General features: G+C 63.7%; 51 protein-coding genes and 1 tRNA gene (1 of these 52 cut by a window edge). 22 read left to right on the top strand and 30 right to left on the bottom strand.

Translation table 11 applies throughout. From position 1 onward, the window contains the following. Window positions 1-253: 253 nt before the first annotated feature. Complete coding sequence (locus NDB2M4_RS01970; protein WP_072369365.1) at window positions 254-700, bottom strand: nuclear transport factor 2 family protein; 447 nt, start codon at window positions 698-700, stop codon at window positions 254-256. Window positions 701-1,064: 364 nt separating this feature from the next. Further along, the gene (locus NDB2M4_RS19895; protein WP_139247055.1) at window positions 1,065-1,304 is read right to left on the bottom strand and encodes a hypothetical protein; all 240 of its coding nucleotides are present in this window, start codon (window positions 1,302-1,304) and stop codon (window positions 1,065-1,067) included. A 404-nt stretch (window positions 1,305-1,708) separates the two neighbouring features. Between NDB2M4_RS19895 and NDB2M4_RS01960 the strand changes: the two genes are divergently transcribed. Beyond that, the gene (locus tag NDB2M4_RS01960) at window positions 1,709-2,863 is read left to right on the top strand and encodes a glycerate kinase (RefSeq protein ID WP_072369360.1); all 1,155 of its coding nucleotides are present in this window, start codon (window positions 1,709-1,711) and stop codon (window positions 2,861-2,863) included. Window positions 2,864-2,920: 57 nt separating this feature from the next. On the opposite strand, the gene cowN is transcribed toward NDB2M4_RS01960, so the two are convergent. The 4 genes from cowN to NDB2M4_RS01940 all read right to left on the bottom strand — a co-directional run bounded on the left by cowN (window position 2,921) and on the right by NDB2M4_RS01940 (window position 6,129). Further along, a complete protein-coding gene (gene cowN, locus NDB2M4_RS01955; protein ID WP_072369358.1) occupies window positions 2,921-3,238 on the bottom strand; it encodes a N(2)-fixation sustaining protein CowN in 318 nt (105 codons plus the stop codon). Between the two features lie 137 nt (window positions 3,239-3,375). Continuing rightward, on the bottom strand, window positions 3,376-4,155 hold the full coding sequence (locus tag NDB2M4_RS01950; protein WP_072369356.1) for a LytTR family DNA-binding domain-containing protein: 780 nt from the start codon (window positions 4,153-4,155) through the stop codon (window positions 3,376-3,378). A gap of 90 nt (window positions 4,156-4,245) precedes the next feature. Then, the gene (aguB, locus tag NDB2M4_RS01945; protein WP_072369354.1) at window positions 4,246-5,106 is read right to left on the bottom strand and encodes an N-carbamoylputrescine amidase; all 861 of its coding nucleotides are present in this window, start codon (window positions 5,104-5,106) and stop codon (window positions 4,246-4,248) included. Then, a complete protein-coding gene (locus tag NDB2M4_RS01940) occupies window positions 5,107-6,129 on the bottom strand; it encodes an agmatine deiminase family protein (protein WP_072369353.1) in 1,023 nt (340 codons plus the stop codon). Between the two features lie 346 nt (window positions 6,130-6,475). On the opposite strand from NDB2M4_RS01940, the gene NDB2M4_RS01935 reads away from it, so the two are divergent. Continuing rightward, window positions 6,476-7,975 carry a Spy/CpxP family protein refolding chaperone gene (locus tag NDB2M4_RS01935; RefSeq protein WP_072369351.1) on the top strand — a complete coding sequence of 500 codons (1,500 nt, stop codon included), beginning with the start codon at window positions 6,476-6,478 and terminating at the stop codon, window positions 7,973-7,975. A gap of 128 nt (window positions 7,976-8,103) precedes the next feature. Here NDB2M4_RS01935 and NDB2M4_RS01930 read toward each other — a convergent pair whose 3' ends face one another. Then, window positions 8,104-10,476, bottom strand: a complete 2,373-nt coding sequence (locus NDB2M4_RS01930; RefSeq protein ID WP_072369349.1) for a heavy metal translocating P-type ATPase — start codon at window positions 10,474-10,476, stop codon at window positions 8,104-8,106. Between the two features lie 66 nt (window positions 10,477-10,542). On the opposite strand from NDB2M4_RS01930, the gene NDB2M4_RS01925 reads away from it, so the two are divergent. Next, window positions 10,543-10,818: a metal-sensitive transcriptional regulator gene (locus NDB2M4_RS01925; protein WP_072369347.1), complete on the top strand. Its 276-nt coding sequence runs from the start codon at window positions 10,543-10,545 to the stop codon at window positions 10,816-10,818. A 120-nt stretch (window positions 10,819-10,938) separates the two neighbouring features. On the opposite strand, the gene NDB2M4_RS01920 is transcribed toward NDB2M4_RS01925, so the two are convergent. The 4 genes from NDB2M4_RS01920 to fabA all read right to left on the bottom strand — a co-directional run bounded on the left by NDB2M4_RS01920 (window position 10,939) and on the right by fabA (window position 14,730). After that, a complete protein-coding gene (locus tag NDB2M4_RS01920; protein ID WP_072369345.1) occupies window positions 10,939-11,790 on the bottom strand; it encodes a glutamate racemase in 852 nt (283 codons plus the stop codon). Window positions 11,791-11,887: 97 nt separating this feature from the next. After that, on the bottom strand, window positions 11,888-12,751 hold the full coding sequence (gene fabI, locus NDB2M4_RS01915) for an enoyl-ACP reductase FabI (RefSeq protein ID WP_072369343.1): 864 nt from the start codon (window positions 12,749-12,751) through the stop codon (window positions 11,888-11,890). A gap of 124 nt (window positions 12,752-12,875) precedes the next feature. Next, window positions 12,876-14,108, bottom strand: coding sequence for a beta-ketoacyl-ACP synthase I (fabB, locus tag NDB2M4_RS01910; protein ID WP_072369341.1), 1,233 nt, complete (start codon window positions 14,106-14,108; stop codon window positions 12,876-12,878). Window positions 14,109-14,190: 82 nt separating this feature from the next. Further along, window positions 14,191-14,730 (bottom strand): 3-hydroxyacyl-[acyl-carrier-protein] dehydratase FabA, encoded by a 540-nt coding sequence (gene fabA, locus NDB2M4_RS01905; protein ID WP_072371650.1) that lies wholly within the window; start codon window positions 14,728-14,730, stop codon window positions 14,191-14,193. A gap of 252 nt (window positions 14,731-14,982) precedes the next feature. Between fabA and irrA the strand changes: the two genes are divergently transcribed. Continuing rightward, window positions 14,983-15,435, top strand: coding sequence for an iron response transcriptional regulator IrrA (gene irrA, locus NDB2M4_RS01900; protein WP_083555644.1), 453 nt, complete (start codon window positions 14,983-14,985; stop codon window positions 15,433-15,435). A gap of 22 nt (window positions 15,436-15,457) precedes the next feature. On the opposite strand, the gene NDB2M4_RS01895 is transcribed toward irrA, so the two are convergent. Then, window positions 15,458-15,988, bottom strand: coding sequence for an SH3 domain-containing protein (locus NDB2M4_RS01895; protein ID WP_072371646.1), 531 nt, complete (start codon window positions 15,986-15,988; stop codon window positions 15,458-15,460). 229 nt (window positions 15,989-16,217) lie between these two features. Here NDB2M4_RS01895 and NDB2M4_RS01890 point away from each other — a divergent pair, with 229 nt between their 5' ends. Further along, on the top strand, window positions 16,218-17,216 hold the full coding sequence (locus NDB2M4_RS01890) for a 2-hydroxyacid dehydrogenase (protein WP_072369339.1): 999 nt from the start codon (window positions 16,218-16,220) through the stop codon (window positions 17,214-17,216). Between the two features lie 241 nt (window positions 17,217-17,457). Here NDB2M4_RS01890 and NDB2M4_RS01885 read toward each other — a convergent pair whose 3' ends face one another. The 5 genes from NDB2M4_RS01885 to coaBC all read right to left on the bottom strand — a co-directional run bounded on the left by NDB2M4_RS01885 (window position 17,458) and on the right by coaBC (window position 22,016). Then, a complete protein-coding gene (locus NDB2M4_RS01885) occupies window positions 17,458-17,958 on the bottom strand; it encodes a DUF4189 domain-containing protein (RefSeq protein ID WP_072369337.1) in 501 nt (166 codons plus the stop codon). A gap of 7 nt (window positions 17,959-17,965) precedes the next feature. Further along, complete coding sequence (gene moeB / locus NDB2M4_RS01880) at window positions 17,966-18,832, bottom strand: HesA/MoeB/ThiF family protein (protein WP_072369335.1); 867 nt, start codon at window positions 18,830-18,832, stop codon at window positions 17,966-17,968. Between the two features lie 164 nt (window positions 18,833-18,996). Further along, window positions 18,997-19,998 carry a cysteine synthase A gene (gene cysK / locus NDB2M4_RS01875; RefSeq protein ID WP_072369333.1) on the bottom strand — a complete coding sequence of 334 codons (1,002 nt, stop codon included), beginning with the start codon at window positions 19,996-19,998 and terminating at the stop codon, window positions 18,997-18,999. A 123-nt stretch (window positions 19,999-20,121) separates the two neighbouring features. Continuing rightward, window positions 20,122-20,760 carry a dUTP diphosphatase gene (gene dut / locus NDB2M4_RS01870; RefSeq protein ID WP_072369331.1) on the bottom strand — a complete coding sequence of 213 codons (639 nt, stop codon included), beginning with the start codon at window positions 20,758-20,760 and terminating at the stop codon, window positions 20,122-20,124. Continuing rightward, a complete protein-coding gene (coaBC, locus tag NDB2M4_RS01865; RefSeq protein ID WP_072369329.1) occupies window positions 20,757-22,016 on the bottom strand; it encodes a bifunctional phosphopantothenoylcysteine decarboxylase/phosphopantothenate--cysteine ligase CoaBC in 1,260 nt (419 codons plus the stop codon). Before coaBC ends, dut begins: the two co-directional genes overlap by 4 nt. A gap of 166 nt (window positions 22,017-22,182) precedes the next feature. Here coaBC and NDB2M4_RS01860 point away from each other — a divergent pair, with 166 nt between their 5' ends. The 4 genes from NDB2M4_RS01860 (at window position 22,183) to glpD (ending at window position 26,847) form a co-directional block, all read left to right on the top strand. Further along, a complete protein-coding gene (locus NDB2M4_RS01860) occupies window positions 22,183-22,824 on the top strand; it encodes a tetratricopeptide repeat protein (RefSeq protein WP_083555641.1) in 642 nt (213 codons plus the stop codon). Between the two features lie 392 nt (window positions 22,825-23,216). Then, window positions 23,217-23,417, top strand: coding sequence for a sodium/substrate symporter small subunit (locus NDB2M4_RS01855; protein WP_072369325.1), 201 nt, complete (start codon window positions 23,217-23,219; stop codon window positions 23,415-23,417). Window position 23,418: 1 nt separating this feature from the next. Beyond that, entirely contained in the window at window positions 23,419-25,323 is a 1,905-nt protein-coding gene (locus NDB2M4_RS01850; protein ID WP_072369316.1) for a sodium:solute symporter family transporter, read from the top strand. A gap of 39 nt (window positions 25,324-25,362) precedes the next feature. Next, window positions 25,363-26,847 carry a glycerol-3-phosphate dehydrogenase gene (glpD, locus tag NDB2M4_RS01845; protein WP_072369309.1) on the top strand — a complete coding sequence of 495 codons (1,485 nt, stop codon included), beginning with the start codon at window positions 25,363-25,365 and terminating at the stop codon, window positions 26,845-26,847. 5 nt (window positions 26,848-26,852) lie between these two features. On the opposite strand, the gene NDB2M4_RS01840 is transcribed toward glpD, so the two are convergent. After that, window positions 26,853-28,655 carry an AsmA family protein gene (locus NDB2M4_RS01840; RefSeq protein ID WP_171988001.1) on the bottom strand — a complete coding sequence of 601 codons (1,803 nt, stop codon included), beginning with the start codon at window positions 28,653-28,655 and terminating at the stop codon, window positions 26,853-26,855. Between the two features lie 408 nt (window positions 28,656-29,063). On the opposite strand from NDB2M4_RS01840, the gene NDB2M4_RS01835 reads away from it, so the two are divergent. Then, complete coding sequence (locus NDB2M4_RS01835) at window positions 29,064-30,101, top strand: succinylglutamate desuccinylase/aspartoacylase family protein (protein WP_072369298.1); 1,038 nt, start codon at window positions 29,064-29,066, stop codon at window positions 30,099-30,101. Between the two features lie 32 nt (window positions 30,102-30,133). On the opposite strand, the gene NDB2M4_RS01830 is transcribed toward NDB2M4_RS01835, so the two are convergent. From NDB2M4_RS01830 to NDB2M4_RS01815, 4 genes are all read right to left on the bottom strand, one after another. Continuing rightward, a complete protein-coding gene (locus NDB2M4_RS01830; protein ID WP_083555635.1) occupies window positions 30,134-31,906 on the bottom strand; it encodes an ABC transporter permease in 1,773 nt (590 codons plus the stop codon). Between the two features lie 63 nt (window positions 31,907-31,969). Continuing rightward, window positions 31,970-32,497 (bottom strand): hypothetical protein, encoded by a 528-nt coding sequence (locus tag NDB2M4_RS01825; RefSeq protein ID WP_072369293.1) that lies wholly within the window; start codon window positions 32,495-32,497, stop codon window positions 31,970-31,972. Further along, the gene (locus tag NDB2M4_RS01820) at window positions 32,497-33,534 is read right to left on the bottom strand and encodes a Fe(3+) ABC transporter substrate-binding protein (protein WP_072371641.1); all 1,038 of its coding nucleotides are present in this window, start codon (window positions 33,532-33,534) and stop codon (window positions 32,497-32,499) included. Before NDB2M4_RS01820 ends, NDB2M4_RS01825 begins: the two co-directional genes overlap by 1 nt. 146 nt (window positions 33,535-33,680) lie before the next feature. Continuing rightward, window positions 33,681-34,952 carry a sensor histidine kinase gene (locus tag NDB2M4_RS01815; RefSeq protein WP_072369291.1) on the bottom strand — a complete coding sequence of 424 codons (1,272 nt, stop codon included), beginning with the start codon at window positions 34,950-34,952 and terminating at the stop codon, window positions 33,681-33,683. Between the two features lie 187 nt (window positions 34,953-35,139). On the opposite strand from NDB2M4_RS01815, the gene NDB2M4_RS01810 reads away from it, so the two are divergent. Together NDB2M4_RS01810 and NDB2M4_RS01805 are read left to right on the top strand one after the other, a co-directional pair. Next, on the top strand, window positions 35,140-35,511 hold the full coding sequence (locus NDB2M4_RS01810) for a phasin family protein (RefSeq protein WP_072369289.1): 372 nt from the start codon (window positions 35,140-35,142) through the stop codon (window positions 35,509-35,511). Window positions 35,512-35,724: 213 nt separating this feature from the next. Beyond that, window positions 35,725-35,801: transfer RNA gene (locus NDB2M4_RS01805), tRNA-His, on the top strand. 24 nt (window positions 35,802-35,825) lie between these two features. On the opposite strand, the gene NDB2M4_RS01800 is transcribed toward NDB2M4_RS01805, so the two are convergent. After that, entirely contained in the window at window positions 35,826-36,248 is a 423-nt protein-coding gene (locus NDB2M4_RS01800; protein ID WP_072369287.1) for a nuclear transport factor 2 family protein, read from the bottom strand. A gap of 277 nt (window positions 36,249-36,525) precedes the next feature. Here NDB2M4_RS01800 and NDB2M4_RS01795 point away from each other — a divergent pair, with 277 nt between their 5' ends. Continuing rightward, complete coding sequence (locus tag NDB2M4_RS01795) at window positions 36,526-36,870, top strand: c-type cytochrome (RefSeq protein WP_072369285.1); 345 nt, start codon at window positions 36,526-36,528, stop codon at window positions 36,868-36,870. 180 nt (window positions 36,871-37,050) lie between these two features. Continuing rightward, complete coding sequence (locus tag NDB2M4_RS01790) at window positions 37,051-38,334, top strand: MFS transporter (RefSeq protein WP_072369283.1); 1,284 nt, start codon at window positions 37,051-37,053, stop codon at window positions 38,332-38,334. Window positions 38,335-38,343: 9 nt separating this feature from the next. On the opposite strand, the gene NDB2M4_RS01785 is transcribed toward NDB2M4_RS01790, so the two are convergent. Then, window positions 38,344-38,760, bottom strand: coding sequence for a response regulator (locus tag NDB2M4_RS01785; RefSeq protein WP_139247053.1), 417 nt, complete (start codon window positions 38,758-38,760; stop codon window positions 38,344-38,346). A gap of 63 nt (window positions 38,761-38,823) precedes the next feature. Beyond that, the gene (locus NDB2M4_RS01780) at window positions 38,824-39,054 is read right to left on the bottom strand and encodes a hypothetical protein (protein WP_072369279.1); all 231 of its coding nucleotides are present in this window, start codon (window positions 39,052-39,054) and stop codon (window positions 38,824-38,826) included. Between the two features lie 205 nt (window positions 39,055-39,259). On the opposite strand from NDB2M4_RS01780, the gene NDB2M4_RS01775 reads away from it, so the two are divergent. Further along, window positions 39,260-39,856: a hypothetical protein gene (locus NDB2M4_RS01775; RefSeq protein ID WP_139247052.1), complete on the top strand. Its 597-nt coding sequence runs from the start codon at window positions 39,260-39,262 to the stop codon at window positions 39,854-39,856. 6 nt (window positions 39,857-39,862) lie between these two features. On the opposite strand, the gene NDB2M4_RS01770 is transcribed toward NDB2M4_RS01775, so the two are convergent. From NDB2M4_RS01770 to ubiG, 3 genes are all read right to left on the bottom strand, one after another. Further along, a complete protein-coding gene (locus NDB2M4_RS01770) occupies window positions 39,863-41,440 on the bottom strand; it encodes an OpgD/OpgG family glucan biosynthesis protein (protein ID WP_072369275.1) in 1,578 nt (525 codons plus the stop codon). A 219-nt stretch (window positions 41,441-41,659) separates the two neighbouring features. Further along, a complete protein-coding gene (locus tag NDB2M4_RS01765) occupies window positions 41,660-41,854 on the bottom strand; it encodes a hypothetical protein (protein WP_139247051.1) in 195 nt (64 codons plus the stop codon). A gap of 176 nt (window positions 41,855-42,030) precedes the next feature. Continuing rightward, window positions 42,031-42,798: a bifunctional 2-polyprenyl-6-hydroxyphenol methylase/3-demethylubiquinol 3-O-methyltransferase UbiG gene (gene ubiG, locus NDB2M4_RS01760; RefSeq protein WP_072369271.1), complete on the bottom strand. Its 768-nt coding sequence runs from the start codon at window positions 42,796-42,798 to the stop codon at window positions 42,031-42,033. Window positions 42,799-43,005: 207 nt separating this feature from the next. Here ubiG and NDB2M4_RS01755 point away from each other — a divergent pair, with 207 nt between their 5' ends. The 6 genes from NDB2M4_RS01755 to NDB2M4_RS01730 all read left to right on the top strand — a co-directional run bounded on the left by NDB2M4_RS01755 (window position 43,006) and on the right by NDB2M4_RS01730 (window position 50,783). Beyond that, window positions 43,006-44,268 carry an aspartate kinase gene (locus tag NDB2M4_RS01755; RefSeq protein WP_072369269.1) on the top strand — a complete coding sequence of 421 codons (1,263 nt, stop codon included), beginning with the start codon at window positions 43,006-43,008 and terminating at the stop codon, window positions 44,266-44,268. A gap of 102 nt (window positions 44,269-44,370) precedes the next feature. Beyond that, complete coding sequence (ptsP, locus tag NDB2M4_RS01750) at window positions 44,371-46,629, top strand: phosphoenolpyruvate--protein phosphotransferase (protein WP_072369267.1); 2,259 nt, start codon at window positions 44,371-44,373, stop codon at window positions 46,627-46,629. A 91-nt stretch (window positions 46,630-46,720) separates the two neighbouring features. Then, entirely contained in the window at window positions 46,721-47,464 is a 744-nt protein-coding gene (locus NDB2M4_RS01745) for a helix-turn-helix domain-containing protein (protein ID WP_083555630.1), read from the top strand. Between the two features lie 104 nt (window positions 47,465-47,568). Further along, window positions 47,569-48,654, top strand: a complete 1,086-nt coding sequence (prfA, locus tag NDB2M4_RS01740) for a peptide chain release factor 1 (protein WP_072371638.1) — start codon at window positions 47,569-47,571, stop codon at window positions 48,652-48,654. Then, window positions 48,644-49,543 carry a peptide chain release factor N(5)-glutamine methyltransferase gene (prmC, locus tag NDB2M4_RS01735; RefSeq protein ID WP_072369263.1) on the top strand — a complete coding sequence of 300 codons (900 nt, stop codon included), beginning with the start codon at window positions 48,644-48,646 and terminating at the stop codon, window positions 49,541-49,543. Before prfA ends, prmC begins: the two co-directional genes overlap by 11 nt. A gap of 397 nt (window positions 49,544-49,940) precedes the next feature. After that, window positions 49,941-50,783 (top strand): DUF4167 domain-containing protein, encoded by an 843-nt coding sequence (locus tag NDB2M4_RS01730; RefSeq protein WP_072369260.1) that lies wholly within the window; start codon window positions 49,941-49,943, stop codon window positions 50,781-50,783. 84 nt (window positions 50,784-50,867) lie between these two features. On the opposite strand, the gene NDB2M4_RS01725 is transcribed toward NDB2M4_RS01730, so the two are convergent. Beyond that, window positions 50,868-51,638, bottom strand: coding sequence for an MOSC domain-containing protein (locus NDB2M4_RS01725; protein ID WP_072369258.1), 771 nt, complete (start codon window positions 51,636-51,638; stop codon window positions 50,868-50,870). A 201-nt stretch (window positions 51,639-51,839) separates the two neighbouring features. Between NDB2M4_RS01725 and clpB the strand changes: the two genes are divergently transcribed. Further along, window positions 51,840-54,437 carry an ATP-dependent chaperone ClpB gene (gene clpB / locus NDB2M4_RS01720; protein ID WP_072369256.1) on the top strand — a complete coding sequence of 866 codons (2,598 nt, stop codon included), beginning with the start codon at window positions 51,840-51,842 and terminating at the stop codon, window positions 54,435-54,437. A 202-nt stretch (window positions 54,438-54,639) separates the two neighbouring features. Here the strand turns inward: clpB and NDB2M4_RS01715 are convergent, their stop codons facing one another. Beyond that, window positions 54,640-55,409, bottom strand: the final stretch of a protein-coding gene (locus tag NDB2M4_RS01715) for a M23 family metallopeptidase (RefSeq protein ID WP_072369253.1). Its footprint extends 1,246 nt past the window's final position; 770 of the gene's 2,016 nt are visible here — the last part of the coding sequence; its start codon lies beyond the right edge, outside the window — the gene reads right to left on this strand; the stop codon is at window positions 54,640-54,642.

The following is a 55,409-nucleotide window of genomic DNA, read 5'->3' as shown; positions in this document are numbered from 1 at the left end:
GTTGGAGACTTTGTTCATGTCACGCTACGCTCTTTTGCCCGCCTTGGCGGCGTTGTTGGTGATGTCTGCCCTAGCAGGAACGCCGACCCGGGCCGCTCCGGTCAGTGGTTTCAGCGCTGTCCCCGGCTCCAGCGCGCATAGGTCAATGATCGTCGAACAAGCAGGCTGGCGCCGCTGGCGGGGGCATCGCAATTGGTGGTGGCGTTGGCGTCGCTGGTAGGTGTCCGAGCCGACGTGGCTCAGCCTCGCTGCGTCACTCGGCGAGCAGGGCCTTCTCGATTGCTGCTTCGCCAGAGATCATGCGCCAGAAGGCGATCATCTTGGCTGCGTCATGGAACTCTTCCAACCGCGCGATTTTATCGTCGCGGTACGTGATGAGCTGACGATAGGAGCCAACCAGGGTGTGACGGGTCGTCTTGTGCCGGATGTAGCACTCGATCTTGGCGCGCCCGATGCCGTCATGAAAACGGAAGTACTCGGACACCGAGACGCTCTCGGCGACCTCGAGAATCTGCCGTAGCGTTTCGCGGTAGGCCACCTTGCCGGTGATGGTGAGGGGGCCGCCGTCAGGTCCGCCTGTGTTGCAGAAATAGGTGAGGTCATCGCAAATGTGGCGAGTGGCGCCCTCAATGTCCCCATTGCTCCAGGCTGCATGCGTAGCCTCGAGAATGACCCGGGCGCGACATTCGTCCAGCTGCATTTCCCCTAAACCCTTCTCACCAGCTCCGGTATGAGCGACCGTGGCGTCGGCCGCAGGATACTGATGGGATCGTCGCCAGCAATTTCCGCGAGAGCCCAACCAAGCTTCCTGATCAGGCCAGGCATTCTGCCAGCTCAGTCAAGCAAAGCAAGCCCCTCAATTGAATAGAATCAGTCCACTGATTGTCTGTTGTGGCGCACATCTTCTGTGCAGCGGTGCGCGGGCGTTTACCAGTGTGATTCGGGGAACCTGATTTTCCTCGCGGTAGGTCATGCAGTCGTGGATGAACGCCCGCGGACAGGCGCGGATAATCGCCCGCGGATTAGGCAATTTGGAACGCAGTTACTGCCACTTGGGCACCGAACTAGGCGGCTTCAATTTCTGTTACGGCGGTTATCTGGTGGGGCATGGGGGCGCTTGCATCGGCGTTCGGCCAGAGCCCTTCAGCAACGCGTCTGCGTCCGGCTCCCGCAACGCTAACATCGATGAATCCAGCATCTCGCAATCGAGCGGCGACGGCTTCGTTGCCCGCCAAGCTTTCGAGCACGCCGAGAGAGATCTCGGCGCGGTAGCGATAGCCACGACGTACGGTGAAGGTGCTCACGCTTGTCCTTTCGATAGAGAGTGGGTTCGCCGCACGATATTGCCATCCTGCGTTGCCCCCGTGGACCACGGGGTGGCCACGAAGGCGCGATACCAAATCGCGAAGGGCGAGGCCCGCTGCTGCGCCGAGCCGTCAGTCGTTGCGATTGCGGCGGTTGCTCCGGAGTGCAAGTATTTGGTAGGCAACGTTAAAAAATGACCGTAAGGGCAGGCGGGCAGGGGATCCCCAAGAGGGGACTTGCGTACGAGTGCTCGGGCATCTTTAACCATGCTCAGTGATGGCTTTCGGGCCACCCTCGGCAAAGAAAGCAACTTTAATCAAGCACGCGACACAGTGCATGCTTTCCCAGTATCCTGACGCCGATTAGCCGTTGGCGCGCAAGCGTCCGTGAGAAGAAGTGCTCAATGAAGATCGTTATCGCTCCCGACTCGTTCAAAGAAAACCTCACCTCCCTAGAAGTGGCGACTGAGATCGAGACGGGCCTCAAAAGGGTCTGGCCGGACGCCACCTACGTGAAGGTGCCGATGGCCGATGGCGGCGAGGGCACTGTGCAATCGCTGGTCGATGCGACGGGCGGGCAGATCGTCAAGGTCGAGGTATCAGGGCCGATGGGCGCGCGGGTGCTCGCGTCCTATGGCCTGTTGGGCGACGGCCGCACCGCGGTGATCGAGATGGCAGAGGCGTCCGGCCTGCCACTGGTGCCCAAAGAACAGCGCAACCCGTTGGTTGCCACGACGTTCGGCACGGGCGAACTGATCGCTGATGCCATCAACCGTGGCGTGACCGAGATCATTCTCGGCATCGGCGGTTCGGCAACCAACGATGCCGGTGCCGGCCTGGCGCAGGCGCTTGGCGTGCGGTTCCTCAATTTCGGCGGAGCGCTGATCCCCGATCTCATCGCGGGCGGACACCTGGACAAGGTGCAGGCGGTCGATATGTCGGCCGTCAATCCGGGTCTGGCGAAAATCCATATCAGCGTCGCGTGCGACGTTACCAATCCACTGTGCGGCGAGAAGGGTGCCTCGCGGGTCTATGGTCCGCAGAAGGGTGCTACGCCGGAGATGGTTGAGCAGCTCGACAAGAACCTCGCTCACTTTGCGCACGTCATTAAACGCAGCATCGGTGCTGATGTCATCGATCGCCCGGGCGCGGGCGCCGGCGGCGGCATTGGTGCAGGCCTGATGGCCTTCACGAACGCCGAATTGAAGCGCGGTGTCGAGCTCGTCGTTGCGGCGACGCGCCTCGAAGATCAGATGCAAGGCGCATTCCTGGCCGTGACGGGCGAGGGCCGGGTCGACTTCCAGACCGCGTTCGGCAAGACGCCGTCGGGCGTTGCTGCCGCGGCACGCAAGCATGGCGTTCCGGTCGTCGCGATCGGCGGTGGCCTCGCGGACGATGCCGGCGGCGTGTTTGCGCACGGGATCGACGGACTGGAGACAGCGACGCCGAACGCGATGCCGCTCGAGGTAGCGATCAAGAAATCGCGCCAGTATTTGCAGGACGCCGCGGAGCGTGCTGCGCGCCTGATCGCGATCGGTCAGCGGATGCCGAAGGCCTGAACTGACACCTGGCTCGCGCCGGGGAGACGCCGCTCTTGTTGGCGGCGTCGCCGTGTTTCAGAAGCACTCCTCTTCGAGCTTCTTCAGGGCGGTAATTGCTGCGTCGTCGTCATGGTCCTCGAACAGCTCGGCCATGTAGTACGTGTGCGAATGCAGTAGCAGGAGCTTATCGTAAATCGCCGAGCCGCCGGTCTCGGCGCTCGTGAGGCGCTGTAGGAAGCGATCCCAGAACGGGTTGGCGTGCGCTGGATCATCGATGTAGCGGCGCAGGTGCCCGAGTACGGCCCGCATGTTGCCCTCAAAGTCGATGCCGCGGAACGTCAGGTAACGGTCGGGCTGCGCCGGAATGGCGAGGCTATCGAGAGATGATGTCATCGGACACCTTTCAGGTTCCTGGAGACGCGGGCGAGCGCGTTGCGGGAAGGTGGCGTGACGGCGTGGTGGCCTCAACGTCAGACGCTCGGGCTACGAGCGTCGTGCATGGGCTGCATCAGAGCTGCACGAACGGCGGCTCAGACCGCCAGTAGCCGGCGGACTGTCTCGACCTTGGTGCGGCTGACGGGAATGCGTGTTGCGGCTTGGTCTGCAAGGATGAGGTGCCAGCTGCCGTCCAAGCGCTCGGCGCCGCGCACGTGGCGCATGTTCACGACATAGCGGCGGTGCACCCGCAGGAAGGCTGCCGGATCGAGGCGGCGTTCCAGATCGGCGAGCGGGCGCGGGCAGAAGGCCGAATAGGAAAGGGTCTTGGCTTCGGCGTAGTGCCCCTGCGCAACCAGGCATACGACATCGGCAACATCGATGAGACTGATGACATCCGTCTTTCCGCGCACCAGCGGGAGCTTCATCAGCGGGCAGAGGGCATCGGCGGGCAGCTTGCCGTCTGAACCTGCGTTCGTGCCAGTGATCTGGCCCATGACGGGTGCGTTAGAAAGAGCGTGGACGATCATGCAATAGCCAGTCAACGCGCCGTCGCCGCCATCGAGACGGCTGACCTTGGCGACCATGCTGGCGCCGGCAGTGGCCACGAGGAGGGAAGCGTTTCCGTCGGGCGACGTTCGTGCGCGCTCGATCAGCCAGGCGATTTTGTCGCGCGCTTGCTGGGGATGAAGGTCCACGATGTTGGCGCCCAAGACAGGTGCTCTGCCTGAGGCCAGCAGCCGTTGAGCAACGGGGTTTACGGAGCGGATCGAGAGGTCAGGGTCAAGCAGCACCACGCCCGCCGGTGTGTGCTGTAACCGGTACTCGAACGAAGCCTCGGAGGGCCGGTGCTGCTCCGCTTCTTTCGTGGGCATGTCCTGCGTCCGTTGCTGCCGGTTCGCCGGTTGGGGAGACGCAGGATATTCGGGCGGCAAGCCGGGTGGCAAACGACTGCTTGACCTCGGTCAGATGATGCTCTTGGCGTAGAGGTCGGTGCGGCGGTCGCGGAAGAAGCCCCAGTCGGCCCGGTAGCTCTCGATTTCATCGAGGTCGAAGGTGTGCACGAGCACGCCTTCCTCGTGTGCGCCGAACGACTGCACGATCTCGCCGCGGTGATCGGCGATGAAGGAGTGGCCGTAGAAGCGCTGCTGTGCTCCGTCGTTTTCCTCCAGGCCGATGCGGTTGGCAGCTATGATGGGCACAGCGTTGGAGACGGCGTGGCCCTGCATGGCACGCTGCCACTGCAAGTGCGTGTCGAGGCTCGTGTCGTAGGGCTCGGATCCGATGGCGGTGGGATAGAACAGCACCTCTGCGCCGGCGACAGCCATAGCGCGCGCGCATTCGGGGAACCATTGGTCCCAGCAGATCCCGACGCCGATGTGCGCGGGCTTCGTCTTCCAGGTCTTAAAGCCGGTGTCGCCGGGCCGGAAGTAGTACTTCTCCTGATAGCCGGGACCATCAGGAATGTGGCTCTTGCGGTAGACGCCAAGGATCGCGCCATCAGTGTCAGCAATGGCGATGGAATTGTAATAGCGCGGGCCGTCTTTCTCGAAGAACGAGATGGGGATGACGATCTCGAGTTCGGCGGCGAGCTTCTGCAGCGCGAGCACGCACGGGTGCTCGCCCACCGGGAATGCGGTGGTGAACCATTTCGGATCCTGGCGCGTGCAGAAGTAGATGCCCTGGAACAGCTCTGAGGGCAGCACGACTTGAGCGCCTTCTTTAGCGGCCTCGCGCACGAAGGCTTCGGTGCGGGCGATGTTGTCGCGCAGGTCGTGGCCATACCAAGTCTGGATGCCGGCGACAGTGAGCGTGCGGTTCGACATCTAGCGCGGCTCCTGCTGGGTGATGCAGTGGAACGATCCGCCGCCAGCGGTGCCGCAGCCGAGCAGGCCCTTCGACGGTACGCCGATGACCTTGTGATCGGGGAACACCTGCTGCAGCGCGGCGATCGCAGCGTCCTGCGTCGGCGTCCCATAAACGGGGACGATGACAAGACTGTTAGCGATGATGAAGTTCATGTGTGACGCGGGCGATACCTCGCCGAGCGCGTTACGGTAGAGGCCGACGCCTGGAATGCGCGTCACCTCCAGCTTGCGTCCGGTCGCGTCCGTTGCCGCTTCGAGCGTCGCGGCGATGGCGTTGAGCGTTTCGGCGTTGGGATCATCCTCGCCGGCGGGCGCCTGACAAACTACGCGGCCGGGGCCGACGAAGCGGGCGATATTGTCGATATGTCCGTCGGTGTGGTCGTTCTTCAGACCTTCGTCGATCCAGATGACCTTGCGCGCGCCAAATGCTTCGGCGAGGGCCGCTTCTGCCTGCTCCTTGGTCCAGCCATTGCGGTTTGGATTGAGCAGCGTCTGGCGCGTGGTGAGGACGGTGCCCTCGCCGTCATGGTCGACGGCGCCGCCTTCGAGCACAAAGGGGAAGCGGCGGATGGGGGCGTCGGCGAGCGCCGCCACCTCGTCTCCGACAGTGGCGTCGTCGGGCAGATCGTACTTGCCGCCCCAGCTGTTGGTTGCGAAGCGCAACGCGACGGGCCCGAGGTGGGTGCGGGCGAAGATGGGGCCGGTATCGCGCAGCCAGATATCGCCGTAGCGGGCTTGCACGAAGTCCGCCTCGCCGCCGAGGGCCGCGCGGGCGGAGGCCTCGGCTTCCGGGCCGTTGACCAGCAGCCGGACCGTGTTCGCCTCGGCCAGTGCGTGCACCAGGGCGGCGACGTCGCGGCGTGGCGCATCGAGGTCGCCGTTCCATTCATCGGCGTTGGCCGGCCAGGCGGTCCAGATGGCCTTCAGCAGCGCCCATTCGGGCGGCACGGTGATGGTCGTCTCGGTCACGTCGGGAAGCATCGTTACTCCTGGCTCCGCAGCTGAACGGATCAATAGCGGCGCGCGCGGCCGTTGGGGAGCGTCATATCGTGATGCGCGGCCTTGTTCACCAGTGGCATGACGACGTACCGGGCCTAAACGTCAGGTTGGGGGCAGGAAACGTCCTATCACCAACTCCTGACGAGTGGTTGCGGCGATCGTGACAACTACAACGAGATGCGGAAGCCTTTGTTTGCGCTAGGCCAAGGTCGCCCGGCGCTCATGAGGCTCTCGTCATACCTTCCAGGCTATCCAGCATTCAGACGTCGGTGGGCATTTCTGTACGGGTTCGGCCGGCGCCATTTCATCAGCTCCCTGGAGGGAATTCATGATCCGCAGCACGGCTCTTGCGCTGGCCGCAACCGCTTCGCTTGGCGCACTCGCACTGGTCACGGACGCGGAAGCGCGTGGTGGCGGCGGGCATTTCGGTGGCGGTTTTGGTGGCGGCCACTTCGGTGGCATGCGCGACTTTGGTGGCGGCATGCGGGACTTCGGTGGTGGTCGCGATTTCCGCCCTGAGTTCCACCAGGAGGAGATGCGCGCACCGCGGGCCGAGGATCACCGGGAGCCCGAGCACCAGGAGGATCGCGACCGCGCAGACGATCGTCGCAATGATGATCGCCACGCCGACGACCACCGCGCCGATGATCACCCGGCCGATGACCACCACGATGACCAGCGCGCCGATGATCGCCGCGACGATCGCAGGGACGACCGGCGCGATGACCGCCGTGACGACCTCGCTCACAACTGGAACAACTGGCACCAGCCGGTGAACGCCGGCCACTGGAACCACAACGCGTTCTGGAACAACAATTGGAACGCTCGCAACTTCAACTGCTACAACTGCCGCTGGGGCTGGGCTGGCGGTGTGTTCTGGCCGTTTGCCTGGGGCGATATGTGGTCGTTCGCGTGGTGGCCTTTCGCGGGCAGCGCGCCGTTCTGGGACTACGGCGTCGATTACATCATGGGCGGTCTGTTCTGGCCGTACGGCGCTTACGCTTGGCCGTCGGGTGGCTATGGTGCAACCGCGTGGACACAGTCGGACAACAACTACGTCTATGCGCGTGAATCGCATCAGGACGTCTACAGCTCCGGCCCTTCGGGCGGCGGCAGCAACGACCAATCATCGGCCGCTGCTTCTACGCCAGTTACACAGGACGACAGTCAGAATCCGGAAATGGCAACCTGCGCCGGCTTTGCTCCAGGCGTGAGCGGCCTGCCGGTCGACAAGATCAAAGCCAGTGTCGATCCGCACGGTGATCAGCTCGCCGACCTGAAGGCGCTCGAATCGGCGTCGAACAAGGCCGAGAGCCTGCTCAAGGCGTCCTGCCCCAACTCTCCGCCGCTTACGCCGGTTGGCCGTCTCGATGCGCTGCAGAAGCGTCTCGACGCGATGGTGCAGGGGCTCGATCTGGTGAAGATGCCGCTCGCCAAGTTCGACGGATCGCTGTCAGCCGATCAGCGCGCCAAGCTCGATGCGCTGGGTGGCGACAAGGCCGATCAGCCCGCGAAGCTGTGCTCGACGCAGAACCAGGAGTTCATCAACGTGCCGACGCAGGAGATCATCGCGACGGTCGATCCGGACGACAAGCAGAAGGAAGCGCTCGAGCATCTGGACGATGTTTCGGCAAAGGCCGCCGCGATGCTGCAGGGCACTTGTCCGTCCGACATTCCGTCATCAACGACGGCGCGTCTCGACGCGATGGACAAGAGGCTCAAGGCGACGGTGACGGCGATGAACGAGATCCGTCCGGCTCTCACCGGGTTCTACGATTCGCTGAGCGATGAGCAGAAGGCGCGCTTCAACACGATGCCGAGCCAGTAAGTGGCGACACGGGCTGAGGGAAGCTGTTTGTGCGGCGGTTGTCGCGCGAGTGGATAGCCCGGCCCGGGGCCCCTCTGGCCCTGAGCGAGGCGTGCAATGCACGCCTCGCTGAAGTTTAGCGGGTGTCGTCAGTCGAGTTTGGCGTGGCGAAGGCGCAGGGCGTTGGTGATGACGCTGACGGACGACAGCGACATCGCGGCGGCGGCCATGATCGGCGACAACAGAATGCCGAACGCCGGGTAGAGCACGCCAGCGGCGATGGGCACGCCCGCTGCGTTATAGATGAACGCGAAGAACAGGTTCTGGCGAATGTTGCTCATGACCGCCTCGGAAAGGCGACGTGCGCGCACGATGCCTTGCAGGTCGCCCTTCAACAGAGTGATGCCGGCGCTCTCGATGGCGACGTCGGTGCCGGTGCCCATGGCGATGCCGACATCGGCTGCGGCAAGGGCGGGCGCATCGTTGACGCCGTCACCGGCCATGGCGACGATGCGGCCTTCGGCTTTCAGCTTGTCGACGACGGCGCTTTTCTGATCGGGCAGCACCTCGGCTTCCACATCGGTGATGCCGAGGCGGCGGGCGATGGCGTCGGCCGTGGTGCGGTTGTCACCGGTCAGCATGACCACGCGAATGCCGTCTGCGCGCAGAGCGTCGAGTGCTGCTGCGGTGGTCTGCTTGACGGGATCGGCTACGGCAATGACGCCGGCAGGTGTGCCGTTGATGGCAATGAAGATCGAGGTGGCGCCGTCCGCGCGCAGCTTTTCAGCGGCAGCTTCAAGCGGGCTGGTCTCGATGCCGAGTTCAGCGAGGAAGCGGGCGTTGCCGATGACGATGCGCTTGCGCTCGACCATGCCTATCGCGCCCTTGCCCGTCGGAGAGTCGAAGCCCATGACGCGGGAGAGCTCGATGTTCCGCTCCTTTGTCGCGGCGACGATGGCTGCGGCAAGCGGATGCTCGCTGGCGACCTCGACGCTGGCGGCAAACTTGAGGACGGTTTCCTCGTCGAAGCCGTCAGCCGGCACGACGGCCACGACCTTCGGCTTGCCCTCGGTGAGGGTGCCGGTCTTGTCGACGACCAGGGTGTCCACCTTCTCCAGCCGCTCCAGCGCTTCGGCGTTCTTGATCAGCACGCCAGCGTGGGCGCCGCGGCCCACGCCGACCATTATCGACATCGGCGTGGCGAGGCCCAGGGCGCACGGGCAGGCGATGATGAGCACGGTGACGGCGGCGACGAGACCGTAGGCGAGGCGCGGTTCGGGGCCGAATGTCGTCCAGGCGAAGAATGCGATGATTGCTGCGGCTATCACGAGTGGCACGAACCAACCGGCCACCTGGTCGGCAAGCCGCTGGATCGGCGCACGCGAACGCTGTGCCTGAGCCACCATCTGCACGATCTGCGAAAGCAGAGTGTCGCGGCCGACCTTGTCGGCGCGCATGATAAACGAGCCGGACTGATTGAGCGTGCCGGCGATCACCTTGGCTCCGGTTTCTTTCGTCACGGGCATCGACTCGCCAGTGACCATCGATTCATCGAGCGATGAGCGACCTTCCAGAACGACGCCGTCGACGGGGACCTTCTCGCCCGGGCGTACGCGCAGCTTGTCACCAACGCTGACCTCGTCGAGGGCGACGTCCTCGTCTGAGCCGTCCTCCTTCACGCGGCGTGCGTTCTTTGGGGCAAGGTCGAGCAGCGCGCGGATCGCGCCAGAGGTCTGCTCGCGCGCACGCAGCTCCAACATCTGGCCGAGCAGCACCAGCACGGTGATGACAGCTGCGGCCTCGAAGTAGACGGCAACCGAGCCGTCGGGCTGACGGAAGGCCGGCGGGAAAATCTGCGGCGCGATGGTGGCGATCACGCTGTAGACCCAGGCAACGCCTGTGCCCATGGCGATCAGCGTGAACATATTGAGGTTGCGCGTGAGAAGCGATTGCCAGCCGCGTTCGAAGAACGGCCAGCCAGCCCACAGCACCACTGGCGTCGCGAGGACGAGCTGTATCCAGTTTGAGATGCTGGGCGGGATGAGGTGGTGCAGGCCGAACAAGTGGCTGCCCATCTCGAGGATGAACACGGGAAGGGTGAGAGCGAGCCCGATCCAGAAGCGGCGGGTGAAGTCGATCAGCTCGTGATTGGGTTGCTGCTCGGCCGTCACCAGCTCGGGTTCCAGGGCCATGCCGCAGATGGGACATGAGCCCGGACCGACCTGCCTGATCTCAGGATGCATCGGGCAGGTGTAGATCGTGCCTTCGGGGACCGGCTCGGGCGGGTGCTCGTCCTTGTTCAGGTATTTGGCCGGATTGGCGATGAACTTCGTGCGGCAGCCAGCGGCGCAGAAATAGTAGGTGCGGCCGCCGTGGTCGGCGCGGAACTTGGCGGTGTGCGGATCGACGTCCATGCCGCAAACCGGGTCTTTGGCCATGCCCGAGCCGGGCGCCTGAGAGGCGGGCGGGTGCCCTCCGCAGCAGTCCTTGTGGTCGGGGGTGTCATGGCGGTGATCGGACATGTTGCGGTTCCACACGACCTGGCAGGGTGGTTGACCATGTATACCCCCTAGGGGTATAGGTCAAGTATGAGACAGCCAGCTAAAGATTCATGCCTGAAGCGACTTGGCCGCATAGAAGGCCAAGTGCGCGGGATTTCGCGCATGGTGACCGAGGACCGTTACTGCATCGACATCCTTACGCAGGTGTCGGCTGTTCGGGCTGCCCTGCGGCGGGTGGAGGAAGAGGTGCTGCGTGACCACGTGGCGCACTGTGTCGAGCATGCCATCGCCAGCGGGGACGCCAATGAGCAGCGTCAAAAGGTGGCCGAGCTGATGGAAGTTTTTGCGCGGGCCGAGCGGTAGTTTTTTTAGCTGACACGAACTGAGGGAAGCTTGCTGTGTGGCGCGCCACTAGGCGCGGGCGCCCTTGGCGCCTTGCCGCTTCGCGCGGCAGTCGAGGCCCGCTGCGCGTTTGAAGATGGCTCAGGCGGCGGAGAGGGCGAAGGGGGCGACTTCGGGCCAGAAGACGCGCGCTCTGGCGCTGATGTCGGCCGGGTTGGCGGCTGTCGTCAGCAGCGTAAGCGATCCGCCGGCATCTCCCGCGGTGTAGTGCGCGTGACGTGCGAGGTAGTCTTCGAGGCTGTCGGCGACGACCTCGGGCTGCGAGAGGATGCGCGTGAATGGCGGCAGGTGTCTGCGGAACAGATGCTCTACGAGCGGGAAGTGCGTGCAGCCGAGGATGGCGCGGTGCGGCGGCAGGCCGTTCGTCTGCGCGAGGAGGCCTTCGACGCCTTCGACGACGAGGCGCTCAAGCTCGGCTTCAGGGGCCTCCTGCTCGATGGCGCCGGCCAGAGCTGCGCACACCTGCTGCACGACTGTGACGCGCGGGCAGCGTTTGCGGATCTCCTCGGGGTAAACGCCCGAAGCAATGGTACGCGTGGTGCCGAACACGCCAACGACGTCGGTGTTGTACTTCTGCGGGTACTGCGGCGTTGAAACTGCCCACGGCGTCTGCGTAGCGGCTTCGACGGTCGGCGCAACGATGCCCAGGACGTTGTGGCCGCGCCACTTGCTTTGCGGAAGCCAGTTCTGCTGCAGGTGACGCGCGGCGACGGCGGTTGCCGTGTTGCAGCCGAGCAGAACCAGCTTGCAGCCTTGAGAAAAGAGGGCCTCGGTGCTGGCGCGCGTCAAATCGATGACCTCGTCCGACGGGCGGTTGCCGTACGGGACGTTGGCATGGTCCCCCAAGTAGAGGAACGATTTGTCGGGGAAGCGGTCGACGAGTGCGCGAAGCACCGTCAGTCCCCCGAGACCTGAATCGAAGACGCCGATCATGCGCGTGTGTGAGCCGGCATCGTCAGATCGTCAAGATGCCTCGATTTGTGGGAACTGGCGGGCATCGCAGCCCGCCAGAATGATCGTGCGATCGCGGTTACTCTGCGGCCGCGGGAGGCGAGCGGTGCGATGCGTCGGCATCGAGCTGCTTCAGCGTATCAAGGCTCGGCATGGCGACGGTCGAGTAACCGCAGTCGACGAAGTGCACTTCGCCGGTCACCGCGCCGGACATATCCGAGAGCAGGTACAGAGCGGAGCCGCCAACCTCGTTCAGCGTCGGCGTGCGGCGCAGAGGGGCGTTCTCTTTCTGGAAATTGAAGATCACGCGTGCATCGGACACGCCGGCGCCGGAGAGCGTGCGCATGGGGCCAGCTGAGAGTGCGTTGACGCGAATGTTCTGCGGGCCGAGGTCAGCAGCGAGATAGCGCACAGAGGCTTCGAGCGCAGCCTTGGCGACGCCCATGACGTTGTAGGACGGCACGGACTTGGTGGCGCCGCCGTAGCTCAACGTCAGCAGCGAGCCACCGTTGGGCATCAGCGCTGCAGCGCGCTTCGATACCTCGGTGAAGGAGAAACAGGAGATCACCATGGTGTTGGTGAAGTTCTCGCGCGTGGTGTTGACGTAGCGGCCGGACAGCTCGCGCGGATCGGAGAAGGCGAGCGCGTGGACCACGAAGTCGAGGGTGCCCCATTCATTCTTGATGCGCTCGAAGACGCGATCGACGCTGTCGAGGTCGAGCACGTTGCAGGGCTCGATGAGCTTGGAGCCGAGGTTCTGCGCCAGCGGCAGCGCGCGACGGCCGAACGCGCCGTCCTGATATGTGAAAGCCAGTTCGGCGCCCTGGCCGGCGGCGATGCGGGCGATGCCCCACGCGATGGAGCGCTCGTTGGCGACGCCCATGATGAGCCCGCGTTTTCCTGCCAGTATCGGACCCGGCTTTGCGAGGTCGATTTCAGTCATGGGTGTTCCTGTCGTTCCTAAAGTGCGGTGGGCCGGACGGCCCTCAAGCGTCTAGTCAGCCGATCGGCGCGAGACGCGCTGTTCCCGGCATAACAAGCTTCTAGCGGGCCGCAATCGGGCTCTTTTAGCCGGTCACGCGGCGAAAAACGAGCGTGGCATTAGTACCGCCGAACCCGAAACTGTTCGACATCACGCAATTAAGGCTAACGTTATCAAGGCGCTCGCGCACGATCGGCACATCGGCCAACTCGGGGTCGATTTCCTCAATATTTGCGCTCTCGCAGATGAAACCATTGTTCATCATCAGTAGCGAGAAGATCGCCTCCTGAACGCCGACGGCGCCCAGCGAATGACCCGTCAGCGACTTGGTGGCCGAGATCTTCGGCACGTCGCCGTTGAACACCTTGCGGATGGCTTCGATCTCGCGCAGGTCGCCGATCGGCGTGCCGGTGCCGTGCGGGTTGATGTAGTCGATCTTGCCGCCGACGCCATTACCGTCGAAGCCGCGGAGCGCGAGCTGCATGCAGCGTACTGCGCCTTCGCCGGACGGAGCGACCATGTCGTAGCCGTCGGACGTCGCGCCGTAGCCGACGACCTCACCGTAAATGCGTGCGCCGCGCGCCTTGGCGTGCTCGTACTCTTCGAGGACCACAACACCGGCGCCGCCGGCGATGACGAAGCCGTCGCGGTTCTTGTCGTAGGCGCGGGAGGCTTTGGCCGGCGTGTCGTTGTACTTCGACGACATGGCGCCCATCGCGTCGAACAGCACGGACAGTGTCCAGTCGAGTTCTTCGCAGCCGCCTGCGAACATGACGTCCTGCTTGCCCCACTGGATCAGCTCGGTGGCGTTGCCGATGCAGTGTGCGGAAGTGGAGCAGGCTGAGGCGATGGAGTAGTTCACGCCCTTGATCTGGAAGCTGGTGGCGAGCGCGGCCGAAGGACCCGAGCACATCGCTTTGGGGACCTCGAACGGGCCGACCTTCTTCGGGTCCTTCTCGCGCGTCACATCCGCTGCGGCGACGATGGCGCGCGTCGAGGGACCGCCCGATCCCATGATGATGCCAGTCCGCTCGTTGATGACGTCCTTTTCTTCGAGGCCGGCATCGCGGATCGCCTGATCCATAGCGACGTAGTTCCAGCCCACGCCATCGCTCATGAAGCGGCGCGGCTTGCGCGGCACCTGGGATTCCCAGTCGATGTTAGGCGCGCCGTGAACTTGGCAGCGGAACCCAAGCTCTGCGTATTTGTCAGCGCGGACGATTCCGGACTTCCCTTCGCGTAGGGAAGCGAGCACTTCCTGGCTGTTGTTTCCAATCGAGGAAACAATGCCCATGCCCGTGACGACCACACGTCTCATCCGCCCATCCTCTTGTACCGGAAGCTTTCGGCTTTTCTCGCTGTTCGGCTCCGGCGGAAGCGAGCACGAAATACCATCAAGATCAAGGACTGACGGCAGCTGTTTCGCCGCTCTCGAACAGGCCGACGCGAAGGTCGGTTGCTGTGTAGATCACTTCGCCGTCCGCCTTCATGACACCGTCGGCGATGGCGAGCTTGAGCTTGCGCAAGATCACCCGCTTCATGTCGACGATGTACTCGACCCGCTTGACGGTCGGAAGGACCATGCCGGTGAACTTGACCTCGCCCACGCCGAGGGCGCGGCCGCGGCCAGGGGCGCCGAGCCAGCCCAGGAAAAATCCGGTCATCTGCCATAGCGCATCGAGGCCGAGGCAGCCCGGCATCACCGGATCGCCTTGAAAGTGGCAGTCGAAAAACCAGTTCAGACGGTCGTTGCCTGCCACCTTGAGCTCGGCAGCGATCTGCCCTTTGCCATGCTGGCCGCCATTCTCGGATACGGTCGAGATGCGATCAAACATCAGCATTGGCGGCAGGGGCAATTGGGCGTTGCCGGCGCCGAATAGCTCACCGCGACCGCACGCGAGCAAATCCTCGAAATCGAAGCTCGAGCGGCGTTCCGTCATGATTTCCTTGCTCAATTCCGACCCCGTAGGGCTTTTGCCATATGTTCTCGGGGTTCCTAACACAGTCATTTGGCGTTCAAAAGGGTGTGTGGCGAGCTATCAGGGGACGATGCCTTCCCGCGGAGAGGCTCAGTTGCGGTGCGGACGCGGCGTGCATATAGTGTACCGACGGTGTCATCTTCTCGTCGGCGTCTGCTATTTGCGGGACCGGCGGGTGGGCACGCTTTTCAACTTGGTGCGACGCGCACGCCTATGACCGATAACAACCACGGCTCGCAAAAAGATGGCCGCCCCGCGCGCGGGGTCGCCCAGCTCCTGCGCAAGTCCGGTCTGCGCCCGACCCGGCAGCGGCTGGCGCTCGGCGCGTTGTTGTTTGAAGGCGAGGATCGCCATGTGACGGCGGAATCGCTGCATGCCGAGGCCACTGCTGCAGGTCAGCACGTGTCGCTGGCGACGGTCTACAATACCCTGCACCAGTTCAAAAGGGCGGGGCTTCTGCGCGAGTTGGCTATCAACGGCGCGAAGGCTTATTTCGACACCAACACCTCGAACCACAATCACTTTTTTGTCGAGGACGAGGGCGAGCTGAAAGACATTCCTGGGCACGCCATCCGCGTCGACGGGCTCCCCGAGCCGCCCGAAGGGATGCGCATCACGCATATCGACGTGGTGGTGCGGCTGGTAGCCGACAAAGGCAAAGACTGAGGCGAGGGGAGAGCGGGTCGCGCTAGTTGACGACCTCTCCCTGGTAGACGCCCCAGAGCTTCTTCTGCTCGATATAGCCCTGATATCTATCGATGCTGACGCGGCACCAGCGCCCGTCGCAGTTCGACAGATTGGCGATGACGCCTGCCTCAATCATGGCCACCGGGCGCGAGCGCTCGCTGTCATCGGCGCGCAGCGCTACCTTGGGCGCGGGGGCTCCCGACTTGATCTCCCACGGCAGTACGAGGGCGGTGCGGCGGCCAGACAGGAACGACTGTAGAACCCAGCCCGCTGCGCCATCCGCGTCGCGGACTTGGCGCCAGCCTTCGAACTCTTTGATGACTTCGAGGGGCAGTCCGGCGCGGCGGTAAACCCAAGCGGTCGGATAGTCCGTGCCAGGCCCCTTGCGCATGTTGACGCGGTCGGATTTGAGGCTAACAAAGCGGGGAATCGGCAGGCCGCTCCCCCCGGTGGCGCCCACTCCCGACGGCTGGGCGGTCGCCGCGGGGATCGCCGAAAAGAACAATATGGCTGCGAAGGTCGTGCGATACATTTTGTGCGCCGCAGCTTCCCACATTCCAATTGTCCTCGTCGTTATGTCTGGAGATTAGTAGCGTCACAGCAACCCAACCGCGCAGCACCGATGAGTTAGCACCCATTGGTGCGGACAGAAAATCCGGCACTTTGTCATTGCAATGGCGTTCTGTTAGACCACCCTAACGATAACCAACTTGATCCCCGGCCCCCCCTCCCTGCAAATCAAGAGGCTACAGCGGACCCCGATGCCGACCAGCGCCCGAAAGCCCATCGTCATTGTTACGCGTAAGCTGCCCGACGTTGTCGAAACGCGCATGCGCGAGCTGTTCGACGCGCGACTGAACGTCGACGATACGCCGCTGACGCAATCCCAGATCGCTGAAGCTCTGAAGGTGGCCGATGTCCTGGTCCCGACGGTGACCGACCGCATCGATCGTGCGGTCATCTCGCAGGCAGGGCCGCAGCTTCGCCTGATCGCGAACTTCGGCACCGGCGTCGACAACATCGACCTCGATACCGCGCGCAACCGCGGCATAACCGTGACCAATACGCCGGGCGTGCTCACCGAGGACACGGCTGACATGACTATGGCGCTGATCCTCGCCGCGCCGCGCCGGTTGGTCGAAGGCGCCGACTACCTGAAGAACGAGAAGAACACGTGGAGCGGATGGTCGCCGACGTGGATGCTGGGCCATCGCATTTACGGCAAGCGCCTTGGCATCGTCGGCATGGGCCGGATCGGCTCGGCGGTGGCGCGTCGCGCCAAAGCGTTCGGCCTGCAGATCCACTACCACAATCGCCGTCGCGTCTCGCTCGACCTAGAGAGAGAGGTCGAGGCGACTTACTGGGAAAGCCTCGACCAGATGCTGTCCCGCGTCGATATTCTGTCGGTGAACTGCCCGCACACGCCGGGTACGTACCACCTGCTGTCGGCCCGGCGGTTGCGCCTACTGAAGCCGTCGGCCTACGTTGTCAACACCTCCCGCGGCGAGGTCATCGATGAAAACGAGCTGGCTCGCCTGATCGAATCGGGGGCAATCGCAGGCGCGGGGCTCGATGTGTTCGAGCATGAACCGGCGGTCAATCCGAAGCTGCTCGCTTCCGATCGCGTGGTGGCGCTTCCGCACATGAGTTCGGCCACTATCGAAGGCCGCATCGACATGGGTGAGAAGGTGATCATCAACATCAAGACATTCCTTGATGGTCACGCTCCGCCTGACCGCGTGCACCCGGCGATGTTCTAGGACTGACTGTTTTTAAAGCTGACGCGGGCTGAGAGAGGCTTTGCTTGCGGCAGGCGTCGAACACGCTGACAGCCGGCGCTTGCGCCGCGGCCCCTTGGGCCCTTGCCGCCTTCGGCGGCTAGGTGCGGGCCCTATTCCCGCTCGAGACTCTCCGTTCGGCATCGGAGCGGCAGCCAAGGGCGCTCGGCGCGAGCGCCGCTGCGCGGGCCAGGAGTTCTTGCTGCTGGTGCCAGCGGAAAAACTAATTCGTGCGGGAGGCAGCTTCTAGGCGGCCGTCGCCGCAAACCGTGGTGCGTAGCTGGCAGGTGCCGCGGGCGCGACGATCGCTGTTGCAGCGCTTCAGGGCGAGCTGCTCGGCGCCGTCCGGGCTCAATCCGCCGCCCGCGTAGGTGATCTTGCGGCGCTTACGGATTTCACCGGTCGCAATCGCGGTGCAGATCTCGCCGCGGAAGCTGACAGCCTCGCATGCTCCACGGCCCAAGGTGGCGCATTCCTCGCGCACCTTCTCTTCGGCCTCGAGGCGCGAGGAGATCTTCCAGACAGAAAAGAACGAGCCGTCGGGCGTGAAGGCTATGGCACCGTAAACCGGCCGTTGCTCGGTTGGTGCTGCTGGTCCGACGGACAGCTCCTGAGCGTCGGGCTGCTGGGCGACGGCAGGGTCGACGCCAAAGCCAGGCAGTGGAAACAGAACGGCAGCGAGGATTGTGAGCAGCACGACAGGAATGTCCCGAACGATGAGCATCAGAGCGCTATCCCCTAACGCTGCACGTGTCGAGGTGTGTTTCGTCGCTCCGGGCTAATTCCGTTATCGAGGGGTTGAGGCCACTCAGGGGGTTCTCAGGATCCCAGGCAACCGTGAACGTCTCAAAGCGTGCGGAGAGGGCGTCATAGACCAACAGCCGTCCGGCGAGCCCTGTCCCGATGCCGAGGGCTTCCTTTAGAATCTCGGTTGCCTGGATCGTTCCGATGACGCCGACCACTGCGCCCAGAACACCGACCTCAGCGCAGTTGGCGAGCGTGCCCGCCGGGGGCGCTTCCGGAAAGAGGCAGCGGTAGCTGGGGTAGGGGTCGCCGTTCTCGTCCTTCATGTGCGGCTTGAATGTCGAGACGTAGCCGTCAAACGGCCCGACAGCGCCGAACACCAGGGTACGCTTGGCGAAGTAGCAGGCATCGGAAACGAGGTAGCGCGTTTCGATGTTGTCTGAGCCGTCGGCGATGATGTCGTAGCGCTGGATGATGTCCGCGGCGTTTTCCGCTGTCAGGCGCGCTTCGATGGTCTCGACGCAGACGTGCGGGTTGAGGCGGGCGATGGTGTCGCGGGCGCTCTCAACCTTTGGTTCGCCGACGTGAGTTGTGTCGTGAGCAATCTGGCGTTGCAGGTTGTCGAGCGAGACGCGGTCATCGTCGATGATGCCGATGGTGCCGATGCCAGCTGCCGCGAGGTAAAGGGCGATCGGGGAACCGAGGCCGCCGGCGCCGACAATCAGCACGCGCGTGGCCTTGAGGCGCTGCTGGCCCTGTCCGCCCACCTCTTTGAGCACGAGGTGGCGCTTGTAGCGCTCGATCTCCTGCGCTGTCAGGCGTGCCGGGGCGCTGGTCGGTGCCTTGTCCTGCATGGGGAGAGTTTATCGCATATGGCGTTGGATCGTCACGGGACACTGCCTCGTGGCCGCGCTCCCGACGGTCTATCTCCTAAAATAGTTACGATAGGGCGGATGAAGAAAGGGCCGGGAGATGCGCATCCCCCGGCCCACTTAATATCGGTCGCGCCTCGCCGACGTCAGGCGGGCTTTGAGGGATCCAGGAAAAGGTCGCTCGAATAATAGCGCTCGGCCGAGGAGGGCGCGAACGTAACGATGGTCTTGCCCGCGAACTCGGGGCGCTTTGCCACCTCAAGGGCCGCGGCCACGTTGGCACCTGTCGAGATACCGCCGGGGATACCCTCGACCTTGGCGAGGTGACGCGAGGTCTCGAAAGCCTTGTCGCTCGACACGGTGGCGATCTCGTCGATGAGACCGGTGTCGAGGATCGAGGGAATGAAGCCGGCGCCAATGCCCTGGATTTTATGCGGACCGCGCGGCTGGCCGGAAAGAACCGGACTGGTCGATGGCTCGACGGCGATGATCTTGAGGCCGGGCTTGCGCGGCTTCAGGGCGCGGGCGACGCCGGTGAGCGTGCCGCCGGTGCCGACGCCAACGACGATCGCGTCGACATTGCCGTTGGTGTCGTTCCAGATCTCTTCGGCGGTGGTCTTCTCGTGCACCAGCGGGTTGGCCGGGTTGTCGAACTGGCCGGGGATGACGGCGCCGGGGATCGTCTTGGCAAGCTCAGCAGCGCGCTCAACCGCTACCGGCATGCCGCCGGGGCCTGGCGTCAGCTCGAGCTCGGCGCCAAGGTGCGTCAGGATCTTGCGGCGCTCTAGCGACATCGTCTCGGGCATGACGAGGATCAGCCGGTAGCCGCGGGCTGCCGCGATGAAGGCGAGGCCGATGCCGGTGTTGCCGGAGGTCGGCTCGACGAGCACGGTCTTGCCTGGCGAGATGCGGCCCTGAGCCTCCAGGGCGTCGATCATGGCAAGGCCGATGCGATCTTTGACCGAAGACAGCGGGTTGAAGAACTCGAGCTTCAGAAGGACGTCGGCGACCGCGTTCTCTTCCTTGGTCAGCTTCGACAGACGTACCAGCGGCGTGTGGCCGATGGTTTCGGCGATTGAATCATAGACGCGGCCGCGGCCCCAGGACGTCGTGGAGCTGAGCGTCTTGATCTGCGGAATCTCGTTCATTACGGGGTGCCTCGTATCATGGGTTCCGAGCCGGAATGCTGAGCCTCCGGGGGAAGATCTAGGATGTGCCGCTTTAACTGGCACGTTGAGACAAAGCGGCCGGGTGTCAAGGCGTACGAGGGATCACCGATTGCGATGTCGTGGTGGCGCTGCACTTGCATTTTTTTCTGCGGTGCGCGGCTTGGGTATGGATTTCTGCTTTTTGGCCTGTTTGTGTAAGCCACCGTTCTTATTGGCGGTCGCCTGGCCAGTTGAGCCAAATCCGCCTTTTCCGCGCGCTGTAGCGGATACAGCGTTAACCGCAGTGAACTGTGCGTGCGTTACCGGACTGATGACGAGTTGGGCGATGCGCTCGCCGCGACGCACCTCGAAGGGCGCTTGTCCGAGGTTGATGAGGATTACCTGCACCTCGCCGCGATAGTCGCTGTCGATGGTGCCCGGACTGTTCAGCACCGTGATGCCGTGCTTGACCGCCAACCCCGATCGCGGACGCACCTGAGCCTCGTAGCCTCGTGGGAGCTCCATGACGAGGCCGGTGGGTACGAGCACGCGTGCGCCGGGGGCCAGAACGAGCGGGTGCTGGACATCCAGTGCGGCGACGAGATCGAGACCGGCGGCGCCCTCGGTCTGGTATGCGGGCAGCGGCAGCCCGTCGGCGTGCGCGAGCCGCTGCACACGCACTCGCGTGGGCGGGCGCTTGGTTTGCGGCGAGGCCTTCCTGGTCTGGGCCGGCGCTTTCGGTTTCGGCGTCTTGGCGATCATTCTGCTGCTGCAGCTCCGCTGGCGAGCTGCTCTGCGGCCCGCTGGATGAGGCGGCGCGCCACGTCATCTTTGCTCATGGTGGGCCAGTCTTCGATGCCCTCGGCGGTGACGAGATGCACGGTGTTGCCTTCGCCGCCGAAGACGCCGCGGTCGGGCGACACGTCGTTGGCAACAATCCAGTCGGCGCCCTTGGCTTTGCGCTTGCGCTTTGCTTCGGTAGAGACGTTGCTGGTCTCGGCGGCGAAGCCGATAACAAGCTGCGGGCGTCCGGTGCGCATGTTGCCGACGCTGGCGAGAATGTCTGGGTTCTCGACGAGATCTAGGCTCGGCTTTTGGCCCGACTTCTTGAGTTTCTGAGGCGCTTCGGAAGCGGTGCGCCAATCGGCGACGGCGGCAGCGAAGATGGCGATGTCCGCGGGCAGGCTGCTGGCGACGGCGTGCTGCATCTCCTGCGCAGTTTCGATGCGCACGACCTCGACGCCAGGAGGATCGGCAATGGTTACAGGGCCGGTGACGAGGGTTACGCGCGCGCCCAGCTGTGCGGCGGCGCGGGCGATGGCGTGGCCTTGTTTACCGGATGAGCGATTGGCGATGTAGCGCACGGGGTCGATGGGCTCATGCGTCGGGCCGCTGGTGACAAGCACGTGCCGTCCTTGAAGCGGGCGGGCGTGAAGCTGCGCGATGGATGGGGTGTCGCTATTAGTGAGAATGTCGGCGGCGGCGGCCATGATCTCGGGCACCTCGGCAAGGCGTCCTGGACCTTTTTCATCGCGTTCGGCCATCTCGCCGGTGTTGGGTCCTACGATACGGATGCCATCAGCGCGCAGTTGAGCGACGTTGCGCTGCGTTGCCGGATGCAGCCACATGCGCGGGTTCATGGCCGGCGCGATGAGCACGGGCTTGTCGGTTGCGAGCAGCACGCTAGAGGCGAGGTCATCGGCATGGCCGCCGGCCATCTTGGCGATGAGGTCGGCGGTTGCCGGGGCGACGATGAGAAGGTCGGCTTCGCGCGAGAGGCGGATGTGGCCGATCTCGTGCTCGTCGTTGAGGTCGAACAGGTCAGTGAAGACGCGGTCGCCGGTGAGAGCGCCGACCGACAGCGGCGTAATGAACTGGGTGGCGGCCTTCGTCATGATGGCGCGCACGGTCGTTCCCGTTTCGCGAAGGCGCCGAACGAGATCGAGGCATTTGTAGGCAGCGATACCGCCGCCGATGATGAGCAGAATTCGCTTTTGTTTCACGTGGGACGCTCGCATCCGGCCACACGCTTAAGGTTAGCATGGGGCACGGGAGAAGGTGTTAAGCGGCATTGTTAGCCATTTGCGTCCGCGGCAGGTTGCCGAGGGTGCGCGGGCCGTCGATCAGGCCTTATAAAGTGCTGCTTTTGCTGCTTCAAAGGCCTTCTGGAACTTCGGGGGTCAAATGTCTTTCCTGAGGCTAGCTTTTGTTTTGGCGGTGCTGCTGGGCGGGGGCTTTGCGGCCCTGGCGACGGTGGACGATCCTATGGTCGACTGCCTCAGCGAAGACAACGAGCGCCGCATCAAAGGCTGCTCGGCGCTGATTGATACGCCCGGGCTGCCGGATGAGCAGCGCAGCCTTGCCTATGGCATGCGCGCGCTCGCCTACTCGCTGCTGGGGTTGTTCGACAAGGCGATCGCCGACTACGACGTGGCGCTGGAAGTGCGGCCCGATTTCCCGCTGGCGCTGAACAACCGCGCGTGGGCCTATTTCAAGCTCGGTCGCGCGGAGCAGGGTATTGCCGATGTCGAGCGCGCTCTCGCGCTATCGCCGGGAAGTCCCTATGCGCTCGACACTCGCGCGCATATCCGGCAAGCGCAGGGCGAGGCGGAGGCTGCATTCCGCGATTACGACCTTGCGATGCGCACCGGCGGCGAGCGCATCGTGAAGATGTATCAGTGTGGGTTGCGTTCGCAGGGGCTCTTCTTCGGCGCCCTCGACGGGCTCTATTCGACAGGCCTCGCTCAGGCGATGAAAACGTGCACAGGAAATCGTCAGTGCGACCCGCTTCCATCGGACTCAGAGTGCCGTCCGGAGGTATCGTAAGCGCGCTGCGGAGGCGGATATAAATCGCTGCATCGCATCACATATTTTCAGTTGGAGGCGACTTGACGCAGGACCTTTCGTCGCCCATGTTGCGGGGCCGGCGAGTCGAGGACCCCTCAGCCTGCCAAAGCAAAAAATTTACAACGGTCCAAGTCTAGGGAGAGGATCCCAGGGCGGGGGGATGCGGTAGCGCGTCGCCCCGCCTTACTGCATTCAGCGCCGCGCATTTGCGGTGGCCGGCTGTATGCGGCGCCACGACTGTGTCGCAAAGTGCAGTGAGTTTGGCGGCCGCGGCGTCGCGTGCGTCGTCAGGGCGGGCGGGGGCGGACGTCGTGGGCGGACAGCCAATCAATTCGAGCACAGCTAGCGCAGCGCAGCAGGGACGATTTCCTGTGCTTGCGCTGCTGACCTGGGCACTGCTGGCGTTCGGTGTGCCGATGCTGGCGCAGGCGCTCGACCTCATCGACATCTTCGCCTTTCCCCTCGGCTACTTCATGGTCGCGCAAGGCGCGCTGATTGGTTTCGTGGTGATCGGACTCGCGTCGGCGCACTGGCAGGACCGGCGCGACCGGCGCCGGCTGGCGGGCCGCTGACATGCCGCTCGATGGGGAGAGCGCCGTCTCCGAAAAGAAGCCCGGGGTCGTGGTTTCCGCGGCCACTGCGGCCGGTGTCGGCGGCGTGATCGTTGCGCTTCTGCTGGCTGCCCGACTCGGCGCCTTGGCTGCGTGGGGTGATGGGGCCTACTGGGCCGCGGGCATAGGGATTGCCGCGGTTATCGCCTTGGCGGCGGGGCTGATTGGAGCGGGGCGCGCTGGGCCCGTGCTCAGCGGCATGTCGCTGGTGCCCAGCGTCGTCAGCGGCGCGTTCTTCGTAGCAATTCCAGGAGCGGTTTTTGCCCTCGGCTACGATGGGCTGTCTTATGCGTTGGGGATCGGCGCAGGCTGTCTGCTGATGCAACTTCTCGTGGCGCCGCGATTTGCGGCGTCGGGTGCGGATTCGCTTCCGGCGCTACTCGCGATGCGCTTCCCCGGCCGCATGGTGGCAGTGGTCTCGGGTGCGATCATCGCGGCGTCGATGATTGTGGCGGCGACAGCGGGGCTCATGGCCGCGGGGCTGATCGGAACGCGTCTGCTCGGTATCGGATTCGATGCGGCGGTCATCGCTGCGGCGTGCGCGGTGTTCGCATGCTTCATCGTGCGCGGCGAAGGCGATGCTTCGATCCCCAACGCCATGCTCTATGTGCTGTTACTTGTCGCGCTGCTGGTGCCGTTGGTTATCGTGTCGGTGCAATGGTTCGGACTGCCGGTGCCGCAGATCGCGTACGCAAATTCGCTCTGGCAGTTGCAAGGGATCGAGGAGGACCTACTGGGCCGCGATCTTGCCGATCCTGCCTACATGCGCCCACTGATGACCGCGTTCCTGACAATGGCGCCGATCAACTTTGCAGGTATCGTCCTGGCGCTTGCGGCAGGCGTCGCGGCGCTTCCCAACGTGCTCGCGGCACCGCTGGCGCAAAGGCCGATGCGTGAAGCGCGGCACACGGCGCTGTGGGTTTTAGGCTGGTGCGTACTGCTGCTGACGCTGATGCCGGCGGCGGCGACTTATGCGCGACAATCTATTGCTTCTTTGATTGCAGACGGCGCGACAGCCAGCGACCTGCCGCAGTGGGTGTTCGCTTACGGGAAACTCGGGCTGGTCGAAGTGTGCGAGCGCGCTGCGACAGATGCGGCGACGGTGAGGGCAGCATGCTCTGCAAGCCTGGACGCCAGCGGCGCACTGCGTTTGCAGGACATTGCCGTCAATCAGGACGTCGTCGGTTTTGCGCTTCCGGAGATCGCCGGGCTGGATGGTGGGCTGACGGGACTGCTTGCGGTTGCCATTCTAGCAGCGGTTTTGGTGGGGCTGCACGCGCCGATCAACGTGGTGGTGAGGGCGCTGGGAATCGACGCGGCAGCTGGCGCGGAGGATGGCTCGCGCGGAACGCGCATTGCTTCCTATGTCATCGCCGCGACGATCATCGTGGCCGGTGCTGTCCTCGCCATGCAGCGGCTGGCGCCGATCATCGATATTGCGACGGGATCGCTGGCGTTCGTTGCAGCCGGACTGTTCCCTGCACTCGTCGGCGCGTTGTGGTGGCCGCGCGCCAATGCTTGGGGTGCTTCGGCGGCCATGCTGGCTGGGGCTGGGTTCATGCTGCTCTACTTCGCCGGGCAGCACTATTTCGCGGTGCCATTCGTCGAGGCGACTTCGGCGTTGTCGAGCGGAGGCAGCAATGGCCTCGAATACTTTACGGAGCTGAAGGACGCCTGGCTGGCGGCTGAGCCGGGTGCGGAGAAACTTGCCGCCTGGGCAGCGCTAGATGCTCACGCCCGGTCGATGGCCGACTGGTGGGGGATTGGTGGTGCTGCAACTGTTCTGCTGGCGCTGCCAGTAGGGTTTGTCGCCCTAGTCGTGGTCTCGCTGCTCACGGGGGATCCGCGCAAAGGGACGTCGCCGTAAGAAACGCAGCCGTAAGTGTGGCCGTGATAGCGATCGCGCATGATCTATGACCTCGTCGTGGTGGGCGGAGGCATCAACGGCGCCGGCATAGCCGCTGACGCTGCTGGGCGTGGGCTCAAAGTGCTGCTGGCGGAGAAGGGCGATCTCGGCGGGGCGACGTCCTCGGCGAGCTCAAAGCTCATCCACGGCGGGCTGCGGTATCTGGAGCATTTCGAGTTCCGGCTGGTGCGCGAGGCGCTGGAAGAGCGCGAGGTGCTGCTCGCAAATGCCGGACACATCATCTGGCCGCAGCGCTTCGTGTTGCCGCAGACAGCGGCCGGCAGATCGACCTTGATGCTGCGCGCCGGGCTTTTCCTCTACGATCACCTCGGGCATCGCAAACGCATTCCTGCTTCGCAGGCGGTGAACCTGCGCCGCGACCCTGCAGGCTATGCGTTGCGGCCGGAGTTTATGCAGGGCTTCTTTTACTGGGATTGCCGCGTCGATGATGCGCGGCTGGTGGTGTTGAATGCGCGCGCGGCCGCCGATCGCGGAGCGGACATCGCAACGCGGACGCGCGTCGTATCTGCACGTGTGGGTGATGGTGTCTGGCGCGTCGTTCTCGACGGTGGACGCGAAGGCGAGGTTTGCGCGCGCGCGCTCGTCAATGCGGCCGGGCCGTGGGTGAGCAGCTTCGGCGGTAAGCTTGCGAGCAGCGCGCGTTCCGGGGTGCCGCTGCGGCTGGTCAAAGGCAGCCACATCGTCGTGCCGCGCATCAGCGGCGCGAATGACGCGTATCTGTGTCAGAACGCTGATGGGCGCGTGGTGTTCGCCATTCCCTACGAGGAGAGGTTCTCCCTGATCGGTACAACGGAGATTGCTTTCGACGGCGATCCCGGTGGCGTGGCCATCAGCGCGGAGGAAGAGGACTACCTGCTGGCACTGGCGCGGCAGTTCTTCGCGAAGCCGCCTGAGCGCGCAGACATCGTGTGGAGCTTTGCAGGCGTCAGGCCGCTATTCGATGATGATCGCACAGCGAGCGCCGGCGCGGTTTCGCGCGATTACCGTCTCGAAGTGAACGACGATGAGGGCGCTCCGCTGCTGACGGTGCTTGGCGGAAAGCTCACTACCTATCGGCGGCTCGCAGAGGCGGCGATGGCGAAGCTGAAACGATACTTTCCGGCGATGGGGCCGGCGTGGACGGCTTCGACACCTCTGCCAGGCGGCAATCTCGGGGCGCAGGGGCTGGAAGGTTTCATTCGCGGACTTTGTCGCGAGCATCGCGGCTTCGACAGCGCGTTTCTCGGCCGGCTGGCGCGGCGCTATGGCAGCCGTGTCGACGACGTGCTGGGCGATGCGCGCGATATGCACGATCTCGGGGCGGCGTTCGGTGCGGGGCTCAGCGAGCGCGAGGTGATTTATCTGCGCGATCAAGAGTGGGCGCGCGATGCCGAGGATGTGCTGTGGCGGCGGACGAAGTGCGGGCTCGGCATGAGCGCGGAGCAGCGCAGGGCCGCCGAAGAGATGATCGCGCGGTTGTTCTGATCGCCTCAGCCGGGCGCGGGGGCGATGCTCTGGGCTGCGCCGGGCGCGGGGTCGTTGCGTATCTGAGGCGCTGACCAGGGACCATGCATATTGATGATCTCTCTGGCGTGCATCTTTACAGCTTCGCTTGCTTCGCTTTCTGTTGCCGCCTTGATGACGTCGCCGACAGCAAGCTCCATATCGAGCCGCCGCTCGACGAGGCTTATGGCGCCATCGGCTTTCAATGCGCGCTCACCGGATACTGCCTCCGCTGACTGTGCGCGCAGCACGCCATTGGTGACTGTGAATCTGGCATCCAGCTTGTCGACTGAGATGGCTGTTGCACTCACCTGCTGCCATTTCCCGTCAGGGAGCGATTGGGACTGCGGGGAAGTCAGCGAGTTGATGTCGATGCCGACGCGTCCGCCTTCTGCAAGGGTGACGCAGAGCTTTCCGGCGAGCGACTGCAGTAGGCTCTCGCCTGTGTCGCCCATAGCCGTCAGATCGATGGTGACGGAGCCACGGCCTTGCACCGTAGGATGGCCGAAGACGGCCTGGATGGCTTGGCCGACATCGGGGGATTCGAACTTTGCCTGCATGCCGAAACTTGGATTGTCGCCGCTCTGATCGATGCGGATCTGACCGCCGCCGCGTGTGCCGTCGCTGAATTCCAGCTCGGCGAGGTCGGCGAGCATTTTGCCATCGCGCAGGGAAACAGTGGCGGCGCTGCGCCCGATCGTCGTCGCGGGGAGATTCACAGTGTCGGCGGACAGACGGAAGTCGGCGTCGACCGCATCGATAAGGGGAAAGTCGAAACCGTCGGCAGCGCGGAGGGATGCCAGGATCGTGCGCGCCTGATCCTCGGGGGTGTCAGCTTTCAAGTAATGAGTCAGATCGAGAGACTTGAGGCCGAGCGTTCCTTCGACCGAAGGCCGCGGACCGGCGAAGTTGACGGACAGCGTTCCCGTTGCGTCGTTCTCGTCGAGCTCGATGGCGGCATTCTGAAATGCAATGGTGCGATTGGCCCACTCAAGCGGACCTTTGGCGCTGAATGCGCCGAAGCCTTTGCCGCTCGGCCAGTTGACGCCTAGCCAACGCGCGGTGGCACGCAGGTCGTTGGTGCTCAGCTCTGCGCGCGGCGACAGGAGCTGCGGGCTTTCACCGAGGAGGAGATTGCCGTCGAGTTTTGCGCTGATTGGGGTGCCGGTGAATGTCGCGTTCACCGGACGTGACATGCCTTGGGCATCGAGGCTGGCGCCGAGCGTGGTGTCGAAATCGATCTTCTCGCCATGGAACTCGAACGATCCCGCAGCGCTGATCGCTCCATTGGGCTTGCCCGAGAGAGACGCCTGAACCTTATGCAGTTCGGCGATCGTTCCGTCGGACATCTTGATGCGGACGGTGCCGTTGCGGACCGTGAGGTCGCTGAACTGCATGCCTTGCAGCGCTTTGACCAGAGGCGCGATCTCGCTGGCTGTTTCGGTTTGCGAGAAGGTCGGTTCGCGCGTGGAGAAATCGGCCGTGAAAGTGGCGTTCTCCAGAGTGAGCTGCGGGCCGCTGCCGGTGATGAGCATGGCGATGACCTCGCCGCCACGCGCAAGGCCCGTGCGGGTGGGCGGTACCGAAAGCGTGCCGCTCTCGAGTTCGATGGTCGGGCCGCTCATCAGGCGGACCGGAGAACTGAGGCTGTAGCTGTTGTTCGAAGCGGCGAACACCGCACCGCTTTGCAGTGCGAGGTGATGATACCGGTCAGAGATGACCAGCGGTGCTGCGAGAAGAATGACGAGGAAGCAAGCCAGCGCCAGCGACCATGGGTAGCGTCGCTTCATCTGCCTCTGGCGTTCCATAGACCCTTGCCGCCTGAGCACACGCCACCCTTTCAGCGCGGGTGCATCAATCATCGGTCTCGATGCAGCGAGACCTGAGAGCCCTGCGCGAATTGTCTAGTCTTAGAGGCGGCTCAGCCGTGGTGCAAGCAGCGAGCTGACCTCAGTGAGCGCCAAGCGCTGAATTTTCTTAATGGCGCAATTCATATCGTGGACAGTGCCGCGTGGCGAGGCATTCGTAGCCGTCTACACACGTTATTTGCTTATGCAGCAGGCATTTTTTGTGGAGAGTGTCGAATGGCTTGGGGGCAAGCGCCGGGGACGCGGGCAGTGCCGCGATACTTGCGTGGAGGGTGCGTGTCGTGCACCTTCGCGGCGCTTCGGAAAACGTGAGGGAGGCGGTGCCGCGCCGTGAGGCAGCCGTTCGTCATTGGTGGGCTGGCCGTGAAACCCGGCGAGCGGCGGTTGGTCGACCTGCCGATTTCGAAGCTTTCTAATCACGCTCCTGTCACGTTGCCCGTGCATGTTCTGCATGGTGCTCAGCCGGGGCCGACGATGTTCGTATCGGCGGCGATACACGGCGATGAGCTGAATGGCGTAGAGATCATACGGCGTCTGTTGCGGACGCTGACGCCTGGGAGCATCAACGGGACGCTGCTCTGCGTGCCGGTGGTGAACGTTTTTGGTTTCATCAGCCGTTCGCGATATCTGCCGGACCGGCGCGATCTCAATCGCTCGTTTCCGGGATCGGCGACTGGATCATTGGCGGCGCGGCTGGCGCATCTGTTTCTGACCGAGATCGTTAAGCGATCGCAGGTTGGCATTGATCTTCACACAGCCGCCATTCATCGGATCAATCTGCCGCAGATCCGCTGCGTCTTCCGCAAGCATCCGCGGGTGCGCGAGTTGGGACAAGCCTTCGGGGCTGAGGTGATGCTTGATAGCGCGGAGCGGCCGGGGTCGCTGCGTGAGGCTGCGCGCGCCGTCGGTGTCGATGTGCTGAGCTACGAGGGCGGCGAGGGACTGCGGTTCGATGAATTTGCGATCAGGGCCGGGGTCGACGGTATCACTGGCGTGATGCTGAAGATGGGAATGCTCGATCTGGCGGATGGCGTCGAGCCTCCGGGAGAGCGGCATACGCCGGTGCTGATCAACGCGTCGAGCTGGCTGCGGTCGCCGGAAGGGGGCGTGTTCCGCACGACGAAGCGGATCGGCGATGGCGTGAGTGTGGGAGACATCGTCGGGCACGTCGCCAATCCCTACGAGGACGTGGCGGTGGAGGTGCGATCACCGCGGCGCGGCATCATCATCGGGCGGACGACGCTGCCGATCGTCAACATGGGCGATGCGCTGCTGAATATCGGGTGGTCGGAAGAGGTGTCGGAGCGCGCCTCGCCGGAGCGTGCGATCCTCGCCGATCCCGACGAAGAGGACGAAGTGATCGATTGAAATGACGCGCGCGATGGTCGTGCGGTGCCGACTTAATGGGCGGGGTGGCTGCCAGCGCGGCTGCCGGGCCGTCCGCCAGCGATGGCCTCGTGCAGCAGCAGCACAGGCACGAGCCCGACGGCGACGATGGTGAGCGCGGCGAGTGAGGCCTGCTCGAGCTGCTCGATGGAAGCGAGTGAGTAGACACTCGTTGCCAGAGTTTCGAAGTTGAAGGGGCGCAGCAGCAGCGTCGCTGGCAACTCCTTCATGCAATCGACGAATACCAGCAGTGCGGCGGCGCCGAGCGGGGCTGCAAGCAGCGGCAGGTGCACACGCCACAAGGAGGAGAGGGCAGTTTCGCCCAGCGTGCGCGCGGCGGCGTCCAGGTTTGTCGATACGCGCTCCAGGCCGGCTTCGATGGGCGCCAAGGCAACGGCGAGGAAGCGGATGATGTAGGCGAGCGTGATGGCGAACAGCGAGCCCGACAGGATCAGGCCGGTCGACACGCCGAATGTGGTGCGCACGAATTCATCGACGCGATTGTCGATGCCGGCGAGCGGAAGCAGCAGACCGATGGCGAGCACGGTGCCCGGTATGGCGTAGCCGAGGGCGGACAAACGCGCGGCTGAACTGGTGAAACGATTGCCCGCAATGCGGCGCGCATAGCCGAGCATCAGGGAAAGGGCGACGGTCGCGATGGCGGCCATGGTCGCGAGCAGAAGCGTGTTGCCGGCGGCGGGGAGGAAGCCGCTCGATATCGCATTGTCGAGGTGTGTGGCGGCATCGGGGACGATGACGCCTAGCGGTACGATGAAGCCGAATACGAACGGCAGCGACGCAAGCGCAGCGGCAGTGACGCCCTTCCATCCTTCCAGTTCCTGAAAGGGAATGGCGCGGTAGCGGCCGGTTGTGTGATGGGTTCGCGCGCCGCCGCGTAGCTTGCGCTCTGCAGCGAGAAGGACGGCAAGGAGCAGCAGCATGACCGTTGCGATCTGAGCTGCGCCGCCGATGTTGGAGCGCTGTACCCAAGTCGAATAGATGCTGGCCGACAGCGTATCGACGCCGAGATACTGCACGGCACCCAGATCGTTTAGGCACTCCATGATGACGAGCGCGACGCCAGCCGCGATCGCCGGGCGCGCCATCGGCAAGGCAACGTCGGCGAAGGCTGCGAGCGGCGTGCGGCCAAGTGTGCGGGCGACTTCGAGCACACACACCGATTGCTGGGCGAAGCTCGCGCGCGCGGTGAGGTAGACGTAGGGATAGAGCACCGACGAGAAGATGAAGATGGCGCCGCCGATAGAGCGCACATGCGGAAACCAATAGTCGGCCGCTGTGGTGAAGCCGAATGTCGCGCGAAGCTGCGTCTGGATGGGACCGGCGTAGTCGAGCAGCTCAACGTAGCAGTAGGCGACGATGTACGTCGGCACGGCCAGTGGTAGCACGAGCAGGCGGTCGAGCAGGTTGCGGCCCGGGAAGCGATACATGGTGACGAGCCATGCGGTGGCGGTGCCGATGGCGAAGGTGACAGCGGCGACGCCGCCAGAGAGCAGGAGCGTGCGCGCAACGGAGCCGGGCAGGACGGTCGAAACGAGGTGCGGCCAGATATTATCTGTCGGCGTCAGCGCCAGCAGCACGACTGTGGCGATCGGCAGAGCGACGATAGTCAAAATGACGGCGACGATGATCGTCCAGCCGGGCGATACGCGGCGGCGATGATGCCATGCCTTCACCCTCGCAGGCAGGTTGGCAAAGCTGAATGTCGCGTCGCCGAGCGAGGCGGAAGGCGCTGTCGAAACTATCGGCTCGGGATCTCGCACGCTCATCGGCTGCGGCGCTTTCCGTCAGCGTTCGGGGCGTGCGACGACAATTTTAGCAAGGTTTGCGGCTCAGCAGAGCGTGGGGCGCGGGCCGGGTGTCACCAAGCTGGCGCCCATGAACACGGTGCCGGGCGAGAGGATCTGACCTGCTTCCTTGAGGCGGCGGGCAAAGCCCTCTGCACCTTCGATGGCTTCTTCGACGTCATCGCAGCCAAGCAGCGCAATGGCGCAGGCGCGGAAGGCAGGGCAGGTCGAGTGCTGGCAAGCAGCGACCATCGAGATGGCGAGGCACTCATCGCGGCAGAAGCGGCGAGACTGGGCTGGAAACACCTCGATGCGGCGCTCGGCTGAGTCCTGCACCGCGCGCACCCAGCAGGCGAGTTCGGTCATCAGCGGTTTTGCCGCCTGCTGGCCGACAGCGCGGGAGAATTCCTCCCATGCCAGCTCCCAGCATCCGATGTCGCTGGTCTGGAAGCCCTGCAGCCAACAACGAAATCCCACACCGACGAGACGCTCGGCGGCGGGAAGCATGGCAGCCGCGGGCACCGCGAAGTCGCGGGACGAGCGGACCTTCTGGAAGGTGTCGATCTCAGACATCAGTTGGTTGGCCCCTGATCGAATTGGACGCGGTCGACGAGTTCGGAAGCTTTCTTGCGCAGTGCTGCGATCTTGGTGAGTGGCAGTGGATCAGACTTGAGTGGTCCCCAGCTCTTCACGAGGTCGGAGGCAGGCACGCCCTCGACCACTGGATATTCGCCGTTGGCCTCTGCGTAGATGCGCTGCGCTTCGGGGGAAGCGAGGTATTCCATCAGACGCAGCGCGTTGTCTTTGTTCGGCGCGTTGGCGGTCATCGCCATGCCGGAAACGTTGACGTGGCTGCCGCGGTCGGCGGTGTTCGGGAAGATGATGCGCACGGCCTCGGCCCAGCCCTTCTGGTCCGGGTTCTTCAGCATCGCTGCCATGTAGTAGGTATTGCCGATCGCGATATCGCAGAGGCCGGCCTGCACGTCGCGCACGCCCTCGCGGTCACCGCCGGCCGGGCGGCGGGCGAGATTGTCCTTGAGGCCGCTGAGCCACTTCTCGGTGTACTCCTCGCCGTGGTGGGCGATCATCGATGCGATGAGGGCGACGTTGTAGGTATGCTGGCCCGAGCGGATGCAGATCTTGCCGCGCCACTTCGGGTCGGCCAGTTCCTCGTAGGTGATCGTGTCCTGCTTCACCCGATCCTTGGACGCGTAGACGACGCGGGCGCGCTTGGTGAGGCCGAACCAGCGATTGTCGGCGTCGCGCAAGCTGGCTGGAATTTCCTTGTCGAGGACGGCGGAGTTGACGGGCTGTGTCACGCCGGCGCCGACGGCCTGCAGCAGCAGGCCAGACTCGTTCGTGAGCAGCAGATCAGCGGGGCTGTTACGGCCTTCGGCAGCGAGGCGCTCGATAAGACCGTTGGTGGCGAAGACCACGTTGGTCTTGATGCCAGTCTCTTTGGTGAAGGCCTTGAGAAGCGGATTGATGAGGCCCGGCTCGCGGTACGAGTAGATGTTGACCTCGCCGGTGGCGGCGGCCGATGTCGCGCCAACGATGGCAAGGAGAGCGGCACAGGCCGCATTGCGCAAAGGGGCGCAGAGAAAACGCATCGCGAGCTCCGATAGTCGGGGTTCAAGGCCCCGGTATGGGCGAATTGAATAGCGGCCGATTGGTGCGCCGCGGAACATCATCCCTAACGCGCTGTCGCATCGGCCGTCAACAAAACTGCGAGCAATGCCAATAGATTAGAAATCGTCTAATTTGAAACAGGAGCACGTGCGGCGACTCTGTCGCGTGGAAAGACGAGTGCTACGGCCGTGCCTTCACCTCGTTGGCTGTCGATTTCCAGTCGAGCGCCATTCGACTTGGCAAGATCGCGCGCCAGCGGCAACCCAATGCCGTGTCCGCCTGCTTCCTTGCGTTGAGGATGAGCGGGGACTTCTGCGTTGAGAGCAGTGGTAATCGCCTCGTTCGTCATGCCGACGCCAGTGTCCTGGACAGCGATGAAGACTGATCTGTCAAAGCCGAGGCCGGTGACGACACGCACATCTCCACCGCGCGGCGTGAACTTGATGGCGTTGGAGATGAGGTTGAAGAGGATCTGCTTGATGGTGGTGCCGTCAGCTTTGACTTGAGGCAGCTCGCGGTGGAATTCGCAGACGAGGTTGAGGCCAGCTTCGTCGGCAAGCGGCTTCAGAGCAGAGACAGACGCCTCCGCGAGGACATTGAGGTCGAGCTCGGTGGCATTTCCCGCGGATTCCGCATCGTCGGCGGATTTGTCGCCGAGGAGGCGCTCGATCAGCGCCAGTGCGTGGCGGGCATTATCGTGGATATCAGACGTGTAGGTGAGGTAGCGCTCGTTCTCGATGGGACCGAAGCGCTGGTCCTTCATAATTTCTGCTGCCACCGCTATGGCGCTCAAGGGCGTGCGCAATTCGTGGGCGAGCTTGGACACCTGGGCTGAACGAGGGTCGCGGGTCGAAGCATCGCCTTCGAGGTCGGCGTCGGGAGGCGCTTCATCGGTGCTACGGCCGGCGGAAAAGCCGTTGCGGATGGCCGCGGCGATCCTGGTCATGGTCGCGGCGTCGTCGGGCGTTGGCGTGACCGGCGGCGGGAGAGCTGGCGCGGAAGTTCCGGCTGGCGCCGGCAAAAGGCGCCTGCGCGCGCCCGAAGCCAGGCTGACGAGCACCAGATCGGGCGTGTTGGCCGCTTCGGGGAGGCTCGCAACGTCGCAAACGAGGTTTTCAGCTCCGTATGCGGTCCAGAAGACGAGGGGTTCGCGTCGACCATCGGCCAAAGACTCCCGCACCATGGCGCGAAGACGTACGAGTCCGGGCATGGCTGCGTCGAGCGTGCCGGAGGCGGCGTCGGGATGAAGTCCCAGGCGCGCGGCTCCTGCGGGGTTGGCGGCAAGCACGCGGCCCTTGGCAGGATCGATGATCCAAGCGGGATCAGCACAGGCAGCGAGCGCCTGAGCGGCACCGGCGGCTGTCGTAGGCAGCGAAGCGCGTGGGCCGTCTAACTGCATGGGCGAAACACCAAGGCTTTAAATCTGTTAGCGTGCTGAGCCGGTTCCGTCCACGCGCTCGGTTCGGTGGGTCGCGGTATCCACATTCATTTCACGTCCGTTCGATGGCGGATCGCGCTATAATCGCCGCTGCCCGAAAACCAGGAGCGGGCGTTATAACCATCCTGGCCCCAGGAGGAGACCTTCGATGTCCGACAAGCCGCAGTTCGAGTTCCCGGAGGCGGTCCGCGAACTCGCCGAGCGTAACGTCGAGCAGGCTCGGAGTGCCTACAACCAATTTGTCGACATGGCGCGCAAGGTGCAAGACACGGTGTCGGCGTCGCAGGGGGCGATGACCTCCAGCGCGGTGGAGATGCAGTCGCAGATGTCGAAGTTCGCGGAGCAAAACATCCAGGCGAACTTTGCCTTCGCTACAGAATTGTCGCGGGCGCGGGATCTCAAAGAGTATATTGAGATTCAGCAGCGTTACGCACAAAAGCAGATGCAGGCGTTTGCGCATCAGGCGCATATTCTAGGGCGGCTGGTGGCAGAGGCGGCGCAAAAGGCGCAGAACCGATAAGTTCCGATCGCCTGGTGTGCGGGGTGGCGCAAAAATGCCAACCCTGCGCCTTGCGTTGGCCGGTTCGCCGCTGTATTTGAGCGCTCCTGCGGGTATCCCAGGCTCGGCCGTTCTGCCGGGCTCAATCGGATGCCCCCTTGCCGCATCGGGCGGGGTGCCCACGGAATTGACATTTCGCCGTGGGGTGACCTAAGTCCGTGATGTTGCTGGCGTGCCGCCTTAGCTCAGTTGGTTAGAGCGCTAGATTGTGGATCTAGAGGTCCCCGGTTCGAGCCCGGGAGGTGGTACCACCTCACCATCGATGGGGTGGGGAGTTAAGGCTCCGAGGCTTCGCTATCGAGCAGGGCGAGGAACGAGGATAGCGCCGCGGCATCGTGATATTCGTCCATACGCAGAATGCGGTGTCCGCGGAAGGTCAGCACCTGCCGGAAGGTGCCCGAGTGCGAATAGCCGCTGCGGTGGTCCCGCAGGTAGAACTCGGCATTCGCCGTGGCGACACCGTCTCTGAAGCGGAAGCTATGCGGGACGGACAGCCCTTCCATATGCTGTAGGCCGTTGAGGAAGGCGAGGAAGTCCGCCTTGCCATGCAGAACGGTTTCGGCGCTCGCGGTGCCGACGTTGCTCCAATAGATCATGTCGTCGTCGAAGAGCTCGAGGAGGGCAGCGAGGTCGCGCCTGTTCCAGATCTCATGCGCTGCATATAGAACTTGTGCAGCTCTCGACTCGGAAATCGTCACGGATACAACTCAGTCATTGCTAGGTCGGCGAGATTTAATTCACATTGTCCCGAAGCGCGGGCAAACTCTAGCATGGATATATCGCTGGTTGCGTGTGTTGCTCTGCCGCAATCCGCATTTCTTTATTGAGGTCCGTCACGCGTGTGCGGACATCCTGCCCGGGGCAAGCCGCAGCCGGGCATCTGCGCCCCGGCGTGGTTGCCTACATCGTCATCAGTAGCGGCTTGATATAGTCTTTAGCGGGCTACGAGTGCTCGCACGGCTGGAGGAGGCGAGGATGCGTTGGGTCGTTGCGCTGGGCATGGTGGTGGTGAGCGGCTGCGTGTGCGTGGCGGCAGCTGATGTCAAAACGGAAGCGGAGAAGGGCCAGGCGCTGCTGGAGCAGAACTGCGGGCGATGCCACGGTGTCGTGGGCGATCAGAAGAGTCCGTTGAAGCAGGCGCCCAACCTGTCGGTGGTGCTGGGTGCGTGGCCGAACGAAGAACTGGAAATGGAACTGGCGGACGGTGTCGGCTCGCGCCATCGCGACATGCCGCAGATTCAGTTCTCGCCCGAGGAAATTACGAGCATCTACTATTTCCTGCACGGCGGCGAAGAGAAGGCCCCGGCAAAAACGCCCTGACGCTACCAGGACGTAACTCCCGAAAGGCGTCCCGCCAGCGTGACGCTTAAGCCCCTGCGACACTGCGAGCGCGCTAGCGCTGTAGCTTCATTCTACAGGTGACCGCGAACCTCCGGTGCCATAGAAGCCGGGCTAATGCGCCGACCAATTGGCGTCTGCGCGACCCGGATCGCGACCTTCATGAGTCAAGACAACGTTCTGCCCTTTCGCAAATACCCTGATTTCACCCTGCTGCTGACGGGGCGGTTCCTGTCGACCGTGGCAATGCTCACGCAGAGCGTCACGCTGGGTTGGCAGGTCTATTCCGTGGCGCGGCTGGAGCACACGGTTGCCTACAGCTCGTTCCTCGTCGGCATGATCGGGCTCGTCCAGTTCGTGCCGATGTTCGCGTTCGTGCTGCTCGCCGGCGAGACGGCAGATCGGTACGATCGACGTAAGATACTGATCGCGTGCTGCGTGCTGCAGCTCGGCTGCTCGGCAGGGCTGGCGTTCAACGCGGCCGCGCAGCATCCAAGCATTTTAGCCATTTTCTCTATCGCGGCTTTGTTCGGCGTGGGGCGTGCCTTCACGATGCCCGCGTCGGCGTCGCTTGGGCCGATGTTGGTGCCGCGCGAGATCCTGCCGCGTGCCATCGGCTGGAATACGCTGGCAATGCAGACGGGCATGGTGATCGGGCCGTGGCTCGGTGGCGTGCTGTGCGCCGTTTCTGTACCGGCATCCTATGCGACGGCGGCCGCGCTCTATCTGTGTGCTGCAGTTGCCGTATCGCTGATAACCGCAAACACGAAGCCGGACCATAAGGGCGGTGGCCGTCTGAAGTTGATCGCGGAAGGGCTATCCTACGTATGGTCGAACAAGATCGTATTCGGCGCCATATCGCTGGATCTGTTTGCGGTGCTGCTGGGCGGGGTGACGGCACTGCTGCCGGTGTTCGCGCGTGACGTGCTGCACATCGGTCCGGACGGGTTTGGTTTGTTGCGCTCGGGGCCTGCGATTGGCGGCGGGTTGATGGCATTGGCGCTGAGCACGCGTCCGATCCAGCGAAATGCCGGGTTCTGGATGCTGGTATCAGTCGCGATCTACGGGTTCGCGACCATCATATTCGCAGTGTCGACATGGGTGTCGATATCGATGGTGGCACTTGCAATTTTGGGGGCTGCTGATGCCGTATCGGTGTTCGTGCGGCAGAGCCTCATTCAGATTGTGACGCCCGATCCGATGCGGGGACGCGTGACGGCGGTGTCCAGCCTCTTCATCAGCGCGTCGAACGAACTTGGGGAATTCGAGAGCGGAGTTGCGGCGCGTTTTCTGGGTCCGGTCGGGGCGGCGATCTTCGGGGGCGTGGGATCGATTGCGCTGACGGGTATCTGGGCGAAGCTCTTTCCTGCTCTGCGCGATGCCCATCTCGATACTGTCCGCGTGGAGTTGCCCGGCCAGAAAGTTGAAGTCTCCAAACCGGGCTGACGTCCTGCCTCACTGCATCATGCCACTCACGTTACGGCAGTTGGGGAGAGCGGCCTCTGCCTTCCTCGCAGCTTCCCGGCGCGCGCTCGGCGTGCGCAACAGAAATTCGACGAGGTCGCTGCTCATCGGCTTGGCAGCGTAGGTGTGAGGAACGTTGCCCAAGCCGACGCCGACGTTCGGGTAGCCGGACAGAACGATGACCCTGACGCCCATCGCCTGCAGCTCCTGGGCAATGCCAGCCCCGGTGTGCCCATCGTTAAGCTCGAGGTCGATGAAGGCGACGTCGGGAATTTGGTACTCGACGGATTTGAGTGCGTCGCGCCCGTTGGCGTAGATGCCCGATACGCGGTGCCCGTTTTCTTCGATAGTGAGGGCCAAGTCGGCGGCGAGGATGGCGTCGTCCTCGCAGATCATCACGGTGCTCATGACGTTCTCCTTTGGTTGAAGAACGCCGTGCAGTGGCGGTGGTTCCGCACTGCACAAAAACAACTATTCGCGGGGCCTCGGCGAAATCAGCGCATCTTGCTCCGCAGCGGCAGCGTGGTCGCCTGAAAGAATCCCAGTAGACGAAATCGAAGCGTCGCGTGCGGGTGCAAGCTTGCGGTCGACTTTTGCTGCGAGCGCGTACATCTGCTCGGGAACCGGGTTGAGGGTTACTGTTTCGTAAAGGAAGCGCAACTGCTTGGATGTAACGCGCGTCCAATGAAAGCCGTCGACCATTGCTTGTGCCTCCTCGGCTTTGGTTTGCGCCGGTGGTCTCGGCGGATCGAGCCGCTAACGGCGAGCAAGCCTTCCCGTTCCCATTGGTTGGAATTAACGCCCGGGCGCTGGCCGCGTGACTGCTGCGCTGTCGGGAACTAAGTCAGTCGCTGTCGAGTTGGGCGCATCAACCGTCACCCCGGGTGAGTGACTGTCGGAGAGGGACATGGCGCATCGACGTTTGACACGGTACCGCTGGCATCTGCTCGATGCCGTGCAGCTGGTTGCCATAGCCCTGCTCGCGCTGGCGTTGACGCCAGTTCTGGGACATCTGCTGACGCTGCAGTCGCGCCTGCAAATGCAACCGAACGACTATTTCGTCGTGCAGCAGCTCGATCGTTCGATGCTGGTTGTGGGAGTGCTGGGGCTGCTCGCTCTGGGCGGCGTGCTGGTGCACGCGTTCTTGGTGCGCGGCAATGCGCGTGCGTTCGTCTGGTCCATAGTGGCGGCTTGCGCGCTTTCCGTGGCGCAAGTCATTTTCTGGTCGATTGCAGTGCCGATGGGTGCCTTGACCGGCGCATGGACAGTAGCGTCAGAAGATTTCGAGAGCGCGCGGCAGAACTGGGAATACGCCATTGCGCTGGCAGGCGTGGTGACGTTCGGCGCATTAATGGCACTTGCTCGCGCCATCGAAGCGAGCCGGCCGCTCGCCTCGCTGGCTATACTCGAATCTATAGAACGGGATGCGGCGGTACGGCTGGCGCGCCGTGAGACGCGCCCGCTTGATGGCGATACCAAGCTGCAGCGAGATGCTGCAGCCTAAGCCCCATCAGGTTTTCGCAGGGATCCACTGGTAGAGCCACGTCTCGGTGAGTGTCTCGTCGCCGAGGCGGAGGTAGCAGCGCAGGTCGATCGGGTCGCTGCCTTCGGTGGTCAAGTCGAACAGTGCGCGCCAGCGATCGGTGCCAACGACTTTGACGACGTATGCATTATCAACGCGACCGCGCGAGTGCGTGACGACAGGCTCGACGTCGAAGCGCTGCTGCATGTTGTCGAGCGGTCCGCCAGTGAAGTCGATGACGAACTTGCGCTTGAACAGGTCTTCGCGGCGGCGAGCACCGGGGACGCCACCACTACCGGTGTAGGTGGCGACCACGCGGCCAATGTTTATGGGCGGGTTGGGCTCGTCGTTCTGCCAGTAAAGCTTATAGCCGAAGTGCAATTCATCGCCGGCGCGGACTGCCTCCTTCGGCACCCAGTAGGCGACGATGTTATCGTGGATCTCGTCGTCGGTCGGGATCTCGACGAGCTGCACGGCACCTTCGCCCCACTCGCCGACCGGTTCGACCCAGATGCCGGGCCGCTTGTTGTAGAACGCGCCGTCGTCCTCGTACTTGGCGAAGTCACGGTCGCGCTGCATCAGGCCGAAGCCTTTGGGGTTCTTGTCGAGGAACGAGTTGGTGCGAACCAACTCTGAATTGATGAGTGGGCGCCAGATATGCTCGTCGGCGCCAGTCCACATTGCGAGGCCGTCGCTGTCATGGATTTCGGGGCGCCAATCGGTGGCGTAGCGGCGGTCGTTCTCACCGTACCAGAACATGGACGTAAGCGGGGCAATGCCGACGCGGTCGATGTTCGTGCGCGCGAATATCTCCGCGCTGACGTCCATGACCGGTACGCGGGTCTTGGTGGCGGTGAACTTATAGGCGCCGCTGACGCTCGGACCATCGAGGAGCGCGTAGACGGTGATCAACGCGGCGTCGCCTTTGGGCTGTTCCAGCCAGAACTCAACGAAGCGCGGGAACTCTTCCGGCTCGGGCATAGCAGTGTTTATGGCAATGCCGCGCGCCGATGCGCCGTACTGGTTGTCTTCGCCTGATGTACGGAAATAACTGGCGCCCTGGAATGCGAGCCAGTCTGTATCTTTGCCGCGACCATCCATGACGCGGAAGCCCGAGTAGCCGAGGTCGGCGGGCAGCTTGCTGGCGAACTCTGGATCTTTGTAGTCGAAACTGTCAGCCGAGTAGATGAGCTGCCGTGCAACGCCGTCCGACAGCTCATTGATGCGGACGGGAAGCTGATTGTACTTGTCGACGTGGAAAAGACGCACGGGGCAAGCGCCGGGGCCATTTGGGAACAGCTCGCGATCGGCGCGGAATTTGATCTTTTGTGCAGCGTCGAAATCAACGTCTCCGACGATGCTCGGTGCGGCGGCTGGCGCGACGTAGGGCTTGGCAGCGAGGTCTTTGGCGCGCTGGCGGAGGGCATCGAAACTGAAGGGTTCGGGGTCGCCAAGGCGAACCGCCGGCGCGGGCTCTGCGCGCGCGGGTGAAAGACCTGCCAATGCCATCAAGAGGGCCCATTGGCCGCCGGTCGTGAGGACTTCTCTGCGGTTGACCTGAGACATGCTCGCTACCTGAGCTCGATGCTGAAAAAGCCGCCACACATGTGGAGGGCGGCGTCGGCTTGTCAATGGCCACGAAGGGCCACGGTTCCGCTGCGACGCAGCGCGGACGTAGCCCTTTCATTGTGGCGGGAGTTGCCCGGAGTGATGGCGGGAAACTGTCCGAAACCTAAGGTGTTCTTTTTGGAGTTTTCGAGCCGTGCCCGGGCCGGACCGCGTGGGTCACATCTGCTTTTCGGCCTTGCCGGTGATGGGATCGCGACCGCCGCGGTAGACATATTTGGTGTCGTCCTGCGGAACTTGCTGCTCGGTCTCGTCCTGGTCAGCCCGGCCTACCTTGGCGGGTGGCTCGTAGGTGTCCGGCGAATAGGCGGGGGCGACGGAGCCGCTCATATCGTCGGGCGTCCCGGAATACATCGGTGACTGACACCCGCCGAGCGCGAGCGATGCCAGGGCCGCGGCGATCAACACGATTGAGGCCCTTGGCCTAGATTTGCGGTGGTCGGTCATCGGGAAGCCCATTGGCTCGTTTCATTTTGAAACGCCCGATGGGGGGTGCGGTTCCTCGGGCGCGGCTGCAACCCGACTTGGCGTCAGGCGGCTGTTCGAGCAGAGGCGGCGATGTAATTGACGTCGGTGTCGGTGCCGAGGCGCCAGGTGTCCGACATGACATCATAGATAATGCCGGCCATTTGGGGCGGCGCGAACCCTGCGTCAGCGAGGTAGCGGGTCAGCTCTTCGGTGGTGACGAAGCGGTTCCAGTCGTGCGTGCCGCGGGGGATCCAGCCGAGCACGTATTCCGCGCCAACAATGGCGAGGGCGTAGCACTTCAAAGTGCGGTTTAGGGTCGACATTACGAGGGCACCGCCGGGCCGCACGAGCTGGCCGAGGCATTTTACGAAGGCGGCCTGGTCGGGGACGTGCTCGATCACCTCCACACAGACGACGGCATCGAACTGCTCACCCGCAGCAACGAGTTGCTCAACCGAGGCTGTACGATAGTCGATGGTGAGGCCCTGGCCTTTGGCGTGGCTGCGGGCGACGGCTATGGAATCGTGCGTCGGGTCGATGCCGGTGACGGCTGCGCCGAGGCGCGCGAGGGGCTCGGAAACGAGGCCTCCGCCGCATCCGACGTCGAGCACAGAAAGGCCGGATAATGGCTGCAACCCGGTGGTCTTGATGTCGAAGTGGCGCACCAGGGCGTTGCGGATGAAACTCAAGCGGGCGGGCCCCTGGCTGTGCAGCGGGCGCAGCTTTCCGGCGGTGTCCCACCATTCTCCGGCGAGGGCTTCGAAGCGCTCGACCTCGACCGGGTCGAGGTTCGCGGCAGGGGCGCTGGAGCTGTGTTCTGGGGTAGCCATGAGCGGGATACGGCGATGAGCGAAACAGAATGTCAAGACGCGGATATTGCGGGATGGGTGCGATGCCGTTAAGACAACGCCGCAAAAGCGGGATTCCTGTTCACTCCAGGCAATTAGGCGCCACCCGACGGCCGCGCTGCGCGGGCGGGCGACTAGAGCGGGCTGATCCAGACAACATTGAAGAATGAGCCGCACGGCGGGATAGCGATGGCTGTTGTTGTGATGAAGTTTGGCGGCACGTCCGTCGCCAACGTCGAGCGCATTCGCAACGTGGCGCGTCACGTGAAGCGTGAGGTCGACGCCGGCAACAAGGTGTGCGTGGTCGTCTCTGCCATGGCCGGCGCGACGAACCAGCTCGTTTCCTGGGTGCGCGAGGCCTCGGTGCTGCACGATGCGCGCGAGTATGACGCCGTCGTTGCCACGGGCGAGCAGGTTACGGCGGGGCTTCTCGCCATCGTGCTGCAGTCGATGGGACTGCAGGCGCGCTCCTGGCAGGGCTGGCAGATTCCGATCACTACGTCGGCTGCGCACGGGTCTGCCCGGATCGCCGGCATCGACGGAACCGAGCTGCGGCGCAGGCTCGATGACGGCGACGTTGCAGTGGTGACTGGCTTCCAGGGCATCGAGCCCGAGCGTCGCCGCATTGCAACATTGGGCCGCGGCGGATCAGACACCAGCGCGGTGGCCATGGCGGTCGCACTCAAAGCCGATGTGTGCGACATCTATACCGACGTCGATGGTGTCTACACCACCGATCCCCGCATCGTGCCGAAGGCGCGACGCCTGCCGAAGATCTCCTATGAGGAGATGCTGGAGATGGCCTCGCTCGGCTCCAAGGTGCTGCAGACGCGATCCGTAGAGCTCGCGATGGTGCACCGGATGCGGGTTCGTGTGCTGTCCAGCTTCGTGGCGCCCGAGGCGATGAGCCCCGTGCGTCTCGATCGCCTGGAGGACATTGGCACTATCGTTTGCGATGAGGAAGAGATCGTGGAGAACCAGGTCGTCAGCGGCATTGCCTACGTCAAGGACGAGGCCAAGGTGACGCTCATCAAGGTCGAGGACAAGCCGGGCATCGCCGCGCGCATCTTCGGACCGCTGGCGGATGCCAACATCAACGTCGACATGATCGTGCAGAGCGTCACGCCGGACGGCAAGCACACCGACATGACCTTCACGGTGCAGGCCAGCGAGCTGCCTCGCACGCTCGAGACGCTGAAAGGCGCCAAAACGGAGATCGGCGAGTTCGATGTGCAGAGCTCGGCCGACGTGGCCAAGATCTCGGTGATCGGCATCGGAATGCGCAGTCACGCCGGCGTCGCAGCCATGATGTTCAAAGCCCTTTCAAGCAAGGGCATCAATATTCTCGCAATCACAACTTCAGAGATCAAAATCAGCGTGCTTATCGACGCGGCATATGCCGAGCTGGCGGTGAGAACGTTGCACTCCATTTATGGGCTCGATTCGGATTGAGCGCTTAAGACAGCGCACCCGGTCGAGCACTGAGCCCCGCCATTCCGGCGGGTCACCCGGGCGGCACGACCTATGCAGAGGCGAGGCGACGAGCCACGAGTGATGACATCCGAGCCGGCGCTGCGTGTAATCATGCGGCGTCTTCGGGAGATCATGTCCGAACCGGGTGACGGACAGCAACGGCTCGACAAGATCGTCAAGCAGATCGCCGGCGTGATGGTCGCCGAAGTCTGCTCGATCTACCTCAAGCGACAGGACGGCTCTCTGGAGCTGTTCGCCACCGAGGGCCTCAACAGAGACGCCGTGCACGCGGTGCGCATGAAGCGTGGCGAAGGTCTCGTCGGCCGGTGCGCGGAACTCAATATCACGGTCAACGAGCCAGAGGCTTCGAACCACCCGGCGTTCTCATATCGTCCGGAGACGGGCGAAGAAATCTATCACTCGCTGCTGGCGGTACCGATTCAGCGGTCGGGCCAGGTGCTCGGCGTGCTGGTCGTCCAGAACCGCACGCAGAAGGAATACTCCGACGAGGATGTCGAGGTGCTGCAGGCGACCGCGATGGTCGTTGCCGAGCATCTCGTTTCCGGTGCGGTGGCGGGCTCGGGCGCGTCTATCGAGATCGAGAAATCGCTTTCGGCGGTGATCCAGGGCGAGAAGATGGCCGATGGGATCGCGCTCGGGCATGTTGTGCTGCATGAGCCGCGCATCGTCGTCACGCATCTGATGGCCGAAGACCCGGCGGCGGAGCTGGTGCGCCTCGAGGCTGCAATCGTGACGCTGCGCGCGTCGCTTGATGAGATGTTCGAGCACGAGCACCTGTCGGGTGCTGGCGAGCATCGCGACGTGCTCGAAGCCTACCGCATGTTCGCACACGACAAGGGTTGGGAGCGCCGGCTGCGCGAGGCGGTCGAGGGCGGTCTGACTGCCGAGGCTGCGGTGGAGCGCGTGCAGAACTCTACGCGTGCGCGCATGTTGCGGCAGAACGATGCGTATTGGCGCGAGCGTCAGCGTGACCTCGATGATCTGTCGGACCGGTTGCTGCGCATTCTCGCGGGTCGCATCACCAGTGCAGATGCACCCTCTGCGCTTCCGCCCGACACCATTCTCGTTGCGCGCACGATGGGACCTGCAGAGCTGCTGGATTATGACCGTCGGCGGTTGCGGGGATTGATCGTCGAAGACGGCAGCGGGCAGAGTCATGTCGCTGTCGTTGCCAAGGCGCTGGGCATCGCTGCTGTGGGCCAGGCGCGGGGCGTCGTCGAACGCGTGACGGCGGGCGACGCCGCGATTGTCGATGCGACGACCGGCGAGGTTCACTTGCGGCCGTCTTCGGATGTGATCGCGGCCTATTCCGACAAGGTGCGGTTCCTGGCCCGTCGGCAACGGCAGTACAAGGCGTTGCGCGATGTTCCGGCGGTGACGGCGGATGGTGTGCGGGTGAACCTGCACATCAACGCGGGTCTGCTCGTCGACCTGCCGCATTTGAAAGAGTCGGGTGCGGACGGTGTCGGTCTGTTCCGCACCGAGCTGCTTTTCATGCTGTCGAATACGCTGCCCAAGGTCGAGCGGCAGGCGGATTCCTATAGTGCGGTGCTGGCGCGCGCGGATGGCAAGCCTGTGGTGTTCCGGACGCTCGACATCGGCGGCGACAAGGTTTTGCATTATCTGCGGCAGCCCAAGGAAGAGAATCCGGCGATGGGCTGGCGCGCGGTGCGCATGGGCCTCGATCGCCCGGCGTTGCTGCGCACGCAGGTGCGAGCCCTGCTGCGCGCTGCCGGGGGACAAGAGCTGCGGCTCATGATCCCGATGATATCGACGGCCGCCGAGATGGATCCGGTGCGCGAGTTGATCGAAAAAGAGCACCAGATCCTCTTGGCCAAAGGGCGTGAGCCGCCCAAGACGATCCGCGTCGGCGCGATGGTGGAAGTGCCCTGCCTATTATTTGAGCTCGACGCGCTGATGAAGAAGGTCGACTTCATCTCGGTCGGCAGCAACGATCTTATGCAGTTCATGTTTGCGGCAGATCGTACGAATGCGCGCGTGGGCAGCCGCTACGACCCACTATCTCCGGCGCCGCTGCGGGCTTTGAAGTCGCTGGTGAAGGCTTCGGAGAAGTACAAGGTGCCCGTGACGCTGTGCGGAGAAATGGCCGGGCGTCCGATTGAGGCACTGGTGCTGATCGCACTCGGCTTCCGGTCGCTGTCAATGGCGCCTGCATCAATCGGTCCGGTCAAGACGATGATCCTGTCGCTTGATGCGAACCGCGCGTCGAAACTTGTGGAAGACCTGTTGAAAAAGGGCACCACTGGTATGCGCGAACGTATCTCTGCCTTCGCTAGCGCAGAAGGTATCGAGATCTAGTTTCGCGTTCCGACTGGACAAGGCGTCGCCGTTATTGGACGATACCTCCCAGGGGGAACTTCCGGTTCCAGAATCGTTTTTGGCGTTGGTCATGCGTAGAGCCTACGAGCCAGCAAGACCCTTTCCTGTTGCGCGCCCGCAAGCGGCCCGCACGCACGCCCCTGTTGCACCTTCTCCATCGCAAGCGGCGCTTGCTGCGGACATCTCTCGCTTCTTTCATGACTTGCGTGGCGCGCTCGGGTTGTCGCCGCTGCAGGCTGCTCAGGCGCTGTCGACACGCGTCGACATCATCGCCGCGCTCGAGGCCGGACAGGTCCAGGCACTGCCGCTGTGGCCAGAGACGTGCCGCATCGTGCGTTCGTATGCTGGATTGGCGGGGCTGGACCCGCGTCCAGTACTGCATATCCTGGAGCAGCTTTACGTTGCCGCGCCTCGCGCGCAGGCGCCACAGCCGACGCCCCGGCGTCCGTTGATCCGCAACATCAATCTTGGCGGACAGAGCAGCGCGCCGATCATCAAGGCGATCGGCGGGGGCGGTAAACGGGCGGCCCAGGCGGCACGCAAGGTCAGCCGGGTGGTCAACGATCATGCCGGGCGCCCTGGCATGGCGCTGTTTACCGTGACGCTCGGCATCGCCATGATCGTCCTCATCACCCAGACGTCGGTGCTGGAAGCGGCGGTTTCGCAGTTGCCGCCGTCTATGAAGCGGTTCGTGCGCGGGGCGCAGAACTACGTGATCGTGCGGTTTGCCCCGGTTCGCGACGGCATGCGGTGGATCGACGTTCCCGACCCCAGGACCCGGCGCGGCGACAAATTGCAGACGGCCGCCCAATAGGATTAGATGCGGCGCGCCGCGGCGCGGGTGCCCATATATTCACCCCATAATAGAACATGAACCGGCTCGCCGAGACGCGAAGCTGGCATTCCGTTTCGAGAACCATGGTCGGAATTCCACAAGACAAAATCGAAAAGATGGTGGGGCGCTGGAGCGCGATCCAGGCGGAGCTCAACGCCGGGGTGAACCAGGCGGCGTATGCGAAGCTGACGAAGGAGTTCGCCCAGCTCAACCCGGTGGTGGAGACGATCGAGGCGCTGAGGGCAGCCGAAAAGGAGCGCGCGGACCTGCAGGCGATGGTCGATGATCCATCGGCGGACAAGGAGATGGTCGCGCTGGCGGAGGCGGACCTCGAGGCGCTGGAGCCGCGACGCGAGGCGCTGGAGCAGAAGTTGAAGATCCAGCTGCTGCCGAAGGATGCGGCCGACGAGCGCAGTGCCATCCTGGAAGTGCGCGCCGGCACTGGCGGCGATGAGGCGGCGCTATTCGCGGCGGATCTGTTCCGCATGTACGCGCGCTATGCGGAGTTGCACGGTTGGAAGGTCGAGGTCATCTCGGAGTCGGAGAACGACCTCGGCGGCTACAAGGAAATCGTGGCGTCGATCTCCGGCGAGGGGGTTTTCGCGAAGCTGAAGTTCGAATCCGGCGTGCACCGGGTGCAGCGCATCCCCGCGACGGAGACTGGCGGGCGCATCCATACCTCTGCGGCGACGGTCGCGGTGCTGCCGGAGGCCGAGGATATCGACATCGACATTCGCCCCGAGGACATCCGCATCGATACGATGCGGGCGGGTGGCGCAGGCGGTCAGCACGTCAACAAGACGGATTCCGCCGTGCGCATGACGCATTTGCCCACGGGTATCGTCGTCGTGTCGGCGGAGAAGTCGCAGCATCAGAACCGCCGGCTGGCGATGCAGGTGCTGCGCTCGCGCGTCTACGAGATGGAGCGGGAAAAGGCGGATTCTGCGCGCGCGGAGGCGCGTAAGGGGCAGGTCGGCTCGGGCGATCGTTCGCAGCGCATCCGCACCTACAACTTTCCGCAAGGGCGGGTGACGGACCACCGGATCAATCTCACGCTGCATAAGCTCGATACGGTGCTCGACGGCTCCGGTCTCGATGAGATGATCGACGCCCTGACAACGGATCACCAGGCGACGCTGCTCGCCGAGATGGCGGGCAATGGCGCCTGAGCCTCCGACAGAGCACGAGGCTTTCGGCACGCTCGGCGAGGCGGCGCAGGCGGGGCAGCGCGATCTTGCTACCGCGGGGATCGAGGATGCGGGACGCGATGCGCGGCTATTGCTGGTCGCGGCGACGGGGTGCTCGACCGCGGACATCATCGCGCATCCCGAGCGGCCATTGCCCGAGGAGGCGCGTGAGAGATTTGCAGCGATGCTCGTGCGGCGGGCCGCGCATGAGCCGGTTTCGCGCATTCTAGGAGAGCGGGAATTTTATGGACGGCGCTTTTTGCTGTCGCGGGAGACGCTCGACCCGAGGCCGGATAGCGAGACGCTGATCGAGGCTGCTCTGGGAATTGCCGATCGGGCGGGCTGGCGCGAAAAACCCATTCGCATCCTCGACATCGGCACCGGCACGGGTTGTCTGCTGCTGACGCTGCTGGCGGAGCTGCCGCAAGCGCGCGGTCTCGGGACGGATATCAGCGCAGATGCGCTGGAGACGGCGCGGAAGAATGCTCGTGCGCTGGGCGTCGGCGATCGCGCGCAGTTTGAAATCCACGATGTGCTGGATGGTATTGAGGACCGGTTCGATCTGGTGATCAGCAACCCGCCTTATATCGCGAGTGGTGAGATCGCTGGTTTGAGTCCGGAGGTGCGCGTTTTTGATCCGCGTGCTGCACTTGATGGCGGGGCGGACGGCCTCGAAATATATAGAAGGATAGCGGCCGGCCTCGATCGCGTGCTCGATGGGGCAGCGGTGGTGGAAGTTGGAGCAGGCCAAGCCGGCCCTGTGGCAGTCTTGTTGCAGCAAGCGTTCGTTAAGACACGTAAGGCAGAACTGAGCCGACATTCAGACCTTGGTGGCCACGAGCGCTGTGTGGCGTTGTTGCTACAGTTATAATTGGTCGCAAAGAAACTGTTTGATTTGCTCCGGTTCCGCGCTAGTCTGGCTGCAGCCGATTAAACGTGTGGCGCGCTTCAGTGTTGGAGCTCTGACCTGCCGCACGAGCTGGGAAACCCAGCTGGGATGATAGAGGCGCGGGGACACGTGGTTACGGGGCCCTGTAGCTCCCGCTGAAACGGCAATCGCTAGCCGTGTGGCGTGCCACGCCCCTTTCCGATCGGAAGTAGCGACTGCCGGTTGAGCGTCACAAGATTGAGATACAACGCGCGCGCATGGGCGCCGCCAGGAAAACTGGCCAGAGACTGCGGTTTCAGCGCCTCTCTAGGGCACTAGCGATTGAAAGACGCTAACGAGACGTGACGCCTGTCATTCATCACCACCGAGAACGGAGCCAATGAGGCAAGGACAGCAGAACCGCCGGGGACGCGGACGCAACCGCAAGGGCCAAAGCCCGCTGACGCGCAGCTTCGAGAGCACGGGGCCGGACGTTAAGATCCGTGGAACTCCGTCTCATATCGCTGAAAAGTATATGTCGCTGGCCCGTGATGCCTCGTCTTCGGGCGATCCGGTTCTCGCAGAGAACTATCTGCAACACGCCGAACACTACAACCGCATCATCATGGCCTTCCGGGAGCAGCAGATCAGCCAGGGCGGGCCGGATATAAACGGCGGGATACCGCGCAATCGGCCGTTCAACGACATGGACGGCGACGACTACGGCGATGATGATGGCGATGATGGCGATATGCAGCCGTCGTTCAATCAACCGCGCCACAACAACGATCAGCCGCGGATGGAAGGTCAGCGGTTCGACGGGCAGCGACATGAGCGCCACGATCAGGGCCGCTTCCGTGACCGGAACGAGCACCGTGGCCGGAATCATGACCGAGGCGATCGGGGGGATCGTGGCGGCGACCGCGGAGATCGTGGTGACCGGGGCGAGCGTCGCGATCGCGAGCATGGCGGCGAAGGGTTTGGCGCACAGCCGCGCCCACCGCGCAACAACAGTCCGGAAGGCGTCGATGCTGGTGGGCCGCAGCCGGTGGCCGAGGCGCAGCCGTTCCAGCCGCGCCGCGAACGGGAGCGTGATCGCGACCGCGATCGGTTCCCGCAGCAGCAGCACGAGCAGCCGGAATTCCTGCGCCGGCCGGTTCGCCGTCCGCGCCGCGAAAGCAGCGCCGGCGGTGAGGTGAGCGCGGCAGCCGCCGCAGCACCGGCTACGGACGACGCCGAGTAAACGGTAATCCAGTTCTGACGAATGGGCGGCCGCCCTCCCGATCGGGAGTGGCGGCCGCTTTTTTTGGCGGCGGGCGCGCTGCGGCTAAGAGAATTTGACCGGGTCGCCGAGGGTGATTTCGCCGTCGGAGAGGACGCGGGCATAGATGCCGAAGTCGGAATGTCCGTAGGTGCGCAGCAGCGTGGCGGGCAAAGCGGTGTCGCGTTTTCCGGTATCGGGATCGACGTCGGTGGCGGCGCAACGCTCAGTGCGCTTGATGAATGCGAGCGGCACGCCGCCGATCTGCAGCGGCTTATCCTTCCAACTGAATTCGGCCCATGGCTCGGCGCCATCGATGATGACGTTGGGGCGGAAGCGCAACGGATTGAGTTGGCGGCCGGCTACGCGCTCCAATTCGCGTAGCGACGCCAAGTTGACGATGTGCAGGCACTTGGCAGCGACATCGGAAAAGCTGTGGCCGGGGGCCGAAACGACGTGAGGCGGTCCGCGCAACTCCGACTGCATGTAGGCTGCGAGGAACTGCTCGATCATGCGGCGGCCGAGCTGGCTGCGCAGATCGCCGCGCGCCACCTGCTTGCCGGCGCGTAAGATCGTCAGGGTCTCGGTCTCGTCATCGAAGCGCGTCTGCAATGTCGCCAGGCGCTCATTACGCATCAACATCAGGAAGTTGATCTTCGGCAGGTGGGCGGGATGCTCGGGGTCGAATCGGCCGATACCGTTCTCGATCGCATAGGCGCGGTCGAAAGGGACGGTCTGGTCCCTAGTCAACGTCACGCGCTCGAGCGGTTCGGGCGAGAGGCCCTTGACGGGATAGCGATAGAGTCCGCGGACGGCAGGTTCGAGCGAGGATGACATCGTTGATGCAACTCAAGTGAGTTTGAGAAGTACCGGTGTAGCCCTCTTTTGTCCGGTTTCGACCACACTATATCACCTGTTGGAAAGGTTTCCGGACGATGCTGCCGCGTCGGTAGGTCGGCGGAACCACATTAATCCTGACGTGGAAGGTGCCGGGCCGTGCCATCAGGGCGGAACGGTGCGCTGAGGAGGGAATCTCTCATGAACTTTGAAATGTTTACGGACCGCGCACGCGGTTTCGTACAAGCGGCGCAGAATCTGGCGCTGCGTGAAGGCCATCAGCAGTTTTCGCCCGACCACCTGTTGAAGGTGCTGCTCGACGACAATGAAGGGTTGGCCGCAGGGCTGATCCGCAAGGCTGGCGGCGATCCTAAGGCGGCGCTGAAGGCGGTCGAAGCTCAGCTTGCGAAGCGTCCGTCGGTGTCGGGCGGCGGGGCTGGCCAGCTTTATATGGCATCCGAGCTCGCGCGCGTTTTCGACGCGGCGGAGAAGATCGCAGAGAAGGCCGGCGACAAGTACGTAACCGCCGAACGGCTGTTGCTTGCGCTGGCGCTCGAGAAGGGCACGGATGCTGCCAAGATCCTCGCTGATGCGGGGGTGACGGCGCAGGGTCTCAACACGGCGATCAACGAATTGCGCAAAGGACGTACCGCGGACACGGCGTCGGCCGAGCAGGGCTATGACGCTCTGAAGCGCTATGCGCGCGACCTCACCGAAGCTGCGGCTGCAGGCAAGATCGATCCGGTTATTGGCCGCGACGAAGAAATTCGCCGTACCATTCAGGTGCTGTCGCGGCGTTCGAAGAACAATCCCGTGCTGATCGGTGAGCCGGGTGTCGGCAAGACGGCGATCGCCGAGGGCTTGGCGCAGCGCATCGTCAAGGGCGACGTGCCGGACAGCCTCAAGGACAAGAAGCTGCTGGCGCTCGACATGGGCTCGCTGATTGCCGGCGCGAAGTATCGCGGCGAGTTCGAGGAGCGCCTCAAAGCCGTGCTGAGCGAGGTCGAGGCCGAGCAGGGACGCATCATCCTCTTCATCGACGAGCTGCACACCATCGTGGGTGCCGGCAAGACCGAAGGCTCCATGGATGCCGGCAATCTGCTGAAGCCGGCGCTGGCACGCGGTGAATTGCACTGCGTCGGCGCAACGACGCTCGATGAGTATCGCAAGCATATCGAGAAGGATGCGGCGCTGGCGCGGCGCTTCCAGCCGGTGTTCGTCAACGAGCCGACGGTGGAAGACACCATCTCGATCCTGCGCGGCATCAAGGAGAAGTACGAGCTGCATCACGGCGTGCGGATTACCGACAGCGCGCTGGTGGCGGCCGCTACGCTCTCTAACCGCTACATCGCGGATCGTTTCCTGCCGGACAAGGCGATCGACCTCGTCGACGAGGCGGCTTCGCGGCTCAAGATGCAGATCGATTCCAAGCCCGAGGAACTGGACCGCATCGATCGCGAGCTGATGCAGCTGAAGATCGAGCGCGAAGCTTTGAAGAAGGAGACGGATGCCGCGTCGAAAGACCGGCTGTCCAATCTTGAGAAGGAGATCGCCGACCTCGAGGAGGAGAGCAAGATCCTGACGCAGAACTGGGAAGCAGAGCGCGAAAAGCTCGGCAGTGCCCAGAAGCTGAAGGAGGAGCTCGACACCGCGCGGACCGAGTTGGAGAAGGCGCAGCGCCGCGGTGACCTGCAGCGCGCGGGCGAGCTTGCCTATGGCAAGATTCCCGATCTGGAGAAGAAGCTCCTGAAGATGGAGCAAGAGGAAGCCAAGGGTGGCATGGTCGAAGAGGCCGTGACACCGGATCAGATCGCGTCGGTCGTGTCGCGGTGGACGGGTATTCCGGTCGACCGCATGCTCGAAGGCGAGCGCGAGAAGCTCCTGAAGATGGAGGATGCGCTGGCGAAGCGCGTCGTTGGTCAGCGCGAGGCGGTGGATGCCGTCTCTAAGGCTGTGCGGCGCGCACGTGCGGGCCTGCAGGATCCGAACCGGCCGATCGGCTCGTTCATGTTCCTCGGGCCGACGGGTGTCGGCAAGACCGAACTGTCAAAGGCGCTCGCGGCATTCCTGTTCGATGACGACAACGCGATGCAGCGCTTCGATATGTCGGAGTACATGGAGAAGCACTCGGTCGCTCGTCTCATCGGCGCCCCTCCCGGCTATGTCGGCTATGAGGAAGGCGGCTCGCTGACCGAGGCAGTGCGTCGCCGGCCGTATCAGGTGATCCTGTTCGACGAGATCGAAAAGGCGCACCCGGACGTGTTCAACGTGCTGCTGCAGGTGCTCGACGACGGGCGTCTGACGGACGGACAGGGCCGCACGGTCGACTTCCGCAACACGATCATCATCCTGACGTCGAACATCGGCGCGGAGTATCTCGTCAACCAGAAGGAAGGCGAGGACACGGCGCTGGTTCGCGATCTGGTGATGGGCGAAGTGCGGCAGAAGTTCCGGCCGGAATTCCTCAACCGTCTCGACGACACGATCCTGTTCCACCGTCTGCAGCGTGCGGACATGGGCAAGATCGTCGACATCCAGATGAAGCGTCTCGACAAGCTGCTCGCCGATCGCAAGATCATCGTCGATCTCGACGATGCGGCGCGGACGTGGCTCGCCAATCGCGGCTATGATCCGGCCTATGGTGCGCGTCCGCTGAAGCGCGTCATCCAGCGGCATGTGCAGGATCCGCTCGCCGAGCAGATCCTCGCGGGGCGCATCAAGGATGGCGACACGGTGCACATCGGCGTGCGCGACGGCGAACTGGTGCTGAACGGCGAGGTCGTGAAGGCAGCGGCCTAAGCCGGGCATGGCAGGCAAGTAAGGCAGTCGGCAGTGGGCAGTCGGAATGGCGCCCGCTGCCGTTGTCGTTTCTGCCTCATGCGTGCAGGGTGCGGTGCCTATCCACATCTTTCATCCCGGCGCGGGACGGGACCAGAGAAGCGTGCGGAAGCTGGCGCAGGCCCCGACCTTCGTCGGGGTGACGTCGAGGTGCGTCGGCTGCCTATTTGCTGGCGGTCATGACTGGTGCGAGGTGGCGCAGGTCGTCGATGCGCTGGCGCTCTTTCTGGAACTCAGCGAGCTGACGGCCCGAGAGCTCGCGCTCGCGCGGCACCTGGATGGCGAGCGGGTCGACGAAGCGCGAATTGATCAACACCTCGTAGTGAAGATGCGGGCCAGATGCGAGGCCTGTCGATCCGACATAACCGATGATTTCGCCCTGGCGCACCTTGGCGCCGGCGACGATGCCTTTGCGCAGACGCAGCATATGTCCGTAGGCGGTGTGATAGCCGTTCGGGTGACGGATGCGCACGTAGTTGCCGTACTGACCTTTGCGTCCGGCCTCCTCGATGACGCCCGTGCCTGCGGCAAGAATCGGCGTTCCGGTCGATGTTGCCCAGTCGACACCGGTGTGCATGCGCCGCTCGTTGAGCAGGGGATGGAAGCGCATGCCGAAGCCGGAAGCGAGGCGAACGTCGCCGCGAACGGGGCGGCGCATGAGGAACTGCTTCGAGTTGTTTCCGCGCTCGTCGTAGTAGTCGACGACGCCATCGGGGGTGCGGAAACGGTAGAATTTGTATGTCTCGCCGCCGCTGGTGATGGACGTGTAGAGCAACTCACCAGGCGGACTATCTGCCTTCGCACCATCCTTCATGTCGAAGAAATATTCGATTGAATCGCCGGGGCGCAGTCGGCGTCTGAAGTCCGTTTGCGAGGCGTGAATTTTCATCACCTTGGTGATGACGTCCTCTGGAAGCTTCTGCAGCTGGGCGG

It is taken from the genome of Hyphomicrobium sp. NDB2Meth4 (assembly GCF_900117445.1).
In the GTDB taxonomy this organism is placed as follows: Bacteria; Pseudomonadota; Alphaproteobacteria; order Rhizobiales; family Hyphomicrobiaceae; genus Hyphomicrobium_A.
The sequence above is the reverse complement of the archived record's forward strand: the minus strand, read 5'-3'. Positions and strand labels throughout refer to the sequence as shown.

Coding starts and splice junctions, on each gene's coding strand:
- NDB2M4_RS01970 (WP_072369365.1), bottom strand. CDS start 700: ATGCAGCTGGACGAATGTCGCGCCCGGGTCATTCTCGAGGCTACGCAT.
- NDB2M4_RS01960 (WP_072369360.1), top strand. CDS start 1,709: ATGAAGATCGTTATCGCTCCCGACTCGTTCAAAGAAAACCTCACCTCC.
- cowN (WP_072369358.1), bottom strand. CDS start 3,238: ATGACATCATCTCTCGATAGCCTCGCCATTCCGGCGCAGCCCGACCGT.
- NDB2M4_RS01950 (WP_072369356.1), bottom strand. CDS start 4,155: ATGCCCACGAAAGAAGCGGAGCAGCACCGGCCCTCCGAGGCTTCGTTC.
- aguB (WP_072369354.1), bottom strand. CDS start 5,106: ATGTCGAACCGCACGCTCACTGTCGCCGGCATCCAGACTTGGTATGGC.
- NDB2M4_RS01940 (WP_072369353.1), bottom strand. CDS start 6,129: ATGCTTCCCGACGTGACCGAGACGACCATCACCGTGCCGCCCGAATGG.
- NDB2M4_RS01935 (WP_072369351.1), top strand. CDS start 6,476: ATGATCCGCAGCACGGCTCTTGCGCTGGCCGCAACCGCTTCGCTTGGC.
- NDB2M4_RS01930 (WP_072369349.1), bottom strand. CDS start 10,476: ATGTCCGATCACCGCCATGACACCCCCGACCACAAGGACTGCTGCGGA.
- NDB2M4_RS01925 (WP_072369347.1), top strand. CDS start 10,543: ATGAGACAGCCAGCTAAAGATTCATGCCTGAAGCGACTTGGCCGCATA.
- NDB2M4_RS01920 (WP_072369345.1), bottom strand. CDS start 11,790: ATGATCGGCGTCTTCGATTCAGGTCTCGGGGGACTGACGGTGCTTCGC.
- fabI (WP_072369343.1), bottom strand. CDS start 12,751: ATGACTGAAATCGACCTCGCAAAGCCGGGTCCGATACTGGCAGGAAAA.
- fabB (WP_072369341.1), bottom strand. CDS start 14,108: ATGAGACGTGTGGTCGTCACGGGCATGGGCATTGTTTCCTCGATTGGA.
- fabA (WP_072371650.1), bottom strand. CDS start 14,730: ATGACGGAACGCCGCTCGAGCTTCGATTTCGAGGATTTGCTCGCGTGC.
- irrA (WP_083555644.1), top strand. CDS start 14,983: ATGACCGATAACAACCACGGCTCGCAAAAAGATGGCCGCCCCGCGCGC.
- NDB2M4_RS01895 (WP_072371646.1), bottom strand. CDS start 15,988: ATGTATCGCACGACCTTCGCAGCCATATTGTTCTTTTCGGCGATCCCC.
- NDB2M4_RS01890 (WP_072369339.1), top strand. CDS start 16,218: ATGCCGACCAGCGCCCGAAAGCCCATCGTCATTGTTACGCGTAAGCTG.
- NDB2M4_RS01885 (WP_072369337.1), bottom strand. CDS start 17,958: ATGCTCATCGTTCGGGACATTCCTGTCGTGCTGCTCACAATCCTCGCT.
- moeB (WP_072369335.1), bottom strand. CDS start 18,832: ATGCAGGACAAGGCACCGACCAGCGCCCCGGCACGCCTGACAGCGCAG.
- cysK (WP_072369333.1), bottom strand. CDS start 19,998: ATGAACGAGATTCCGCAGATCAAGACGCTCAGCTCCACGACGTCCTGG.
- dut (WP_072369331.1), bottom strand. CDS start 20,760: ATGATCGCCAAGACGCCGAAACCGAAAGCGCCGGCCCAGACCAGGAAG.
- coaBC (WP_072369329.1), bottom strand. CDS start 22,016: ATGCGAGCGTCCCACGTGAAACAAAAGCGAATTCTGCTCATCATCGGC.
- NDB2M4_RS01860 (WP_083555641.1), top strand. CDS start 22,183: ATGTCTTTCCTGAGGCTAGCTTTTGTTTTGGCGGTGCTGCTGGGCGGG.
- NDB2M4_RS01850 (WP_072369316.1), top strand. CDS start 23,419: ATGCCGCTCGATGGGGAGAGCGCCGTCTCCGAAAAGAAGCCCGGGGTC.
- glpD (WP_072369309.1), top strand. CDS start 25,363: ATGATCTATGACCTCGTCGTGGTGGGCGGAGGCATCAACGGCGCCGGC.
- NDB2M4_RS01840 (WP_171988001.1), bottom strand. CDS start 28,655: ATGAAGCGACGCTACCCATGGTCGCTGGCGCTGGCTTGCTTCCTCGTC.
- NDB2M4_RS01830 (WP_083555635.1), bottom strand. CDS start 31,906: ATGAGCGTGCGAGATCCCGAGCCGATAGTTTCGACAGCGCCTTCCGCC.
- NDB2M4_RS01825 (WP_072369293.1), bottom strand. CDS start 32,497: ATGTCTGAGATCGACACCTTCCAGAAGGTCCGCTCGTCCCGCGACTTC.
- NDB2M4_RS01820 (WP_072371641.1), bottom strand. CDS start 33,534: ATGCGTTTTCTCTGCGCCCCTTTGCGCAATGCGGCCTGTGCCGCTCTC.
- NDB2M4_RS01815 (WP_072369291.1), bottom strand. CDS start 34,952: ATGCAGTTAGACGGCCCACGCGCTTCGCTGCCTACGACAGCCGCCGGT.
- NDB2M4_RS01810 (WP_072369289.1), top strand. CDS start 35,140: ATGTCCGACAAGCCGCAGTTCGAGTTCCCGGAGGCGGTCCGCGAACTC.
- NDB2M4_RS01795 (WP_072369285.1), top strand. CDS start 36,526: ATGCGTTGGGTCGTTGCGCTGGGCATGGTGGTGGTGAGCGGCTGCGTG.
- NDB2M4_RS01790 (WP_072369283.1), top strand. CDS start 37,051: ATGAGTCAAGACAACGTTCTGCCCTTTCGCAAATACCCTGATTTCACC.
- NDB2M4_RS01785 (WP_139247053.1), bottom strand. CDS start 38,760: ATGAGCACCGTGATGATCTGCGAGGACGACGCCATCCTCGCCGCCGAC.
- NDB2M4_RS01780 (WP_072369279.1), bottom strand. CDS start 39,054: ATGGTCGACGGCTTTCATTGGACGCGCGTTACATCCAAGCAGTTGCGC.
- NDB2M4_RS01775 (WP_139247052.1), top strand. CDS start 39,260: ATGGCGCATCGACGTTTGACACGGTACCGCTGGCATCTGCTCGATGCC.
- NDB2M4_RS01770 (WP_072369275.1), bottom strand. CDS start 41,440: ATGTCTCAGGTCAACCGCAGAGAAGTCCTCACGACCGGCGGCCAATGG.
- NDB2M4_RS01765 (WP_139247051.1), bottom strand. CDS start 41,854: ATGTATTCCGGGACGCCCGACGATATGAGCGGCTCCGTCGCCCCCGCC.
- ubiG (WP_072369271.1), bottom strand. CDS start 42,798: ATGGCTACCCCAGAACACAGCTCCAGCGCCCCTGCCGCGAACCTCGAC.
- NDB2M4_RS01755 (WP_072369269.1), top strand. CDS start 43,006: ATGGCTGTTGTTGTGATGAAGTTTGGCGGCACGTCCGTCGCCAACGTC.
- ptsP (WP_072369267.1), top strand. CDS start 44,371: ATGACATCCGAGCCGGCGCTGCGTGTAATCATGCGGCGTCTTCGGGAG.
- NDB2M4_RS01745 (WP_083555630.1), top strand. CDS start 46,721: ATGCGTAGAGCCTACGAGCCAGCAAGACCCTTTCCTGTTGCGCGCCCG.
- prfA (WP_072371638.1), top strand. CDS start 47,569: ATGGTCGGAATTCCACAAGACAAAATCGAAAAGATGGTGGGGCGCTGG.
- prmC (WP_072369263.1), top strand. CDS start 48,644: ATGGCGCCTGAGCCTCCGACAGAGCACGAGGCTTTCGGCACGCTCGGC.
- NDB2M4_RS01730 (WP_072369260.1), top strand. CDS start 49,941: ATGAGGCAAGGACAGCAGAACCGCCGGGGACGCGGACGCAACCGCAAG.
- NDB2M4_RS01725 (WP_072369258.1), bottom strand. CDS start 51,638: ATGTCATCCTCGCTCGAACCTGCCGTCCGCGGACTCTATCGCTATCCC.
- clpB (WP_072369256.1), top strand. CDS start 51,840: ATGAACTTTGAAATGTTTACGGACCGCGCACGCGGTTTCGTACAAGCG.